General features: G+C 65.1%; 33 protein-coding genes and 2 pseudogenes. 10 read left to right on the top strand and 25 right to left on the bottom strand.

The genetic code is table 11. The features are described 5' to 3' along the window. The 3 genes from BVH06_RS01620 to prfB all read right to left on the bottom strand — a co-directional run. A partial coding sequence (locus BVH06_RS01620) for a transposase family protein (protein WP_256575105.1) occupies positions 1-238 on the bottom strand: 238 nt, incomplete at its 3' end. Between the two features lie 208 nt (positions 239-446). After that, on the bottom strand, positions 447-1,949 hold the full coding sequence (lysS, locus tag BVH06_RS01625) for a lysine--tRNA ligase (protein WP_075932960.1): 1,503 nt from the start codon (positions 1,947-1,949) through the stop codon (positions 447-449). 95 nt (positions 1,950-2,044) lie between these two features. Beyond that, a protein-coding gene (prfB, locus tag BVH06_RS01630; protein WP_139315535.1) for a peptide chain release factor 2 occupies positions 2,045-3,140 on the bottom strand; the annotation gives its coding sequence in 2 pieces (ribosomal slippage) (positions 2,045-3,067 and positions 3,069-3,140; 1,095 coding nt in all). A gap of 158 nt (positions 3,141-3,298) precedes the next feature. Between prfB and BVH06_RS01635 the strand changes: the two genes are divergently transcribed. Further along, positions 3,299-4,954 (top strand): GGDEF domain-containing protein, encoded by a 1,656-nt coding sequence (locus tag BVH06_RS01635; protein WP_075932961.1) that lies wholly within the window; start codon positions 3,299-3,301, stop codon positions 4,952-4,954. A 1-nt stretch (position 4,955) separates the two neighbouring features. Here the strand turns inward: BVH06_RS01635 and BVH06_RS01640 are convergent, their stop codons facing one another. The 13 genes from BVH06_RS01640 to BVH06_RS01700 all read right to left on the bottom strand — a co-directional run bounded on the left by BVH06_RS01640 (position 4,956) and on the right by BVH06_RS01700 (position 22,573). Continuing rightward, on the bottom strand, positions 4,956-5,987 hold the full coding sequence (locus BVH06_RS01640; protein WP_075929590.1) for a diguanylate cyclase: 1,032 nt from the start codon (positions 5,985-5,987) through the stop codon (positions 4,956-4,958). A 52-nt stretch (positions 5,988-6,039) separates the two neighbouring features. Beyond that, positions 6,040-7,041, bottom strand: coding sequence for a chemotaxis response regulator protein-glutamate methylesterase (locus BVH06_RS01645; protein ID WP_075929591.1), 1,002 nt, complete (start codon positions 7,039-7,041; stop codon positions 6,040-6,042). Next, complete coding sequence (locus BVH06_RS01650; protein WP_075932962.1) at positions 7,038-9,335, bottom strand: hybrid sensor histidine kinase/response regulator; 2,298 nt, start codon at positions 9,333-9,335, stop codon at positions 7,038-7,040. The genes BVH06_RS01645 and BVH06_RS01650 overlap by 4 nt, the downstream gene beginning before the upstream one ends. Beyond that, positions 9,332-10,012: a chemotaxis protein CheW gene (locus BVH06_RS01655; RefSeq protein WP_075929593.1), complete on the bottom strand. Its 681-nt coding sequence runs from the start codon at positions 10,010-10,012 to the stop codon at positions 9,332-9,334. Before BVH06_RS01655 ends, BVH06_RS01650 begins: the two co-directional genes overlap by 4 nt. After that, on the bottom strand, positions 10,002-11,252 hold the full coding sequence (locus tag BVH06_RS01660; RefSeq protein ID WP_075932963.1) for a protein-glutamate O-methyltransferase CheR: 1,251 nt from the start codon (positions 11,250-11,252) through the stop codon (positions 10,002-10,004). The genes BVH06_RS01655 and BVH06_RS01660 overlap by 11 nt, the downstream gene beginning before the upstream one ends. Continuing rightward, a complete protein-coding gene (locus tag BVH06_RS01665) occupies positions 11,249-11,764 on the bottom strand; it encodes a chemotaxis protein CheW (RefSeq protein ID WP_075932964.1) in 516 nt (171 codons plus the stop codon). Before BVH06_RS01665 ends, BVH06_RS01660 begins: the two co-directional genes overlap by 4 nt. 4 nt (positions 11,765-11,768) lie before the next feature. Next, a complete protein-coding gene (locus tag BVH06_RS01670) occupies positions 11,769-13,391 on the bottom strand; it encodes a methyl-accepting chemotaxis protein (protein WP_075929637.1) in 1,623 nt (540 codons plus the stop codon). 199 nt (positions 13,392-13,590) lie between these two features. Continuing rightward, a complete protein-coding gene (locus BVH06_RS01675) occupies positions 13,591-14,319 on the bottom strand; it encodes a tellurite resistance TerB family protein (protein WP_075929596.1) in 729 nt (242 codons plus the stop codon). Positions 14,320-14,484: 165 nt separating this feature from the next. Next, positions 14,485-16,197 (bottom strand): single-stranded-DNA-specific exonuclease RecJ, encoded by a 1,713-nt coding sequence (recJ, locus tag BVH06_RS01680; protein WP_075932965.1) that lies wholly within the window; start codon positions 16,195-16,197, stop codon positions 14,485-14,487. 67 nt (positions 16,198-16,264) lie between these two features. Then, entirely contained in the window at positions 16,265-16,816 is a 552-nt protein-coding gene (locus BVH06_RS01685) for a YaeQ family protein (protein ID WP_075929598.1), read from the bottom strand. A gap of 102 nt (positions 16,817-16,918) precedes the next feature. Next, positions 16,919-18,562, bottom strand: a complete 1,644-nt coding sequence (locus BVH06_RS01690) for a glucan biosynthesis protein D (protein ID WP_075932977.1) — start codon at positions 18,560-18,562, stop codon at positions 16,919-16,921. Positions 18,563-18,705: 143 nt separating this feature from the next. After that, a complete protein-coding gene (locus BVH06_RS01695; protein WP_139315536.1) occupies positions 18,706-19,140 on the bottom strand; it encodes a hypothetical protein in 435 nt (144 codons plus the stop codon). 19 nt (positions 19,141-19,159) lie between these two features. Beyond that, positions 19,160-22,573 carry an AAA family ATPase gene (locus BVH06_RS01700; RefSeq protein WP_075932967.1) on the bottom strand — a complete coding sequence of 1,138 codons (3,414 nt, stop codon included), beginning with the start codon at positions 22,571-22,573 and terminating at the stop codon, positions 19,160-19,162. 170 nt (positions 22,574-22,743) lie between these two features. Between BVH06_RS01700 and BVH06_RS01705 the strand changes: the two genes are divergently transcribed. The 4 genes from BVH06_RS01705 to antC all read left to right on the top strand — a co-directional run bounded on the left by BVH06_RS01705 (position 22,744) and on the right by antC (position 27,107). Continuing rightward, a complete protein-coding gene (locus BVH06_RS01705; RefSeq protein ID WP_075932968.1) occupies positions 22,744-23,871 on the top strand; it encodes a PQQ-dependent sugar dehydrogenase in 1,128 nt (375 codons plus the stop codon). Between the two features lie 308 nt (positions 23,872-24,179). After that, positions 24,180-25,571, top strand: coding sequence for an anthranilate 1,2-dioxygenase large subunit (antA, locus tag BVH06_RS01710; RefSeq protein WP_075932969.1), 1,392 nt, complete (start codon positions 24,180-24,182; stop codon positions 25,569-25,571). Continuing rightward, the gene (gene antB / locus BVH06_RS01715) at positions 25,568-26,062 is read left to right on the top strand and encodes an anthranilate 1,2-dioxygenase small subunit (protein WP_075929603.1); all 495 of its coding nucleotides are present in this window, start codon (positions 25,568-25,570) and stop codon (positions 26,060-26,062) included. The genes antA and antB overlap by 4 nt, the downstream gene beginning before the upstream one ends. Before the next feature lie 10 nt (positions 26,063-26,072). Continuing rightward, positions 26,073-27,107: an anthranilate 1,2-dioxygenase electron transfer component AntC gene (antC, locus tag BVH06_RS01720; RefSeq protein ID WP_075932970.1), complete on the top strand. Its 1,035-nt coding sequence runs from the start codon at positions 26,073-26,075 to the stop codon at positions 27,105-27,107. A gap of 36 nt (positions 27,108-27,143) precedes the next feature. Here the strand turns inward: antC and BVH06_RS25960 are convergent, their stop codons facing one another. From BVH06_RS25960 to BVH06_RS01750, 7 genes and pseudogenes are all read right to left on the bottom strand, one after another. Beyond that, on the bottom strand, positions 27,144-27,506 hold the full coding sequence (locus BVH06_RS25960) for a hypothetical protein (RefSeq protein ID WP_256575106.1): 363 nt from the start codon (positions 27,504-27,506) through the stop codon (positions 27,144-27,146). Between the two features lie 18 nt (positions 27,507-27,524). Then, positions 27,525-28,658: pseudogene (locus tag BVH06_RS01725) on the bottom strand (methyl-accepting chemotaxis protein); the annotation flags it as partial. Between the two features lie 131 nt (positions 28,659-28,789). Further along, a complete protein-coding gene (locus BVH06_RS01730) occupies positions 28,790-29,722 on the bottom strand; it encodes a transporter (RefSeq protein WP_075932971.1) in 933 nt (310 codons plus the stop codon). Between the two features lie 35 nt (positions 29,723-29,757). Further along, the gene (locus BVH06_RS01735) at positions 29,758-30,279 is read right to left on the bottom strand and encodes a flavin reductase family protein (RefSeq protein ID WP_075929607.1); all 522 of its coding nucleotides are present in this window, start codon (positions 30,277-30,279) and stop codon (positions 29,758-29,760) included. 13 nt (positions 30,280-30,292) lie between these two features. Next, positions 30,293-31,531, bottom strand: coding sequence for a styrene monooxygenase/indole monooxygenase family protein (locus BVH06_RS01740; protein WP_075929608.1), 1,239 nt, complete (start codon positions 31,529-31,531; stop codon positions 30,293-30,295). Positions 31,532-31,608: 77 nt separating this feature from the next. Then, entirely contained in the window at positions 31,609-32,403 is a 795-nt protein-coding gene (locus BVH06_RS01745) for an SDR family oxidoreductase (RefSeq protein WP_075929609.1), read from the bottom strand. A 3-nt stretch (positions 32,404-32,406) separates the two neighbouring features. Then, complete coding sequence (locus BVH06_RS01750) at positions 32,407-33,657, bottom strand: dienelactone hydrolase family protein (protein ID WP_075929610.1); 1,251 nt, start codon at positions 33,655-33,657, stop codon at positions 32,407-32,409. Between the two features lie 317 nt (positions 33,658-33,974). Here BVH06_RS01750 and BVH06_RS01755 point away from each other — a divergent pair, with 317 nt between their 5' ends. Beyond that, a complete protein-coding gene (locus BVH06_RS01755; RefSeq protein WP_371915259.1) occupies positions 33,975-34,991 on the top strand; it encodes a helix-turn-helix domain-containing protein in 1,017 nt (338 codons plus the stop codon). A 46-nt stretch (positions 34,992-35,037) separates the two neighbouring features. Here BVH06_RS01755 and BVH06_RS01760 read toward each other — a convergent pair whose 3' ends face one another. Both BVH06_RS01760 and BVH06_RS01765 read right to left on the bottom strand, forming a co-directional pair. Further along, complete coding sequence (locus tag BVH06_RS01760; protein WP_075932972.1) at positions 35,038-36,339, bottom strand: SLC13 family permease; 1,302 nt, start codon at positions 36,337-36,339, stop codon at positions 35,038-35,040. Positions 36,340-36,367: 28 nt separating this feature from the next. After that, a complete protein-coding gene (locus BVH06_RS01765; protein ID WP_075932973.1) occupies positions 36,368-37,189 on the bottom strand; it encodes an amidohydrolase in 822 nt (273 codons plus the stop codon). Positions 37,190-37,362: 173 nt separating this feature from the next. Between BVH06_RS01765 and BVH06_RS01770 the strand changes: the two genes are divergently transcribed. The 4 genes and pseudogenes from BVH06_RS01770 to BVH06_RS26170 all read left to right on the top strand — a co-directional run bounded on the left by BVH06_RS01770 (position 37,363) and on the right by BVH06_RS26170 (position 41,886). After that, complete coding sequence (locus BVH06_RS01770) at positions 37,363-38,091, top strand: GntR family transcriptional regulator (protein WP_075932974.1); 729 nt, start codon at positions 37,363-37,365, stop codon at positions 38,089-38,091. Positions 38,092-38,374: 283 nt separating this feature from the next. Next, on the top strand, positions 38,375-40,009 hold the full coding sequence (locus tag BVH06_RS01775; RefSeq protein WP_075932975.1) for a methyl-accepting chemotaxis protein: 1,635 nt from the start codon (positions 38,375-38,377) through the stop codon (positions 40,007-40,009). A gap of 239 nt (positions 40,010-40,248) precedes the next feature. Next, positions 40,249-40,761 (top strand): annotated as a pseudogene (locus tag BVH06_RS26165) (MCP four helix bundle domain-containing protein); the annotation flags it as partial. A gap of 420 nt (positions 40,762-41,181) precedes the next feature. After that, entirely contained in the window at positions 41,182-41,886 is a 705-nt protein-coding gene (locus tag BVH06_RS26170; RefSeq protein WP_371915260.1) for a methyl-accepting chemotaxis protein, read from the top strand. The last annotated feature ends 629 nt before the right edge of the window (positions 41,887-42,515 follow it).

Raw genomic sequence — 42,515 nt, forward strand, 5'->3', positions numbered from 1 at the left:
CGGCTTCGGCCAGCCGTCTGGTCATCCGCGAATAGCGGTCAAGCCAGCTGACTGACTCCATTCGCTTGCCGCATGCGGCACATCCGACGCGCCGCAGCTCCACATTCAATCGCACCGAGCGGCCAAGAATGGGCAAGTCACGGATCGAACGCTGACAGTATTCATGGATGGTGGTGCTGGGCCGATGGCAGCCGCTGCAGGTGGGGAATCTGGTGGGCTGTGGGATCAGGTCGATCAACAGTGCTTCGCCGTCAGGTCTGATGCCAATGACAGAAAAGCCCTCCCAAAAGGGCAGGAACGTATTAACATCGTGCACAAGAACGCCGGTTTGTAGATGTGTTTGCTCGCACGAACATCATCCATCAAACCGGCGTTCTTGTTTCTGTCTTTCCCGGGATTCCGTGAAGAACCAATAAAAAGCCGCCCGAAGGCGGCTCGTTCGACCCTTAGAGTTCCGGGCGCATATGCGGGAATAGAATCACGTCGCGAATCGACGGCGAATTGGTCAGCAGCATCACCAGACGGTCGATGCCGATGCCCTCGCCCGCGGTCGGCGGCATGCCGTATTCGAGGGCGCGTACGAAGTCGGCGTCGAAATGCATGGCTTCGTCGTCACCGGCGTCCTTGTCGGCCACCTGCTGCAGGAAGCGCGCGGCCTGGTCTTCGGCGTCATTGAGCTCGGAGTAGGCGTTGGCGATCTCGCGGCCACCGATGAACAGCTCGAAGCGGTCGGTGACGCTCGGGTCGTCGTCGCTGCGACGGGCCAGCGGCGAGACTTCGAACGGGTAACGGGTGATGAAGTGCGGCTGCTCCAGCTTGTGCTCGACCAGCTCCTCGAAAATCATCACCTGCAGCTTGCCGAGGCCTTCGAAGCCGAGCACCTTGGCGCCAGCTTTCTTGGCGATGGCGCGGGCCTTGTCCAGATCCTGCAGATCGGCGGCAGTGATTTCCGGGTTGTACTTGAGGATCGAGTCGAACACCGACAGGCGCACGAATGGCTCGCCAAAGTGGAAAACCTTGTCGCCGTAAGGCACGTCGGTGCTGCCGAGAACGGTCTGGGCCAGCTCGCGGAACAGCTCCTCGGTCAGGTCCATGTTGTCTTCGTAGTCGGCGTAGGCCTGGTAGAACTCGAGCATGGTGAACTCGGGGTTGTGCCGGGTCGAAACCCCTTCGTTACGGAAGTTACGGTTGATCTCGAAGACTTTTTCGAAGCCGCCAACCACCAGGCGCTTGAGGTACAGCTCCGGCGCGATGCGCAGGAACATGGCCATGTCCAGGGCATTGTGGTGGGTTTCGAACGGTTTGGCCGCGGCACCACCGGGAATGGTCTGCAGCATCGGCGTTTCCACTTCCAGGAAGTCGCGCTCGGCGAGGAAACGGCGGATGTGGGCGATGACCTGGGAACGCACGCGGAAGGTGTCGCGCACCTCTTCATTAACGATCAGGTCGACGTAGCGCTGACGGTAGCGCTGCTCGGTGTCGGTCAGGCCGTGGTGCTTGTCCGGCAGCGGGCGCAGCGACTTGGTCAGCAGGCGCACATGGGTCATCTCGACGTACAGGTCGCCCTTGCCGCTGCGCGCCAGGGTGCCTTCGGCGGCGATGATGTCGCCCATGTCCCAGGTCTTGATCTGAGCCAGGGTTTCTTCGGGCAGGGTCTTGCGGTTGACGTAGACCTGAATGCGCCCGGTCATGTCCTGGATGACCATGAACGCGCCACGGTTGAGCATGATGCGCCCGGCGACCTTGACCGCAATGGCAGCCGCTTCCAGCTCTTCCTTGGTTTTGTCCACGTACTGTTTCTGCAGGTCGGCGCAGAGGTTCTCGCGGCGGAAGTCGTTCGGGAAGGCACTGCCCTGCTCACGGATGGCAGCAAGCTTTTCCTTGCGCTGGGCAATCAGCTTGTTTTCTTCCTGTTGCAGTTCGTGCTGGTCGGGCTGTTGGTCGCTCATGGTCGTCTATCTGCCTGGCGTCTAATCACTAATCGATGGGGAATCCGCAGGGCGCCGCCGCTCACCGGCAGCGGCGCCCCACATGGGGTGCGGGATCAAAGGCCCTGTTTGAGGCTGGCTTCGAGGTAACCGTCGAGGTCGCCGTCGAGCACTTTCTGACAATCGCTACGCTCGACGCCGGTACGCAGATCCTTGATGCGCGAGTCGTCGAGCACATAGGAGCGGATCTGGTGACCCCAGCCGATATCCGACTTGCTGTCTTCCAGCGCCTGGGAAGCGGCGTTGCGTTTCTGCATTTCCAGCTCGTACAACTTGGCCCGCAGCATCTTCATGGCGGTGTCCTTGTTGGCGTGCTGGGAGCGTTCGTTCTGGCAGGCCACCACGGTGTTGGTCGGCACGTGGGTGATACGCACCGCCGAGTCGGTGGTGTTGACGTGCTGACCACCGGCGCCGGAGGAGCGGTAGGTGTCGACGCGCAGATCGGCCGGGTTGATTTCGATCTCCACCTTGTCGTCGATCTCGGGCGATACGAAAACCGCCGAGAACGAGGTGTGGCGACGGGCGCCGGAGTCGAACGGGCTCTTGCGGACCAGGCGGTGCACGCCGATCTCGGTACGCAACCAGCCGAAGGCGTACTCGCCCTTGATGTGCACGGTGGCGCCCTTGATGCCGGCGACCTCACCTTCGGACAGCTCGACGATCTCGGCATTGAAGCCACGCTTGTCGGCCCAGCGCAGGTACATGCGCAGCAGGATGTTGGCCCAGTCCTGGGCCTCGGTACCGCCGGAGCCGGCCTGGATATCCAGGTAGCAGTTGTTGGGGTCCATCTCGTGGCTGAACATACGGCGGAACTCGAGCTTCTCGAGGATTTCGCGCAGGCGCTCGATTTCAGCGGCCACGTCGTCGACGGCACCCTGGTCGTCTTCTTCGACGGCCATGTCCAGCAGGTCGCGCGAGTCGGCCAGGCTACCGGTCAGATCGTCGATGGTTTCGACGATCTGCGCCAGGGTGGCACGTTCACGGCCCAGGCTCTGGGCATATTCGGGCTTGTTCCAGACGTTCGGGTCTTCGAGTTCGCGGTTTACTTCGACGAGACGATCATGCTTGTGATCGTAGTCAAAGATACCCCCGAATAGTCTGGGTGCGCTCGGACAGGTCCTTGATGCTGTTCAGGATCGGGTTGATTTCCATGGCTGGCGGCACTCGCAGGTAAAACTTCGGAAAAGCCGCGGAGTATACCCGACTCGGGCTACTCTGGCAGCATGTTAGGCGATCGGCCATCCGTGGACCAATGCCCCTTCTATACTCGAACGAGCCGTCCGCCATCGCGCCAAGGATCCCCAACCACCATGCTCCGCATCCAAAGCCTGCGTAGCCACTATGCCCTGCTCACCGTGGCACTGGTCTGCCTGCTCAGCCTGCTGCTCGGCAGCCTGATCAGCCGCGATTCGAGCCAGCGCATCCGCGAGGAAATCGGCCGGGACCTGGCCGAATCGTCCTACACCATGGTCGATCGCCTTGATCGCGACATGCAGAGCCGCGCCAGCATGCTGCAGGTGATCGGCAGCCTCGACGCCCTGCGCCAACCGGCTGACAGCCGAGAAGTGCGCCGGCTGCTCGACGAGCTGCAGGGCAAGTTCCCGACCATCGCCTGGATCGGCTTCACCGATGCCCAGGGCCAGGTACTGGCTTCCAGCAACGGCATTCTCGAAGGCGCCAGCATCGCCCAGCGCCCGGTGTTTCTGGAGGGCAGCAAGGGTTTGTTCATCGGTGACGTGCACGAGGCGGTGCTGCTGGCCAAGCTGCTGCCCAATCCCACCGGCGAGGCGATGAAGTTCGTCGACATCAGCCTGCCGGTGCGCGACGACGCAGGCCGCCTGATCGGCGTGCTCGCTTCGCACCTGTCGTGGTCATGGGCCGACGAGGTGCGAGAGGCGATCCTCAAGCCCATCGAGGAGAACCGCCAGATCGAGTTCTTCGTGGTTGGCCGCGATCGCACCATCCTGCTCGGCCCGCGCGAGATGGTCGGCCAGCGCCTGCACCTGCCGATGATGAACGAGCTGGCCGACCAACAGAGCGAATGGGCCGTGCAGCAATGGCCCGATGGCCAGGAGTACCTCACCGGCCTGACGGCGAGCCAGGGCTACCTCGACTACCCGGGCCTGGGCTGGATGGTGGTGGCCCGTCAGGATCTGCAACTGGCCGATGCGCCGGTGCGGGCCATGCACCTCACCATTCTTGGCTGGGGCGTGGTGCTGGCCGTGCTGTTCGCCGCCTGCGGCTGGCTGCTGGCCAGCTACGTGACCCGCCCGCTGCGCACCATCGCCCGTGCGGCGGATCGCCTGGCCAATGGCGAAATCACCGTTATCCCGGAAATCGGCAGCCTCCGGGAGATTGCCCGCCTCAGCCATTCGATCCGCCATTTGGTGGAAAGCCTCACCCACCAGCACGCCGAACTCGACGCTCTGGAAAACCGCGCCCACCACGACCCGCTGACCGGCCTGCCGAACCGGGCTGCACTGGCCAGGTTTCTGCCCCGGGCACAACAGCGTAATCAGGGCTCGCAAGACGGCCTGGCAGTGCTCTATCTGGACCTCGATGGCTTCAAACCGGTCAACGACCGCTATGGCCACGCCGCGGGTGACCAGGTGCTGCGCGAGGCCGCATCACGCATGCGCGCCTGCCTGCGCGGCGGCGATCTGGTGGTGCGTCTGGGCGGTGACGAATTTCTGATGATCCTGCAAGTCGCCGCCGATGATGCCGCCAACCAGGCCCGGCAAGTCGCCGAGCGGACGATCCAGGCACTGGCAGGGCCGATTCACTGGGAAAACCAGCAGCTGCTGATTGGCTGCAGCATCGGTGGCGCGCTATGGCCGCAGGACGCCAGCAGCCTCGAGCAGGTGGTGGAGTTGGCCGACCAGGCCCTCTATCGCGCCAAGCAGACCGGTCGCAGCCGGGTCACGCTGCACGGCGAGGCCCCGGCGGCCGATGGCGACCCGCAATGATTCAGGACAGCGCGCTGGTGTCGTTGACCAGGCCGACCTGATCGCGGCCGGCCTGCTTGGCCATGTACAGGCCCTGGTCAGCGATGTTGACCAGTTGCAGAGAGGTCTGGCCGACCCGCGGCACCAGCGTGGCGACGCCGATGCTGGCGGTCAGCACCGAGCCCGGCTCGGGTTTGTCATGGGGAATACCGAGGTCGGTCACCGCGCGGCGTACCTTTTCCGCCAGCAGCCGTGCGCCACCGGCCGAGGTGCCGGGCAGCACCATGGCGAACTCTTCGCCGCCATAGCGCGCCGCCAGGTCGGTGGAACGGCTGCAGCTGCTACGCAGTGCGGCCGCTACGCGACGCAATGCATCGTCGCCGGCGACGTGACCGAAGCGGTCGTTGAAGCTCTTGAAGAAGTCGACATCGATCATCAGCAACGACAACGCGGTCTGCTCGCGGGTCGCCCGGCGCCATTCCATTTCCAGGTACTCGTCGAAGTGGCGACGATTGGACAGCCCGGTAAGACCGTCGGAGTTCATCAGCCGCTGCAGCACCAGATTGGTTTCCAGCAACTGCTGTTGACTCTCACGCAGAGCGCGATAGGCCTCGTCACGCTGCTGCAGGGCCATGTAAGAGCGCGAGTGGTAGCGAATGCGCGCCACGAGCTCGATGGTATCGGGCAGCTTGACCAGGTAATCGTTGGCACCGGCGGCGAACGCCGAGCTCTTCACCGTGGCATCGTCCTTGGTCGACAGCACGATGATTGGCACATCGCGCAACGCTGGCCGCGCCCGGTACTCGCCGAGCAGGGTAATGCCGTCGACACCGGGCATCACCAGATCCTGCAGAATCACCGTTGGCCGCAACTGCTCGGCCACCGCGATGGCCTGGGTCGGGTCGGAGCAATAATGAAAGTCGATACCCTCTTCGCCCAGCAGTTCGCGCCGCACCGCTTCGCCGATCATCGCCTGGTCGTCGACCAGCAACACCATGACCGCGCCATCCTTGCGTGAGCCGAATTCTTCCATGGAATGGGGTGGGGCTTGCATGTGGGTCTCCGGACCAATTGAAGGCGGGTCTGCGTGGGTGCCAGTTAGTCTATCAGCCAAACAGCTCGACGATACGTGGTGCGATGCGCTCCAACGCAAGTATCTCCCCGGCCGCCTGCAGTTCTGCGGCGGCCTTGGGCATGCCATACACGGCGCAGCTGGCCTGGTTCTGAGCGATGGTGGTGTAGCCGCGGCTGCGCATGTTCTTCAGCCCCTGGGCGCCATCGCGGCCCATGCCGGTGAGCAGAACGCCGATGGCCTCTCCGGTCCAGTGCTCGACGACACTGTCGAAGAACACATCGATGGAGGGCCGGTAGGCGTAGCTGCGCGGTTCCTCGGTATAGGTCAGCGTGCCGTTGCGCAGCAGGCGCATGTGGTTGTTGGTACCGGCCAGCAGCACCAGGCCCGGCTGCGGCTGTTCGCCATCGCGGGCCAGGCGCACCGGCAGGGCCGACTCGCCGGCCAGCCAGTCGGCCATACCGGCGGCGAACACCTCGTCGACGTGCTGCACCAGCATCACAGCGGCGTTGAAATCCCGGGGCAGCTGCTTGAGCAGCGAAGCGAGCGCGGCCGGGCCGCCCGCCGAGGCGCCAATCGCCACCAGCCGGCGCGCGGCAGAGGCCGTGGGCGCCGCAGCCGACACGCTGGCCTTGCGGGCACTGCTTTGGCCGATCAACCAGCCGATATTGTGGATCTTGCGCAGCAGCGCCGTGGCATCGCTGCCCTGCCCGGTCAATGACGGCGTGTTGACTGCATCCAGAGCACCATGGCCCATGGCCTCGAACACGCGATTGACGTACTGCTCGATGTCCACCGAAACGATCAGCACCGCACAGGGGGTCTGCGCCATGATCCGCCGCGTCGCCTCGACGCCGTCCATGACCGGCATCAGCAGGTCCATCAGCACCAGGTCGGGCAGATCGGCCTGGCAGCACGCCACCCCTTCGGCACCATCGCCCGCCACCCAGACGATACGATGGGCCGGCTCCTGGGCGAGCGCACGGCGCATGGCCTCGACGGCCAGCGGCATGTCATTGACGATTCCGATCCTCATTCGTGCGGTTCCCCTACCAGGTCAACCACGGCGTCAAGCAACGCCTCGTCATGGAAACTGGCCTTGGCAAGATAATAGTCGGCCCCGGCATCCAGGCCACGCCGGCGGTCTTCTTCTCGATCCTTGTAGGACACCACCATCACCGGCAGCGATTGCAGGCGGCTGTCTCGGCGTACCAGGGTGACCAGCTCGATGCCGTCCATGCGCGGCATGTCGATGTCGGTGATCAGCAGGTCGAAGTGCTCGGCGCGTAGCGCGTTCCAGCCATCCATGCCGTCCACCGCCACGGCGACGTCGTAGCCGCGCGACAGCAGCAGCTTGCGTTCCAGCTCACGCACGGTCAGCGAATCGTCGACCACCAGCACACGCTTGCGTTTGCTGCCGGCCAGTTGCCGGGCATTGCGGTCGACCCGCTCCAGGCGACCGCTGCCCAGCAGCTTGGCCACCGAGTGCAGCATGTCCTCGACATCGAGGATCAGCACCGGCGTGCCGTCGTCCAGCAAGGCGCCGGCGGAGACGTCCTGCACCTTGCCCAGGCGCGCATCGAGCGGCATCACCACCAGGGTGCGCTCACCGAGGAACCGCTCGACCACCAGGCCGAACAGGCTGTCGCGGTCGCGGATCAGCACTACCGGAATGCCGTTGTCGCTGGGCTTGCCTTCAGGGCGCTGGAGAATCTGGCTGGCCGCGATCAGGCCGACGTGCTGCCCTTCGCTCCAGAAATGCTGGCGGCCTTCGAGCTGCACGATGTCCTCGGCCTGCAGGCGGGTCATCCGCTCGATATGCGCCAGCGGCAGCGCGTAGGCCTCACCGCCCACCTCGACCACCAGGCTGCGCACCACCGACAGGGTCAGCGGCACTTCGAGGTGGAAAGTCGAGCCCTCGCCCTGGCGCTGCTGCATGCGCACGCCGCCACGCAGCTGACGCACCATGTGCTGCACGGCGTCCAGGCCGACGCCGCGGCCGGATACCTCGGTAACCTGGTCGCGCATGCTGAAGCCAGGCAGGAACAGGAAGGCCAGCAGCTCCTCCTCGGTCAGTTGCTCGCCGGTCTGCTCGGTGGCGAAGCCACGCTCGATCACCGCCCGGCGCAGCTTCTCGAGATCGACACCGCCGCCGTCATCGCGCAGCTCCAGCAGGAGCATGCCAGCATGGTGTCGGGCGCGGATCAGGATCTGCCCTTCGGCAGGCTTGCCCTGTGCCATACGCCGCTCCGACGTTTCGATGCCATGGTCTAGGGCGTTGCGCAGCAGATGCGTGAGCGGTGCCTCCAGGCGTTCCAGCACATCGCGGTCGACCTGGGTGCCCTCGCCCTCGACTACAAAACGCACCTGCTTGCCCAGGGATCGGGACAGATCACGCAACATGCGTTCCTGACCGGCCAGCACATCGGCGAATGGCCGCATGCGCGAGGCTAGTGCGGCGTCATAGAGGGACTGGGCGCGCTGCCCGCCCTGCCAGCCGAAGTCGTCCAGATCGGTCATGTGTTGGGCCAGCAATTGCTGGCACTCGCCGAGGGCCTCGCGGGTTTCCAGCAGCATGGCCTCGGCCTGGGCATCCACCGCGCCCTTGGGCAATGCCTCGCGGGCGACATCCAGAGCGCGGCGAGCGGTGGCCTGCAGGCGTTTCAGGCGCTGCAGGCTGTCGCCCAGGGGCTTGATGCGCTGGAATTCCACCAGGGATTTGCTGGAAATATCCAGGAGGTGATCGAGCCGCTCGGCGCTGACCCTGAGAATACGCGCCCGCCCCTCGCTGGCCGGCTCGCTGGCCTCCACCCGGACTGCCGGCGGTACGACCGGCGGCTCGACGGCAGGCGGGATCACAGACTGCTCGGGTGGCGCGACGGCTTGCGTGACGGTGACGGCCGGCTGAGCCGGTGCCGATGCCGAGGGCGGCACAGGGAGCCCACGCGCCAGCGCGCCCAGGCGCGCCACCAGCGCATCTATGCCAGGGTCGGCCGCTCCGGGCTGCGCCGGCGTTCCGAGGCCGAGCAGAATATCGGCGCCCTGCAGCAAGGCATCGATATGCTCGGGGCTAAGCAGCAGGCGCCCCTCCTGGGCTTCGACCAGGCAATCCTCCATGACGTGGGCGACCTTGACCCCGGCATCGAGGCCGACGATACGTGCCGCGCCCTTGAGCGAGTGGGCGGCGCGCATGCAGGCTTCCAGGCTGCCGGCATGCCGCGGGTCGCGTTCGAGCACCAGCAGGCCGCTATTGAGCACCTGGGTCTGGGCTTCGGCCTCGAGCTTGAACAGCTCCAGCAGCGATGCGTCGCGCATCTGATCGGGCGTCATCCGAGACTCCTGGCGATGGTCTGCTGCACGATCTGCTCGTCGAGTAGGGTCACGCTACGCCCCTTCCATTGCAACACGCCAGCCGCGAACCGGCGGCCCACCGGCACGCTGCCGGCGCCGGACTCGACGATCTGGCCAACAGCGATGGCTTCGATGCCCTCGACCTCGTCGACTGGAATCACCACCGGCCCGTCCGCCAGGTTGAAGATCAGCATGCGCGGTACCACTCGGCGCTCGCTGACCGCCTCGCCGGGATCGAGCCCGAGCATCTCGCCAAGGGAAAAGCACGCCACCAGGGCGCCGCGCACGTTGGTCACGCCGATCAGCCCCAGCGAGCGCTGGTGTGGCAGGGAATGAATCGGCGTACTGGCGGCCACCTCGCTGAGCGCCCGGGTCGGTAACGCCAGCCAGGCATCGCCGAGACGAAACAGCAGCAGCGAGCGGCGCTCGCCGCTGTCCTGCTCGCCCCACTCTTCCTCCAGCTGGCTGTCGTCGCGCTGCAGCGCAAAACGGTCGAGCAGCCGGGTGGCCAGCTCGGCATGCACTTCACAGTTGCGGCAGTGAATGTGTTTGACCAGCCGCTCGCAGGACTTGTCGCCCTGCACGCCGATACGGTTCCAGCAGTCGTCGACGGCGTCGCGCTCGGCATCGCTCAGCGGCAACAGACTATCGCTCATCACGGCTCACTCCACGGCCTGCCCGTTGTTGCAGGCGCCTGGCGCCAGCCATGTCGCCACGGGCGGCGAGCAGCGCCGACAGGTGCGCCAGGGCCTCGGCGTGGGTCGGCTCCAGGTACAGGGTCTTGCGGTAATAATCCTGGGCCTCGCTGCTGCGCCCGGCCACATCGCTGAGCAGCCCCAGCCAGTAGAACGCCTGGGCGGTCGGCCCATGGGCGGCGAGGTGACGTTCGCAGGCGGCGCGCGCTTCATCGCTGCGCCCGGCATTGGCGAGCGCGGCAATCTCACCCAGCGCGGTATCGGCGGCGGCTACCGTGGCGGGCGCAGGCACCGCGGCCGGCGTACGTCGCACCGGTGCCGGCGCCCTGGCGACGGGCATCGCCACGGGCGCAGGTCGCGTCCGCGCCGTAACGCTCGGTACGGCCTGAGCCGGTGCGCTGGGCGGCCGCGGTGTCTGGCGGCGAAACACGAAAGCCAGCGGAATATTGAGCGCCTGCATGCCGACTTGGCTGAACAAGCTGGCTTCGGCCGGACCGATGAACAGTGCGCCGTCGTCACGCATCAGGCGCTGCAGCACGCCGGCCACCGTGTGTTGCGTGGGCCGGTCGAAGTAGATCAGCAGGTTGCGGCAGAACACGAAATCATAGGGCGCTTCACCTGCCAGAAGGCCGGGTGCCAGGAGGTTGCCGGCCAGCAGGCGCACCTTGCGCCGCACCTGGCTGCGCAGCTCGAAACCTTCAGGAGTCTCGGCGAAATGACGGTCGCGAAAGCTCAGGTCATCACCGCGGAAGGAATTGCGACCATACAGGGCCCGTTCGGCGCGCTGCAGGTTAACCTCGCTGATGTCCATGGCGTCGATACGAAACCCGTCGCCGGGCAAACCGGCATCGAGCAGCGACATGGCGATCGAATAAGGCTCCTCGCCAGTCGAGCACGGCAGGCTGAGGATGCGCAGCGGCCGGGCGCCGGCCAATTGTGTGCTGCGCTCGCGGGCCAGGTTGACCAGTGCGACGAAAGATTCCGGATAGCGGAAGAACCAGGTTTCCGGCACCACCACCGCTTCGACCAGCGCCTGTTGCTCGCTGGCGGAGTTATGCACTTTGAGCCAGTAGGCATCCTCGTTGGCGCAGCCAAGGGCCGCGACCCGCTGGCGAACCGCCCGCTCGATCACCACCTGGCCGACGGATTCGGCATCCAACCCTATCAAGCCGTGCAGCAACTGCTCGAAGCGCGCGCTCATCGACCATCCTCCGCCACTGCCGCGTAAAGCAGGTCGCGAATCGGTTCGTCGAGCAGGTCAGCGACCCGCACCCACTGCACCAGGCCCTGCTCGGACTTGAGCACCGGACCCAGATAGCGGGCATCCGGCAGGCTGACGCCGCTGTCCACGAAGGCCTCGGCGGAGCTGCGCAGCGTGTCGCTGGCCTGTTCGAGAATAAGGCCCAACCAGCGCGCCGGCTGATCGCCCTGCGGCTGGTAATGCACCACCACCAGCCGGGTGCTGGTACGCACCACCGCGGGCTGGCCGAGCGCCTGAGCGGTCAGATCGATCACCGGTACCGGCGTGCCGCGAAACACGACCAGCCCGGCAACCCAGGCGGGGGCAGCGGGAATCTGCTTGAAGCGACGCAACGGCTGCACTTCGACCACTTCGTGGACGTCCAGCGCATAGCGGTCGCTGCCCATGCTGAACAGCAGGAACAGCTGTCCCGGGCTACGTCGCCCCGGCGAAGGCCTGCCTACCTCGGCCATCGGCTCAGACCTTGAAGCGGCTGACGCCGGTGCGCAGACCGTTCGCCACGAGGTTGAGGTCGTCGATGGAAGCGCTGGCCTGGCGCAGCGACTCGACGGTCTGCGACGACGCCTCGCTGAGCTGCACCAGGGCCTGGTTGATCTGTTCGGCACCGGTGGACTGCGCCTGCATGCCTTCATTGACCATCAGCACGCGCGGCGCGAGGGCCTGAACCTGATGAATGATCTGCGCCAACTGCTCGCCGACCTGACCGACCTCGGCGATGCCGCGGCGCACCTCTTCGGAAAAACGGTCCATACCCATCACGCCAGCGGATACCGCCGACTGGATCTCGCGCACCATCTGTTCGATGTCGTACGTAGCGACGGCGGTCTGATCGGCCAGACGGCGCACCTCGGTGGCCACCACCGCGAAGCCGCGACCGTATTCACCGGCCTTCTCGGCCTCGATGGCGGCATTGAGCGACAGCAGGTTGGTCTGGTCGGCGACTTTGACGATGGTGGTGACCACGTGATTGATGTTGCCGGCTTTCTCGTTGAGGATCGCCAGCTTGGCGTTGACCAGCTCGGCGGCGCTCATCACCTGGTGCATGGTGTCTTCCATGCGCGCCAGGCCAAGTTGCCCGGCACCGGCCAGGGTGGAAGTCTGCTCGGCGGCGCCGGACACTTCGGTCATGGTGCGCACCAGATCGCGGGAGGTGGCGGCGATTTCTCGCGACGTGGCGCCGATTTCCGTGGTGGTGGCCGCGGTTTCGGTAGCGGTGGCCTGCTGCTGCTTGGAGGTGGCGGCGATCTCGGTGACCGAGGTGGTGACCTGCACGGCCGAGCGCTGCGCCTGGGCGACCAGGGTCTTGATCTCCTCGGCCATGCCGTTGAAGCCGGTTTCGATGGCGCCGAACTCGTCGCGCCGACCGAGATTAAGGCGTGCGGTCAGATCGCCACTGGCCAACGTCTGCAGGGTGTCGACCACCTGCTGCACCGGGCGGGTGATCGCCTGCATCAGGAAATAACCACAGACGAACGCCGCGACGATTGCCAGCAGCACGGAGATTGCCATGCTCAATTCGGCGCGGTTGACCGCCGAAACGATATCCCCGGCCGAGCTATAGGCCATGTCGCGGTTGAGTTCGATCATCGCGGTGAGCTGGGTGCGGCCCTCGTTCCAGGTGTCGGTAAGTTCACCGTTGAGGCGCGCCTCGGCCTCGGCCTGGCGCCCCTGATCGTAGAGATTCAGGACATCGGTCTGCTGCTGGACGAACAGGTCGCGGGTGCGCTCGAAAGCCTCCAGGGCGTTGCGATCGCTGTCATCACGGATGGTGGCGCGGTAATCGGCGAGCGAGTTGACCAGCTTGTCGCTGGCGCCCTTGATCTGTTGCCTGTCAGCATCGTTGAGCGTGTGCGTCTCGCGCAGACTGACCTGGACGATGGTCTGGTGGAACATGTCCGTCCAGGCGCTGCGCACCTGGGTGATATGGAACATGCCGGGCATGGCGTCGTCCAGCAGACGAGTAGCGCCGCCTTCGACCTTGAGCAAGCGCTCGAAGGACGCAGCAGCCATCAGCAACATGATGGCGATGATGACCGCAAAACTTGCCTGGATACGCTGGCGAACTGTCCAGTTCTTCACATTCAACCCCATCTGCCGATATTCCTGTCCAGCCGCAGGGCAGCGCCCGCAGTTCATGCTGCCGGACTCTAGGGGCGTTGCGAGTGCAGCGCAAGCGAGACCGAGCCTATTTACTGTAGAACAGGCGCCCGGACATGAAGGGGGAGAATGGGGACAGCTGCCGGACGGCCAGAGGCCGCCGACAGCCAGGTCGAAGGGGTTACTGAAGGTCCTGGCGGACCTGGGCTTCGAGCTCGGCCTTGAGGGCGGGGTCGAGCTTCAGGTGGCGGGCCAGTTCGTCCAGGTAGGCGCGTTCCATGAAGTGTTCCTCGTCGACCATCAGCACGCTGGCCACGTACATTTCCGCCGCCATCTCCGGCGTGCTGGCGGCGCGCGCCACGTCAGCCGGATCCAGTGGTTTGTTCAGCTCGGCGTGCAGCCAGCGCTGAGTTTCACTGTCGCTGGCCAGCTTGCTGAACTCGCCTTCGATCAGCTCGCGCTCGCGCTCGTCGACATGCCCATCGGCCTTGGCCGCCGCCACCAGCGCCTTGAGGATGCTCTGGCTGTGCAGTTCCGCTTCGGGCGCCGGTAGACGATCGATCGTCTGTGGCTCGCCCTTGGGCGCGCCCGCCTGCTTGGCCTGCCAGTTGCCGTAAGCCTTGTAGGCGATCACGCCGAGCGCGGCCAGGCCGCCATAGATCGCCACCTTGCCACCGACCTTGCGTACTCGTTTGTTGCCCAGCAGCATGGCCAGGGCCGCGCCGCCGCCAGCGCCCTTGAGCATCGAGCCGATGCCGCCGTTATCGCTCTTGCCGGCACCAGCGGCGTTGCCGCCGAGCAGGCCGCCCAGCGCACCGCCAAGCCCGGACGAGGATTTGCCAGCGGTTTTCTGTTGCAGCAATTCCTGCCCGGACTTCAGCAGTTGGTCGAGCAAGCCGCGCGTATTCATGGAGATCTCCAATAATTCGGGAACAGAAGAATCTACTGCGATGCCTGGCCGTCGTCGGTTACAGATTGCTTCAGAATATTGCGCGAACGACCGTGCCACACCGCTCGATAGACCATCGTGCGGTGAGCAACGTTCAGCAGAGCGGTTGAGGGCGTGACGCAGCGATCAGCGTGGCGCCAAATGAGAAATCAGCAACTGCACCGATTCCTGGCCACGAAACTCGTTGACGTCAAGTTTGTAGGCCAGTTCGACCCAGCGCACGGTGGGGTTGGGCCACACCTCACGGTCGACGCCGAAGGCGATGCCATCGAGTTGCAGGCTGCCGCATTCGCTCTTGAGCACCACCTTCAGGTGACGCTCACCGACGATGCGCTGCTGCACCAGCTGAAACGCACCGTGGAACAGCGGCTCAGGGAAGTGCTGGCCCCAGGGGCCGGCATTGCGCAGCTCGCGGGCCAGCGGCAGGTTGAATTCGTCGATGCTCAGCACGCCATCGGACAATAGCCGACCGGTCAGGTCGTCCTCGCAGAGCTGGCGGCGAACTTCATCGTCGAAAGCCTTGGCGAACGTCTCGAAATGCTCGGCAGGCAGCGACAAGCCGGCGGCCATGGCGTGGCCGCCGAACTTGCTGATCAGCCCCGGATGGCGCGAGGCCACGGCGTCCAGCGCATCGCGGACATGAAAGCCTGGCACCGAGCGGGCCGAGCCCTTGAGCATGCCCTCCCCGGCATCGGCGAAGGCGATGGTCGGGCGGTGGTAGCGCTCCTTCAGGCGCGAGGCGAGGATGCCGATCACGCCCTGGTGCCAGTCCGCTTCGAACAGGCACAGGCCGAACGGCAGGTTTTCCAGCGGCAGGTCCTTGAGCTGGGCCAGGGCCTCACGCTGCATGCCCTGCTCGATGGCCTTGCGGTCCTGGTTGAGCTGGTCGAGCTGCACGGCCATGTCGCGGGCCAGGGCTTCGTCTTCGCAGAGCAGGCATTCGATGCCCAGGCTCATGTCGTCGAGGCGCCCCGCCGCATTCAGGCGCGGCCCAAGGATGAAGCCCAGGTCGGTCGAAGTGATCCGCCCGTGCTGCTTGCCAGCCACTTCCAGCAGCGCACGTAACCCAGGGCGCGCGCGGCCGGCGCGAATGCGTGCCAGGCCCTGATGCACCAGGATGCGGTTGTTGGCGTCCAGCGGCACCACGTCGGCGACGCTGCCCAGGGCCACCAAGTCGAGCAGCTCGCCGAGGTTCGGCTCGGGGCGCTCGGCGGTGAACCAGTTCAGTTCGCGCAGCCGCGCGCGCAGCGCCAACAGCACGTAGAAGATCACCCCGACGCCGGCCAGTGATTTGCTGGGGAACCTGCAGCCCGGCTGGTTGGGATTGACGACGGCATCGGCCGCCGGCAACTCGTGGCCCGGCAGGTGATGGTCTGTGACCAACACCTTGAGGCCGGCGGCCTTGGCCGCGGCCACGCCCTCGATACTGGAGATGCCGTTGTCGACGGTGATCAGCAATTCAGGCTCGCGGCTCAGCGCCACGGCGACGATCTCGGGGGTCAGGCCGTAGCCGTACTCGAAGCGATTGGGCACCAGGTAATCGACGTGGGCGGCGCCCAGCATGCGCAGGCCGAGCAGGCCGACGGTGCTCGCCGTGGCGCCGTCGGCGTCGAAATCACCGACGATGAGCATGCGCTGGCGTTGCCGCAAACCTTCGACCAACAGCTCGACGGCAGCATCGATGCCCTTGAGCTGGCTGAACGGAATCAGCCGCGCCAGGCCCTTTTCCAGTTCCACTGCCGACAGCACCCCGCGTGCGGCATACAGGCGGGTCAACAACGGCGGCAGGTTGCCCAGGTCGGGCAGTGAGGCGGGAAGCGGGCGGGACTCGATACGCATGGACGGGTTTTCTACTCTTGCGGTTTTTCACGGGGCCGAAGCCCGGCGTTGCCGGGCCCGGTTTGCATCAGTTGCTCAGGTCACGCTCGCCGGCCAGCCACTCCACGGGAATCTCGTGCTGGCCGCGCTCGTCGGTGACGAAAAGCTCGCCGTCGCTGATCATCACGCTCCAGCTCAGCGAACGGGGCAGATCCTGGGACAGCTCGGCCAGGGCTTCCTGACCAAGGGCGACGACGTTGATGTTCTTCAGGCTGCGCACCGGGTCCAGGCACTTGGTCTGCCACACGCGCAGGTTGCCGTAGGCCACCAGACTGAATTTCTCGGTACGCCGCGAGCACCAGGTGATGCGCTCGCTGTCCGGCTGGCCGACTTCGATCCAGTGCAGCACGCGACCATCCAGGCTCTTTTCCCACAACGCCGGCTCGTCGACATCCGACAGGCCGCGACCGAAGGCCAGGTTCTTCTGGTAGAACAGCGCATAGGCGATCAGCCGTGCCGCCAGACGTTCCTCGGTTTCCGAAGGATGACGGGCCACGGTGAAACGCAGGCTTTCGTAGATGTTGCGATCGATATCGGTGAGGTTGAGATCGATCTTGTAGGTCGTGGACGGCAGGGCCATGGCGCACTTCTTGGAATTCGGAAAAGTGCGCCAGTCTATCAGCCCGGCCAGGAACGTGGGCAGAGCGCCGCCCAAAGGAGGCGCTTGTCACGTGTCAGGCCATCAGGAATCGCTCTTCCAGTCCGGATAGCGGCGTTCTGCCGGCGCCGGCGGGAAATACTGGTAAAGCCAGGTTTCGCTGAGCACTTCCTTGTTGTCGACGCGGCGCAGGTAAGCACGCATGTTCACCGGCTCGACGCTGTCGCTGGTGGGGAACCAGTCGAACTGCGCACGGAAACCTTCCACCTCCGGATACAGCGCCAGGATGCTGAATTCCTTGGCCTCGCCGTGGGAAGCCTCGACCACTACCTCGACCTGGGCCTTGGCATCCATTTTGGCCAGCGGGCCGCCCGCGAAATCGATGGCGAAGCGCCGCGCCCACACTTTCGGCCAGTGTTCGCCCGGCGCCCAGCCGAGGGTGAAGCCGCCCATGCCGGAACGGGTGGCGTGAACCTGCGCCAGGGTCGGTTTGACCGGCGGCAGCGCGGCCCAGTAGAGCTTGTAGCCGAAGTTCAGCGAGGTGCCGGGCTCGATCGGCTGCTTGGGATTCCAGAAGCAGACGATGTTGTCCATGGTTTCGCCGGTGGTGGGAATCTCCAGCAGGTCGATGCTGCCCTCGCCCCACTGGGTGGTCGGCTCGACCCACAGGCTCGGGCGACGGCTGTACCAGACCACGGTGTCCTGGTAGGACTTGAAGTCATGGTCGTACTGCACCAGGCCAAAGCCCTTCGGGTTGGTGTCGGCGAAGGCGTTGAACTGCAGTTTTTCCGGGTTGTTCAGCGGCCGGCAGACCCACTCGCCGTTGCCGCGCCACATGGACAGGCGATCGCTGTCGTGGATCGCCGTGGCGATGAAGTCGCACATGCGCCGCTCATGGCCACCGCAGGAGAACATGCTGGTCATCGGCGAAATGCCGAGCTGCTTGATGGTCTTGCGGGCATTGATATGGGCGTCGATATCCATCACCACCTGCTTTTCCTGGCAGTCGATATCGAAGCGGAAGGCGCCAGTGGCGCTCGGCGAATCGAGCAGGGCGTAGAGCACGAAGCGGGTGGCGTCCTTGTCCGGAGTCTCGAACCAGAACTCGGTGAAGTCGGGGAATTCTTCCGGCGTATCGGTAAAGGTGTCGACCGCCAGGCCGCGCGCCGAAAGGCCGTACTGGCCGGTGTTGTCCACCGCGCGGAAGTAGCTAGCGCCAAGGAACGACACGATGTCGTACTTGGCGATGTTCGGCTGCTTGAACACTTTCAGGCCGGCAAAGCCCAGGTCGCCCTTGAGCTGCGCGACGTCCACGCCACTCTTGCCGTACTCGAACAGCTCGGGGCGGAAATGCACCTCGCGCGCCTGGCGGCTCTTGGGATCGACGGCGTGCATGCGCACCGGCTGGCGAAAGCCCATGCCGACGTGGAAGAACTGTACGTCCAACTGGCCGCCCAGCTCGTTCCACAGCGAGTGCGCCGGATCGTACTGGATAGCGTTGAACTGCTGGGGCGTCAGCTTGGCGAGGGTCTCTGGCAGCACTTCGGCGGTGCTCTTGTATGCCCGACCGGCCAGGCTCTTGGCGCGCGCCTGCAGTTGCTTGAAGTCGAAGGGTTCAGCCTCGCCGTCCGCCGTTTCGGCGAAGCTGTGCAGGCTGAACAGGCTGGCCGGCAGGCCACTGGCGGCGGCCAGCATCATGGAGGCTTTGAGAAGGTCACGTCTATGCATGGGCATCCCTGAATCGGTAAGGAGTCTGCACACGCCCTAGTCAGGGCAATGAAAAATCCCTACAACAGATAGCCCTACCCGCCACATGGTTCCGCGGTGAATTCGCAACCGCTGCCAATCACGCCCCGGCTACAAGCGAAACGCTAGCGGTGAGCCGCCAGCAGCGCGCGGATGGCCTTGCGATCGCGCTTGCCGTCACGCTTGTCGAGCAGATCGAGAAACGCGAAGGAGTCGAGGCCGTTGATGGTGGTCTTCGGGCTGACGATCTTGCGCTTGGGATCGGCGCCGTGGGCGAGCAACAGCTCCACCAATTCCGGCTCGTCATAGAGGATGGCGCCATTGAGCGCCGAGAGCCCCATCTGGTCCGGCTCGTCGACCGGACAGCCGGCCTCCAGCGCCTGTTTCATCTGCGCCAGCGCCATGTCCTTGCGCGCCTCGGACTCGCCATAGGCAGCGGCCATCAGCGTCAGCGTCGGCGCCTGCATGCCGGCATTGCCGAGTACGCAACCGCGCTCGTCCATCGGCTGCAGGCCGTGGTCTTTCTGTACGTCTTCGGCATGCACGAGGCTGGTTGCCAAGAGGCACGCTGCCAGAAATTCAAATCGCATAGCGTTTCTCCAGGGTGCTGTAGCCCATGCCTACACCTTTGTTGACCTTGAGCTGCACGGCAACCCGCTCCTTGAGCGCCTCGACGTGGCTGATCACACCGATCATCTTGCCGCTGGCGTTGAGATTGTCCAGTGCATCGAGGGCCACCTCCAGGGTTTCGCCGTCCAGGGTGCCGAAGCCTTCGTCGAGAAACAGCGAGTCGATGCGCGTCTTGTGGCTGACCAGATCGGACAGCGCCAGGGCCAGCGCCAAACTGACCAGAAAGCTCTCGCCGCCGGACAGGGTGCGTGTGTCACGCGCCACATCGCCCTGCCAGGTGTCGACGACCTCCAGCTCCAGTTCGCCCAGGGATTTACGCGCCAGTTGATAGCGGCCATGCAGGCGCTGCAGTTGCCCGTTGGCCAGGTGCACCAGATGGCCGAGGGTCAGGCCCTGGGCGAAACGTCGGTACTTGGCGCCGTCTGCCGAGCCGATCAGGCTATTGAGCTGCTGCCAACCGTCGTATTCGCCCTGCTGCCGGGCGATGGTCTCGAACAGCGCCTGTTGGTTGAGCCGCCGTTGCTCGTCGCCCTGCAATTGCCCGCGGATTTCGCCTTGGCGCTGGCCGAGCTGCCTCAGGGTCGCCTGCAAGGCCTGCAGCCGCTCATCCAGGTAAACGGCGTCGTATTCGGTTTGTGGCTCGGCTTGCAGCGCGGCCAGTTGCGCCTGCGCCGAGGCCTGCAGGGCACGGGCTTCGGTCTGGGCCTTCTCCAGGCGCTGTTTGAGCGCCTGCAACTGTTCGCGCTGCCCATCATCGAGAGAAGCAGCGAGAAACGCCGTCTCGTCCGCGAACGGGCTGCCAGCCAGGGCCGCCTGCCACTGCTGCGCTGCCGTCTGTTCGGCCTCACGCAACGCCAGCTGCTGTTGGGCGATACCGTCCAGGGTGATGCGCAGCTCCAGGCAGCGCCGTTCGGCGCTTTCCCAGCTAGTCTGGGCCGTTTCGAGGCGTGTTGCGGCCTGTTCCATCAAGTCGGTTGCAACCGGCTCGCCACCTGCCTCCTGCCAGCGCGCCTGCCATAGCTGCGCCTGCTTGTCGGCCTCACTGGCCTGGTGCTGCAGCGCCGGCAGTTGCTGGGCCAGCGCCTGGCGTCGCTGTTGCGTCTCCTGCCAACGAGTGGCTTCGGCCTGGCGGGCGGCCAGCCAGGCAGCATCATCATCCGGCACCTCATGGCCGAAGCCTGCCAGCTGCGCGGCCAGTTCGGCCTGCGATGCATTCAAACGTTCCTTCTGCGCCCCCATCTGCTCGTCCAGCGCCTGCTGAGCAGCCGCCACGAGATCACGTTCATGCTCGATGGCGGCCTGCTGATGCTGCGCCGCGGTGTATTTCTGGCCGGCGATGTTGGCGCTCTGCCGAGCGCGCTCGAGCTCACCCTTGAGGCCATCGAGGGTTTTGAGGGTGGCGTTGATCTCGACGTGCTCGGCAAGCTGGCGGGTTTGCGCGGCGGCCAGGGCCTGATCGTCTTCAGGCAGGGGGTCGAGTGCCTCCCCCAGGCGCTGCCAGGTCGCCGCCAGGGCATCGAGCTGGCGCTGCAGTTCCTGATCCTGCTCCTGGCTCTGCACCACTTGGGCCTGCAGGGTGGCGACCTTATTGCTGAGGTTCTGCCCCTGTTCGGTCAGCGCCTCGAGCGCCTGCCGCGCCTCGTCGCGCCCTTGCTGGGTAGCCGAGACGTCCAGCGCCTGATAGGCGGCGATGGCCGGGTGTTCGAGGGCGCCGCACAACGGACAGGGCTCGTCGGCCTGCAACTGCGCGCGATAGGTTTCCAGCGCGCGGATGCGCTGCTCCTGTTCGAGCAGCTTTTCCTGGTCGGCCAAGCGCTGCTTCACCTCGCGATAGCGCTCGCGTAGCGTCGAGCGCGCGGCCTCCTGCTCGACCAGGCTTTGTTGCTGGCGGGCCAGGCTGGCCGCCGTGCGCTCACGCTGCTGAAGCAATTGCCTGCGCCGCTCGGCCAGTTGCGCCAGTTGCTCCAGGGCGCTGCCGCGAGCGTGCACCTGCTGCCAACGCTCACGCCACTGCGCCTCGCTGTAACCGGCCAGGGCGGCTTGCCAGCGCCCTTGCACCTCGCTGGCCTCTCGCTCCGCTTCGGTTCTGGCCTGGGTGGCGGCCTGCAGCGATTGGGCGAGGCCACTCAGTTGTGCGGTGAATTGCTGCAACTGGTCTGTTCCCGCCTGTTGGCGCGCCTGCAAAGCAGTGAGGGTCTGACGCAGCTGATCGCGAGCCTGGAAGGCTTGCTGCCAACCGCTGAGCTGCGCGGCCAATCGCTGGTGATCGGCGGTGGCCTGCAACTGGGCGTCCAGGGCTTGGCATTCATCATCGAGCCGTTGCACTGCCTGTCGTTTTTCCAGGGCCAGCGCCGCGCTGGCCCGTGCGGCCTGCTCCAGGCTGCCGTGCGACTGCTCACCGGCTTGGCTGAATGCCTGCTGGAGGCTACGTTGCTGCTCTTGATTGGCGGCCAGGGCTCGGCCAGCCTCGCGCCGCGCCTGGTAAAGCGGCTGCAGACGCTGGGCGGGCTCACTCAGTTGCAGACGCGCCAGGTCGCTGACCGCATCGCGCTCGGCCTGGCTGGCAACCTCCACCTGGCTGGCGGCAGCGGCCACCTGGCCTTCGGCACGCGCCAGGTCGGTCAGCCATTGGCGCTGGCGGCCAGCCTCGGCGAACGCGCCCTGCGCCTCGCCCTCCTCGACCGCCAACTGCGTCGCCTCGTCGGCCAGCGCCTGGCGTTGTTCGTCACCCAGCAGCTCGACACCCTCGGCACGGGCGCGGAGTTGGTCGAGGGCGGTTTTCACCTCACGGGTCTGCTCGAACACCCGCTGGGAAATCTGCCCGTAGATGTCGGTGCCTGTCAGCTCTTCGAGCAACTCGGCGCGCTGGTTGGCAGAGGCTTCGAGAAAAGCCGCGAAACCGCCCTGGGCCAGTAGCATGGACTTGGTGAAACGACCGAAATCCAGGCCGGTGAGACGCTCCACCTCTTTGGGTTTCTCGCTGAGCTTGTCGGTGATGATCTGCCCGTCCAGCCGCGCCAGCTCGGCCTTGGCGCCCTGCAGGGCGCCGTCGGCCTTGTCGCGGGCACGGCGCTGGCTCCAGAACGCCCGATAGCCCTGGCCCTTCACTGCAAACTCGACCTCGGCCAGGCATTCGGCAGTGTGCCGGGTCATCAGCTCGTTCTCGCCGCCGACCTTGTCCATGCGCGGGGTGCGGTGATACAGCGCCAGGCAGATGGCATCGAGCAGCGTGGTCTTGCCCGCGCCGGTCGGCCCGGTGATGGCGAACAGGCCATTGCTGGCGAAGGGCTCGGCAGTGAAATCGATCTTCCACTCGCCCTTGAGCGAGTTGAGGTTCTTCAGGCGCAGGCTGAGGATTTTCATGGAGGCAGGGCTGGGCTCGAAACGGTAGCAGGCCGCTATTGTGGCATTGTTGCCGGCTGGCGGGGCCTTGCAGCGACGCAGATCGTTTGACGTGCGTGGTAACAAAAACGTCCTGTTACATCCTTGGCGGGCGGGTAACGTGTAAGGCCCGCTATCAGGAGAGATTCGCCATGACCCGTCCCGTTCATCTTTTGCTCGGAGGTATCGCACTCGGTCTCGCCAGCCTCGGCGCACAAGCGGCTGACGCCCTGCCCCAGGAGCAATGGCCGTTCACCGCCGAGCCGCGCGCCACGCTGGATGAGCCATGGGCCATGACCTTTCTGCCCGACGGCACGCTGCTGGTGACCGAGAAGCGCGGCGTGCTCAAACATGTTGATCCCAAGACCGGCAAGAGCCACGACATCGCCGGTGTTCCGGAAGTCGCCTACGGCGGCCAGGGCGGTTTTGGCGACGTGATCCTGCACCCCGACTTCGCCAACAACCAGTACGTCTATATCAGCTACGCCGAAGCGGGTGACGGCGACACCCGCGGCGCGGCGGTGGCCCGCGCCAAGCTGCAGCTCAACGATGACGGCAGCGGCGCACTGACCGAGCTGAGCGTGATCTGGCAGCAAACGCCCAAGGTCAGCGGTGCCGGGCACTACGGCCATCGCCTGGCATTCGGCCCGGATGGCAAGCTGTGGATCACCTCCAGCGAGCGGCAGAAATTCACTCCGGCCCAGGACATGAAGGCCAACCTCGGCAAGCTGGTGCGCCTCAACGATGACGGCAGCCTGCCGGCCGACAATCCCTTCGCCGATCAGGGTGGCGTGGCCGCCCAAGTGTGGTCGCTGGGCCACCGCAACATGCTCGGCCTCGCCTTCGACGCCAACGACAAGCTGTGGGTGCACGAAATGGGCCCGGCCGGTGGCGACGAGCTGAACCTGATCGTACGCGGCGAAAACTATGGTTACCCGGAGGTTTCCAACGGCGATCACTACGGCGGCAAACCGATTCCCGATCACGACACCCGCCCCGAATTCGAGGCCCCGAAGATCACCTGGAACCCGGTCATTTCACCGGCAGGCTTCGTGATCTACCAGGGCGAGCGCTTTCCCGACTGGAACGGCGCCGGGCTGATCGGCGGCCTGTCGTCCCAGGCGCTGGTGCGCGTCGCTTTCGACGGCGACGACGCCCGCGAGGCCGAGCGTTACGACATGGGCGCGCGCATCCGCGAAGTGGAGCAAGGCCCGGATGGCAGCATCTGGCTGCTGGAGGATGGCAGCGGTGGCCGGCTGCTGGAATTGCAGCCCAAGTGACACGCCGCTGAACACTAATGCGGGCGGCCTCCACCCAAGAGTGTGAGGCCAGACCCTGAACCGCGGCCTGGTTACTTTCGAGATCGGCCTGAAATCGCTCCGGCTTTCCCTCTTGCCCCCTTCCACCAGGGCTCGCTCCTGCCGCAGAACCTGGCACCTGCCATCCCCGATGGACATCCGGTGCAACCTCTATCCAATTAGTGCAGGTAATCGCAAGAGCGGATAGTCGCCTCGCAGTAAATGGATAGATAGCTGGTCGCACTGGCGCTTCAATCGAGTCGATCCGGACCACTCGAAAGGAGCCCTAGATGAATAACATAAGAACCGTGACCCAATGGCAGGACTACATTCGTGGCTGCCTCGACTTTCGCCCAGCCGAGGGCGTCTACCGGGTCGCCCGCGACCTGTTCACCGAACCCGGGCTGTTCGAGCTGGAGATGGAGCTGATCTTCGAGAAGGTCTGGATCTATGCCTGCCACGAGAGCGAGATCGCCCAGCCGAACGACTTCATCACCATGCGCGCCGGGCGCCAGCCACTGATCATCACCCGTGACGGTAACGGCGAACTCCACGCGCTGATCAACGCCTGCCAGCACCGCGGCGCCACCCTCACCCGCGTCGGCAAGGGCAACCAGTCCACCTTCACCTGCCCGTTCCATGCCTGGTGCTACAAGAGCGACGGCCGCCTGGTGAAGGTCAAGGCGCCGGGTGAGTACCCGGAAGGCTTCGACAAGGCCACCCGCGGCCTGAAGAAAGCACGCATCCAGAGTTACAAGGGTTTCGTCTTCGTCAGCCTGGACACCCAGGGTAGCGATTCGCTGGAAGACTACCTTGGCGATGCCAAGGTGTTCTTCGACATGATGGTGGCACAGTCGCCCACCGGCGAACTGGAAGTACTGCCGGGCAAGTCGACCTACACCTACGAGGGCAACTGGAAGCTGCAGAACGAGAACGGCCTGGACGGTTATCACGTCAGCACCGTGCACTACAACTATGTATCCACCGTGCAGCACCGCCAACAAGTCAACGCCGAGAAAGGCGGCGCCAGCAGCACCCTGGACTACAGCAAGCTCGGCGCCGGCGATGCCGAGACCGATGACGGCTGGTTCTCCTTCAACAACGGCCACAGCCTGCTGTTCAGCGACATGCCCAACCCCACGGTGCGCCCCGGCTACGCCAGCGTGATGCCGCGCCTCGTGGAGGAATACGGCCAGGCCCGCGCCGAGTGGATGATGCACCGCCTGCGCAACCTGAACATCTACCCAAGCCTGTTCTTCATGGATCAGATCAGCTCGCAGCTACGCATCGTGCGCCCTGTGGCCTGGAACAAGACCGAGATCATCAGCCAGTGCATCGGCGTGAAAGGCGAGTCCGCCGCCGACCGTACCAGCCGCATCCGCCAGTTCGAGGATTTCTTCAACGTCTCGGGCATGGGGACGCCGGACGATCTGGTGGAATTCCGCGAGGCCCAGCGCGGTTTCCAGGCACGCCTGGAGCGCTGGAGCGACATATCCCGTGGCCACCACCTGTGGGCCGAAGGGCCGACGCCAAACAGCGAGGCCCTGGGCATCGAGCCGGTGCTCACCGGCACCGAATTCACCCACGAAGGCCTCTACGTCAACCAGCACCGCGCCTGGCAGCTGCGCCTGCTCGATGGCCTGGCGCAGAAAGCCCTGCAACCTGCCGAGGTGTCCGCATGAACCCGAACCTGCATTACGCGGTGGAGCAGTTCCTCTACCGCAAAGCCGCGCTCTGCGATGCCCAGGACTGGGACGCCTACATCGCCCTGTTCGACGAGGACAGCCTGTTCCACCTGCCGCAGTGGATCAGCGAGCACGAGTACGTGCAGGACCCGCAGCAAGGCCTGTCGTACATCTACTACGCCGACCGCTCGGGTCTGGAGGACCGCGTGTTCCGCCTGCGCACCGGCAAGTCGGCGGCCTCTACGCCGCTGCCACGCACCCTGCATCAGATCAGCAACCTGCGTCTTCAGCGGCTCGACGACGGCCAGCTCGAAGCGAAGGTTGGCTGGAACACCTTGTACACCCGCCACGGCATTTCCGAGCAATTCTACGGCCAGGCCATCTACCACCTGCGTGAGCTGGGCGGAGACGACTTCCGCATCAGCCGCAAGCACGTCCTGCTGCTCAACGACACCATCAACTCCGTGCTCGACTTCTACCACCTCTAGGAGGCACGCCATGAGCCATAACGTCGCGCTTAGTTTCGCCGACGGCAAGACACTGTTCATCGGGGTCAAACCCGGTGAGCTGCTGCTCGACGCCGCGTTGCGCCAGGGCATCAGCCTACCGCTGGACTGCCGCGAAGGGGTTTGCGGTACCTGCCAGGGCCGCTGCGAAGCGGGCCGCTACCAGCAGGATTACGTCGACGAGGAAGCCCTCAGTGAACGTGATCTGGCGCAGCGCAAGATGCTCGCCTGCCAGACCCGCGTGCAGTCGGATGCCACCTTCTACTTCGACCTCGATTCCAGCCTGTGCCACGCCAACTCGCTGGAGCGCGTCGAGGCCGTGGTCACGGCGCTCGAACAGGTGTCGCCGAGTACCGCCATCCTCCACCTCGACGCCATCACCCAGGGCAGCACCCTGCGCTTTCTGCCCGGCCAGTACGCGCGCCTGAAAGTGCCGGGCACCGAGCAATGGCGCGCCTACTCTTTCGCCAACCGGCCCAACGAACAGAACCACCTGCAGTTCCTCATTCGTCTGCTGCCCGACGGGGTGATGAGCAACTTCCTGCGCGAGCGCTGCCAGGTCGGCCAGCACCTGGAGCTGGAATTGCCGATGGGCAGTTTCTACCTGCGCCAGATCGAGCGGCCACTGCTGCTGGTGGCAGGCGGCACGGGGCTGTCGGCGTTCCTCGGTATGCTCGACGAGATGGCCGAGCGCGGCGGCTGCGGCCAACCCGTGCGGCTGTTCTACGGGGTGAATCAGGACGCCGATCTGTGCGAGCGCGAGCGTCTGGAGAACTACCGCGGGCGCATCGCCGACTTCGACTACCTGCCCGTGGTCAGCCAGCCCACGCCGGCCTGGACCGGCCTGCGCGGCTATATTCCCGAGCATTTCGACCGCAGCACGCTGGCGGCGCAGCCCTTCGACATGTACCTGTGCGGCCCGCCACCGATGGTCGATGCGGTGCGTAGCTGGCTCGACGAGGCGGGGCTGGGCGACGCCCGCCTGTATAGCGAGAAGTTCCTGCAAAGCGCCGCAGCCCGGCGCTGATCGCTCCGGCGCCGTCCCTGGCCGGCGCCACCGCTCTCAACGATCGAAATACCGCGCCAACTGGATCAGCGCCGCCGCCTGTTCGTGCAGGCTGGTGCCCAGGCGCTCGACCTCACGGGTTCTTTGCGCACTTTGCGCGACATCGGCGACAGCGCCCTGCACCTGCTCGTCGAGCAGGCCGATGACCTGCTCCTGCTCCTGCATGGCCACGGCGATCTGCTGGCCGAGGGCATTGACGTCCTGCAGCCGGTCGTCCACATCCGCCAGCCCACGGATCATCTCGCGCAATTGACCGTCGGCGTCCTGGGCCAGCACCTGGCAGCGCCCGGCCTGCTCGCCATTGTGCTCGGCCGTCTGTTGCAACCGTTCCAGCAATGGGCGGATCTGCCCCGTCGCCATCTGCGTGCGTGAAGCCTACTGGCGCACCTCGTCGGCGACCACACCGAAACCACGCCCGGCTTCGCCAGCCCGGGCCGCCTCGATGGCAGCATTGAGCGCAAGCAGATTGGTCTGTTCGGCTATCTCGCCGATCAGCCGGGTGAAGTCGGTGATGTCCGTGACCGCCGCCCCCACGTGCTGCGCGGCCGTCGCAGCGCCCGCCACCGCCGCGTCGAGCTGCCCCAACGCGGCCTGTGCACGGGCGGCGAGGTGCCGGCTGTGTGTCGTCTGCATACTGGCATCCGCGGTGCCCTGGCTGGCGCCCTGCACATTGCTGGTGACCTCCTGGATGGTCGCCGCCAGCTCATGCAGGGCCGTGGCCGCTTGATGATTGCTGTCGCGTTGCAAATCGAGGCGCGCCGCTTCGTGGCGGATCAGGTGAGCGACCTCTGCGGCACGCTGTTCGAGCTGGCCGCCCGCGGCGCCGATACGCATAAGCGCCGTCTGCAGGCGTCGTGCCTCACTGCGCAGGGCCAATGCCACACGCCCGGCCACCGGCTCATCATCGAGAAAACCGGCCAGCCAGGGGTCGTTGCACAGCGCTCGCCCACCTTCCAGCAGGCTCTGCATGCACCGCGCCTGGCGCCGCTGCGAGACCAGCCCCGCACCCAGCACACAGCCCAGGGCCAGGCCCTGTTCGGCCCAGCCCATGGGCAGTAGCGGCGCGCCGGCCAATAGTGCCGCACTGGCTGCCAGCCAGGGCCATGCGCCCCGCAACCAACCATGCAGGGCGCGCCCCGGTGCCTGCCCGCGGCGCACTCGCGCCAGAGCCCGTTCGGTACGCTGCCGCGCCGCTTCGTCCAGTGGTTGGTAGAGCGCGCCATAACCGCTGATGCCCTGCGCGCCATGCACCGGTTTGATGTACAGCTCGAGCCACAGCGCTTGCCCGTCACGGTGGCGGTTGCACAGCGGGCCGAGCCAGATGCGCTGTTGACCAAGGGTGCGCCAGAGGTGGGCGAACAGCGCCGGCGGCATGTCCGCGTGGCGCAGCAGGGCGAAGGGTCGTTGCAACAGTTCGCCGGCCTGGTAACCGTGGTACTCGGCGAAAGCCTGGGTGCAGAAGGTGATCCGCCCCTGGAGGTCGGTGCGGCAAATCAGTGGATGGTCGTCCATCGAGGCTCTCCGGCTCGGGCCACCGGCCAGCCTCGGCACGTCCGAGTCGCGGCCGGTAGCGGGAAATCACAGGCGCCAGCACGGCGCAGCAGAAAAAGACCTGCCGGAGGGGCACCGGCAGGTGGCCAGGGTCAGAAGTGATGGATGTAGCGCACCTGCAGGCGGCTGCCGTCCGGGCGGTTTTCCACGTCCTGCTCGAAGTAGGCGTTGACCACCAGGTGGTCTTCCCTGGAGAAGCTGTACATCGCCCCCGGGCCGATGGCCCAGACCTTCTCACGGCGCCCGGATACCTCGTGGCCGTCGATCTTGGTGTCGCTGATCTGCTTGAGCCAGTAGCCATTTAGGCCCAGACGCAGTTGCGGGGTGACCGCGTACTCGGTGGCGACGTTGGCGTGCAGCGCCTGCCCGGCCTGAATATCGGAGACGTCACCGAAGGCGTAGCTGGGGTCGTCGTTGCGCAAGTTGTACAGGTAGTGCGCGCGCACCGAGGCCGACCACTTGGGGCTGAACCAGTAGGTCGCCGCCCAGTAGGGGTTGAACGATACGGCGTTATTGCCCGGGTTGATGTCGCGCTTGTCGCTGTACTCGCCGGTCGGCAGGTTCACCTGCAGTTCGATGCGGTGCACGAAGCGCGGGCCGTCCGGGCCCATGATCGGGTCGAACTGGATGAACGGTCCGACCAGCAGATCGCCCATGCCGCTTTGCGCCTTGAGGGCCGCGTTGTTCAGGCCGTCGTCGACATCCATCTTGGTGACGATCGGCAGCACCGCGTTGAGGCCCAGGCTGGCGTTGCCCACGCGCAGATCGGACAGGTAACTCAGCTGCGTCACCGCCACCTGATACTCGAGATCGGTCTTCGGCAGTCCGATGCGATCACCGTTGCGATCACGCAGGCGATCGGCACTGTAGTGCTGGAAATACTGCTGCAGGTACCAACCGGACCCGGCCGGCAAGCCACCGTCGAGAAAGCTGGTCAGCCCCAGGTTGACCACGGGAAGGTCATAGGCGTGAGCGCCGCTGGTGGCAATTGCCAAGGCCAGCGGAAGATAGCGGATCTGAGACATGCAAGGCTCCTGTCATTGTCGTATTGGCGGCAGACTCAGAGGGCGATGGCCGGGTGCGCGACGGCGACCCGATACTGCCCGGCATGGAAGACCAGCGGTTCTCCGCCGCTGTGTCGGTAATGCTCGATCTCGCCAAGGAAGATCAGGTGATCGCCGCCCTCGTACTGCGTGCCGTTACGGCACACCAGGGTTGCGATGGCGCCATTCAGCAGCGGCACGCCGGCTGGCCCGTCTTCGCAGTCGATGCCGGCGAACTTGTCCGTCGCCGGGCGGGCGAAATGCCCGGACAGGCCATGCTGGTCACTGCCCAGCACGTTGATGGCGAAGTGGCTGGCGGCAAGGAAGTCCGTCAGGCTCGGCGCGCTACGCGCCAAACTCCAGAGCACCAGGGGCGGCTCGAGCGACACCGAGGAGAAGGAGTTGGCGGTCATACCTACCCGGCGTCCGTCGGCGGTGCGGGTGGTGATCACCGTCACCCCGGTGGCGAACTGGCCGAGCAGATTGCGCAGGCTGCGCGGCTCGACGCCGTCGACTGCGATAAGCGTGGAATCGTTCATGGCGGTCTCCCGATCAGGCGGCACGGTTGATATGGCTTTGGATGAAGTCCTGGCACTGCGCGGCGTCGAACCACCAGGGCGCGAAGCGGCGCGGGTCGTCGAAGGCGTTGGCGATCTGCGCGGCGATGGCCTGCGACTGGCCGGCGGCGCCGAGCAGTTCGAGGATGTGCGGGGGCGGTGGGGTGAGCAGGCTATTGGTCCACTTGACCACCTGGCCGGCGTAGTCCCAGTAGCGCTCGAAGGTTTGCTGCATCCACTCCGGGGTGAAAGCGGCGCTGCCCTGGGCGAGAATGGCGTCGAGGTAGACCTTGCTGCACTTGGCGGCGTTGTTGGAGCCCTGCCCGGTGATCGGGTCGTTGACTACCAGAGCATCGGCCATACCGAACACGGTGCGCCCGGACGGCAGGCGCAGCAGCGGTTTGCGCACCATTGGGGTGAAGCGCCCGGCGAGCACGCCGCCTGCGTCGGTCAGTTCCAGGTTGCGACAGCGCTCGGCTTCCCAGGGGGCGTAGCGCTGGACGATCTCCAGGCTGCGCTCAAGATGCTGCTCAGGCGAGGTGACGTCCTGCCAGCAGTCCATCGGGCCACCGGGTACACCCTCGAAGACCATGATCTCGCACGGCCCATTGAGGGTCAGGGCGGGGAACACGAAGTACTCGCCGATGCCGGGAATGAGGTTGAAGGCCACCCGCGAATAAGGCGACTTGGGCATCATGCCCTTGACGTAGGTCAGTGCCAGGGCGCGTTGCGGTTGCTGGAACACGGTGCGCTCGGTGTCGCGGGCGAACAGGTTGACCACCTCGCCCTTGCCGGCGGCCAGCAGGGTCAGGTCATGACTCTGGGTCAGTTGCTCCAGCTCGGGCAGGCCGACGTCCTGGATGATCAGCTCGCCGCCACGGCGCTCGAACTCGTCCATCCAGGCCGGCATCTTCAGGCGCTGGTCGACGGCCTGGGCATAACGATCCAGGCGCGCGCTCCAGTCGATCAGCTTCTCGCCCGGGCGCTCCGGGTTGGGCACGCACAGGCCGATGCCCTCTACCGCCGGGCATTGCTCCTCCCAGAAATTCAGGCCGAGATCGCGCTCGGTCTGCAGGGCGTTGTTGAACATGCATTGGCTGGACATCACCTTGCCGCCGCGCACCTGTTCGCCGCTGCGGTTGGTGGTGAGGGTAACGTGGTAGCCCTGGGCGAGCAGGCCGATGCCCAGTTGCAGGCCGGCCTGGCCGGCCCCGACGATGGCGATTCTACGCATGGGAGTCCTCCGGGGAGTCGAGTGGCGGGTTGGGGTGAAACCGTTGAAAAGGCGCCAGAAGGGATTGCTCATGAGGCTCACTCCCGTTCGGCGAGACGTGGGATGGCCGGCTGGTTGCGCTCCGGCCCCATCACCGAGTAACCACCGTCCACCGCATAATCGGCACCGGTGACGAAGCTGGCCGCTGGCGAGCAGAGAAAGGCGACCACCTGGGCCACCTCCGCCGGCTCGCCCAGGCGCCCGAGCAGGTGGAAGTCGGCGGCCACGCGGTCGGCATGGGCGCGATCGCCGCCACTGACCTCGGCGATCACCCGCGACCAGGTCCAGCCTGGCGACACCGAATTGACGCGAATGCCCAGCGGCGCCAGATCCATCGCCATGCTGCGCGTCAGTTGCAGCATGGCGGCCTTGGATACCGGGTAGATCCAGCGCCCGGTCTGCGCGCACTGCGCGGAAATCGAGGTGAAATTGACCACTGCGCCACGGCTCGCCTGCAAGTCGGCGCACAGCGCCTGGGTGAGCATCACCGCCGACACCAGGTTGATGTCCAGGGCACGCAGCCAGTCAGCGCGGGTCGAGGCCAGGCCGTCGTCGAGGTAGGTACAGGCCAGGTTGACCAGCAGATCGACCTTGCCGAACTGCCCATGGATGCTGTCGAGGGCCGCCGCCGAGGCAGCATCGTCGGTCAGATCCAGAGCGATGAACAACGCATCGCTGCCCAACTCATCCGCGACGGCGGCGCCCTGCGGGTCGATGTCGAGAATGGCCACGCGGGCACCGGCGGCAAGCAGCGCCTCGGCCACCGCGCGGCCGATCAGGGTGGCGCCGCCGCTGATCACGGCGACCTTGCCGTCGAGACTGTGCAGGTTCATGGCTCAGCCCTCGATCGGCTTGCCGGCGCTGGTCGGCCAGCTCGGCATCAAGGTGTTGGAGGGCAGGCTCTCGTCGAGCAGCTTGTGCGCGGTTTCGGCACCGGCCACCGGCAGGCCCGCGGGATCGAGCAGGCCGATCTGCACCAGCACGCTGGCCTGATCCCAGTAGATGTGCTCGTGGTACAGCTTCGGCCCACGGAACTTGACCACACCGAGCATGGGAATCTCGACGAAGCGGCCGGTAGGCGCGACGCCGGGCAGCAGCCAGTCGATCGCCTGGTCATGGGTGAAGCTCATGACGAATTCGTCGACGATCTGCGAGGCGCCGACAGTGCGCGAAATCGGCGTCAGCACCATGTCCCTGGGGTTGCCGTGAACGAAGTGGTAGCGATAGAAGCGCGCCAGCTCGCGGTAACCCACGCCACCGGTCATGGTGGGAATGTGGTTGACGTAGGGCTCGGGCACCATGGTGGCCATGGTCGCCGGCACGTCGCGGGTGTCGAACTCGTGGCGGATGTGCTCCTCCCACAGGTCCGAGAGGTTGTAGTCCGGGCCGATGGTGCGGCGCAGAGCGGCGATGCTGCGCTCATGGGCGAGTAGCGCGGAAGGCTTGTGGTAATGATGCCCGGCCGGGCGGGCGAAGGCGTGGTCGACACCTGGGTAGACGTAGGCCTCGGTGCCTGGGCGTTGCGCCAGCGCCGCGACGATCGCCTTGCGGGCCGGCTCCGGGCAGAAACCATCCTGCTCGGCGAGGTGCAGCACCAAGCGCCCCTGCAACCCCTCCAACTCATCCAGGGCATTCTCGATGCCGACCCCGTAGTAGCCCACGGCGCAGGCTACCTGCGGCAGGCGACAGCCGGCCAGGTAGGCGAGCTTGCCGCCCAGGCAGTAACCGACCACGCCGAGCCCGGCATCGCTGCACTCGGGGAGGGCTTTGAGCAAGGCCAGGCTGGCGTCGATATCGGCCACACCGTGGTTCTCGTCGTAAGCCTGGTACAGCGCCAGGGCCTTCTCGAAGTCATCAGGGGTGTAGCCCAGCTCGACGCCCGCCTGCTGGCGCCAGTACAGGTCCGGCACCAGCACGGTGTAGCCCTCTTCGGCCAGGTGATCGGCCACGAGGCGCATGGCCTCGTTGACCCCGAAGATCTCCTGGCAGAGCACGACGCCCGGGCCGCGACCGCCAATGGCGGTGGCCATATAAGCCTGGAACACTCCGCCGCCATTGCTGGCAACGCTGACATAGCGACCTTTCATGTGTGTCTCCAACGTCCGGTGATGTTGGAAACGATGGTGAAGCTGCTTGGCGTCGGCGCACTATCCGCCTAGCGCACCGACTGTCCTTGATCCGCGGAAAATTTGCGGCCCTTTCACCAAGCTGTCACAGAGGCCTCTCGTAGCTGGCGCAGGTATTGCTTCGACAGCGGTAGGCACGGCCAAGCGTGCCAATAAGAAACAGCAGAGGTGCCGCAGTATCCGCTCACTGCAGCGACTATCCGGATCGTGCAATGACCCGGTAACGCAATGGCACACACTGCCTTGAAATCGTGCATGCGGGTGAGGTGTTCATGAATATGGAGTTCAATGCGAACGGAGGTACGCGTTTTTTGCGCACCCCTTTGTTCTCGGTACACAACCGACTGTTCCTGCTCAACGACCGCGACAGCATTTGCGAAAAGGTCAGCGGCGTATTCAAGCCCCACGATCTGAGCCTGGTCGGGTCGACACGTGGCATCAGCGCGTCAATGCATCACGTCAGTCTTGGGCGCCTGTCACTGAGTCGCCTGGAGTACGGTTCTGCAGTGCGCATCGACCCCGGCAGCCTGGAAAACTTCTTCCTGATCCAGATCCCGCTCAAGGGCAGCGCCGAAATAAGCTGCGATGGTCACAGCTTTACCTCGTCGCCAGACTGCGCCTCGCTGATTTCCCCGGACACGCCGGTGTCGATGCACTGGGCCGCCGACGCACCGCAGCTAGCGTTACGCTTCGAACGCGAATACGTGGAAAGCCACTGCGCGCAGCATCTTGGCCGGCGCCTGGAAACGCCGCTGCGCTTCATGCCAGCTTTCGATCTGGATAAACCGGGTGCCCGCTATTTCCTGCAATTGCTGTCGACCCTGACCGATGCACTGACCTGTGCCGATCATCCCATCCATCAGCCGATGGTGCTCAAGCAGTTCGAGGCGACCCTGATCAACGCCCTGCTCTACGGGCAGCCGAATACCATGCAACGCATGGTCGATGCGCTCTCCAACGAGCGCCAGGTTTCGCCCTACTTCGTCAAACGCAGCGAGGAGTACATTCTCGATCACGCCCACGAGCCGCTGACCGTCGAGCAACTGGCGGCCCATGTGGGGGTCAGCGTGCGTACGCTGTTTTCCGGTTTTCGCGAGTTCCGCGGTACCAGTCCCATGACGTTCCTGCGCGAAGTACGCATGCAGCGCGTACATGAAGCGCTGCGCCACGAAAAAGGAGAGTCGGTCACTGATATCGCCCTGAAATGGGGCTTCACCCACCTAGGACGGTTTTCGCAGGAGTACCGCAAACGCTACGGCGAGCTGCCATCGGCGACCTTGCGCTATCGGCGCTGATCCTGCGCTGCCCGAGTAGCACCCGGGCAGCGGACCCTCGGATCGGTCAGTAAACGAACGTGAGCAGCACGTTGAACACCAGCGCCGCCACGAAACCGATGGGCGCGGCCTTGAACAGCAACTGTGGGAACAGCGCGGTGCGGCTCTGCTCCGAGGTGCAGGAGCCGAGGATCAGGCTGCCGCCGGAGGCGAACGGCGAGATCGAAGTGGCTTGGGCACCGACCACGATGGCGATGAAGATCACCATCGGCTCGATACCCATGGTCGCGGCGATCGGCGGCACGATGGGGAAAAGCGCCGGCGTCACCACGCCCAGGGTACTCGCGAAAATCGACATGATCGCGGCAATGATGCCGAACACCACCGGCACCAGAACCGGCGGGATGGTGCTGCCGATCCACGAGGCGAGGATGTCGATGGTGCCGGCCTTGATCGCCACCGAGATCAACATGCCCACGCCGCAGATCATGATAAGCGTGCTCCACGGCACCGAGGCCATGGCCTTGCGCTCGTCACCGAGCTTGAGCAGCAGGGCGATCACCGAGAACAGGCTGGCGATCAGGCCGATATCCATCTTCGAATTGACGAAGGTGACGGTAGCGTTGTCCGGCAGGACGATATGAGCGATGGGCGCGGCGAGCACGATGACCATCATCGCCAGGGTCAGCCACAGGGTGATGCGCTGCTCGCGGTTCAGAGGCGCCGGTGGCGTGGCCACAAAGGACGAGTTCTTCATCGACTTGCCGTGCCCGGTGAGGAACACGAAGGCACTGATCACTACCAGCGGAATCACCAGGGTGCTGAGGAAGATGCCGAAGGCATTGATGAAGGCATCGTTCTCGGAGATGCCGGCGCCGGTCATCAGGCCGCGAAAGATGATGCCGCTCTGGCTGGACACGAAGTTGGCACCGGTCAACGCTCCGTAGTTCACCGCCATGCCGCCGAGGATCAGGCTCATGCCGGTACGCTCGCAGAGCAGCAGGGTGATTGGCGCCATGAATGCCAGCACCGTGTAGTAGCCCGCCCCCATGGCGGCGATCATCCCGGCGGTGGCGAACACCGCGAAAGGCAGCAACTGTGGGAAGGCGCGGCAGGTGTAGATCAGGTGTTCGGCGAGTTTCTCCAGGGTGCCGTTGACCGTGGCGAAGCTGTAGAACAGGCATACCGAGAAGATGATGAAGAAGATCTTCAGCGGCCACATGTTGATGACGTCGGACGGGCTCAGGCCCATGCCGAAGCAGCCGATCAGGTAAGCGAAGGCAATGGCGAACAGGCCGATGTTGATCTTGGTCTTGTAACCGAGGGCCACGGAGATAACGATCGCCGCGACGACGAGCAGGCTCATCATGATGAAGGCTTCCTGTGTATGCGGGCGATCAGCGGGTGAAGCCGAACAGACGGGCGGGGTTGGCTACCAGCACCTGGGCGCGCTCGGCCGGCTCCAACAGCGCCTCGATCAGCGCCAATTGCTCGGCATAGTGTGTCCGATCTTCGAACTGGGTGTTGGGCCAATCGCTGCCCCACAGGAAGCGCTCGAGGCCGCCTGCCGCCTCACGTACCTGCGCCAGCACCCGAGTCGCCTGGGGCAGGTCGGACTGGCTGCGGTAGGCCGCCGACAGCTTCAGCCACACCCTTGAATCGCCGAGCAGCTGCAGAAATGCCCGGTGATTGGGGTTCTGCTCATCGATGCCGTGGTTCGGCAGACCGAAATGATCGATCACTACTTCCACGCCGGTGGCGACGATGGCCGGCACGATCTGCGCCAGGTCATCGATACCACGCTGGATTTCCACCTGCCAGCCACGACGCGCCAGGCGCTCGAACAAGGCGTTCCACGCCGGGCCGGTGTAATCCTGCAGCGCCTTGCCGATCAGGTTCAGGCGAATGCCTACCACGCCGGCTGCCGCGAGCGCGTCCAGCTGCGCGTCGTCGATGTCGGCATCGACCACTGCCACGCCGCGCAGGCGCTCGGGGAAACGGCGCAGCGCCTCGACCATGAAGCTGTTGTCGGTGCCCAGAAAGCTCGGCTGGATCAGCACGCCATGGGACAAACCATGGTGGTCCAAGTGGCCGAGGTACTGCTCCACCAGCGCATCGTAAGCGGGGCTGTAGCGACGGTTGGCAACCATCGGCAGATCCTGGCGAAAGATATGCGCGTGGGTGTCGATGCCGGTGATGGCAGGGCGAGAGGTGCTCATTGAGGCGTTACCTGATCGATTGTTATGGAGACCGGCACTGGTGCCAGCCACTGTTATCACGACATGCAGTCATATATATGAATGGTTGACCATATATTCGCTTCAGCCATTCTGTCAATCGATCAGGCGGTGGTAGAGTGGCGCCTGCCTGTTGCAACGGACACAAAGACGCGATGACTCTCGGATACGACGAACGCCTGCCGCTGTACCAACGGCTGCGCGAAGAGATGCTGGCCAAGATCGCCGCTGGCGAGTGGTCACCCGGCGCACCGATTCCCACCGAAGCGGAGCTGACCAAGCTCTACGGCGTGGCCATAGGCACGGTGCGCAAGGCGGTGGACACCCTGGTCAACGAGGGGCTGCTGCTGCGCAGTCAAGGCCGCGGCACCTTCGTGCGCCGACCGAACTTCGATGCATCGCTGGCGCGCTTCTTTCGCCAGGTGAACGCCAGCGGTGGCCGGGAAATCCCTTCCAGCCGGATTCTTTCCAAGGCCCTGCAAAAGCCGTCCAGGGAAATCGCCAAGGCACTCGCCCTGAAAAGCAGTGAGCAGGTGCTGCGTATGGAACGCCTGCGGGTGATCGAAGAGCGCACGCTGTTCCACGAGGAGATCTGGCTGCCCGCGTCGCGCTTCATCGTGCTGCTGGATATCGACTCGGCCACCTTCGGTGACCTGCTCTACCCCTTCTACGAGAAGCAGTGCGGCCAGTGCATCGCCTCGGCCCGCGAGACCCTGACCGTTGGCAGCGCCGATGCCGAGATGGCCGGCACCCTGGCCATCGGCGAGGGTGACCCCATCGTGGTGATCGAACGTACGGCCCTGGGCTACGACCGCAGCCCGCTGGAATACCGTCTGTCGCGCGCTGCGGCGGCCAACTTCCGCTACCAGATCGATATCTGCTGACGTGGGCGCCACGCTCCACCGCGTGGCCAAATCTGCCCTGTCCCCTCAATTCGTTGCGTGCTTCACGGCGCGCGGCCGGGTTGCTTTCGAACGCCCTCTCAACGGACGTCCGATGACCTGAGGGCCCCGTTGCAGGCGCGTTTGACTATTCCGATGTTAAAAAACATCAAGCCTGCATTTTTTCGATTTACGCCGCACTATCGAAGTGCTATCAGGTGCGTAAAGATTGCTGCTGTTTTGCATCGGCAGCCATAACAAGAACAACACTGTCAGGAATGCCCCCATGAACAGCTTGCGTCGCTTGCCGATCAATCGTCGTCTCTGGCTCATCATCGCGATGCCGGTGCTGATGCTGGTGCTGCTCGGCGCCTACATGCTCAACCAGATCAGCGTTGGCCTCTACGCCGGCAAGGCCGAGAAGACTCAGCACGTGGTGCAGACGGCCGTGGGCCTGCTCAAGTATTACCAGGGCCTGGAGGCCAACGGCACGCTGAGCCGCGAGCAGGCGCAGAAGCAGGCGATCGAGGTGATCCGCGGCCTGCGCTACGGCGGCCAGGAGTACTTCTGGATCAACGATCAGACGCCGACCATGATCATGCATCCGACCAACGCCAAACTCGAGGGACAGAACCTGTCCGCCCTCAAGGATCCGGACGGCAAGGCGCTGTTCAACGAGATGGTCGCCATCGCCAAGCGCCAGGGCGCCGGCCCGGTCGATTATCGCTGGCCCAAACCAGGCGCCAGCGAGCCGGTACCGAAGATTTCCTACGTCGAGCTGTTCCAGCCCTGGGGCTGGATCATCGGCTCGGGCGTTTACGTCGACGACGTGCAGGCCGAGTTCAAATCCCAGGCAATGAAGGCCCTGGCCATCGGCGTGCCGGCCACCCTGCTGCTGATCGTTCTGGTGGTGATGATTTCGCGCAGCATCGCCACGCCGCTGCAGCAGGCCGTCGCGGCCATGGCCGACATCGCCAGCGGCCAGGGTGATCTGACCCACAAACTCGATGACCAGGGTCGTGATGAGCTCGCTGCTCTGGCCGGACACTTCAATGCCTTCACCGGCAAGATGCGCCAGGTGATTCGCCAGTTGCTCGATTCCGCCTCCTCGCTCGACCAGGCCGCGCATTCGCTCGGCGACATTTCCAGCGCCGCTCAGCAGCACAGTCAACAGCAGGCCCAGCAAATGGAGCTGGTCGCCACCGCGGTCAACGAAGTCACCTACGGCGTGCAGGACGTGGCCAAGAACGCCGAGCACGCCTCCAGCGAAGTGCGCACCGCCGAAGAGCAGGCGCGCCAGGGCCAGCACAATATCGACGCCAGCCTCAAGCAGATCGACCAGCTGTCCGGCACCATCGACAAGGCCGTGGCGGTGATCGAGTCGCTGGCCAGCGAAAGCACGCAGATCGGCGGGGTGCTGGAAGTGATTCGCTCGATTGCCGAGCAGACCAACCTGCTGGCGCTCAACGCCGCCATCGAGGCCGCCCGGGCCGGTGAACAGGGCCGCGGCTTCGCCGTGGTCGCCGACGAGGTGCGCCTGCTGGCCCAGCGCACGCAGAAATCCACGGCCGAGATCCAGGGCATGATCGAGCGCCTGCAGACCAACTCGCAGGCGGCGGTGAAAGCCATCGGCGACAGCAGCCACGCTTCGCGCCTGACCGTCGAACAAGCCAGCCAGGCCGGCGAAAGCCTGGCGCAGATCGCCCAGTCGCTGCGCAACCTGACCGGCCTCAACGCCTCGATCGCCAGCGCCACGCTGCAGCAATCCCACGTGGTCGACGACATCAACCAGAACGTCACCGAGACCGCCGCTCTGGCCCACAGCACCGCCGAGTCGGCCGATCAATCGAGCGCTGCCAGCCAGCACCTCAAGCAACTGGCCGAGCAACTCGGTCGCCTGCTGGGGCAGTTCCGCGTCTGAGCCCTGCCCTGCTGCGAACGCACTTCGCATGCGTTCGCAGCGGAATCGGCACCCGTTACATGGGCGTACGCAAAACGCCAAACGGCGGGCCATAGCGGCAAGCTATAGCATCAATTAGCCATCACAAAACGCTTGCTTTCCTCTGTGCAAACATTAGCCTCAGCGTTCCCTGGCCATCCCCTCCTGCGAGCCCAACGAGCGCTGGAGCAAACCGGCCCTTCTGCCCATAGGTACCCAAGATGTCGCAACCGCTAACGATCGCCCAGCGTCTGGCCATGGGTTTCGGGTTGGTGTTGTCGCTGATGATTCTGGTCGCCCTGGTCGGCATCCAGCGCGTGCAGGTGATCGATAGCAGCCTCAGTGAAGTCAACGACGGCGCCAGCCTCAAACAGCGCTATGCGATCAACTTCCGCGGCAGCGTGCACGACCGTGCCATCGCCATCCGAGACCTGGTCCTGGTCCGCGAGCCCGCCGCGCTGAACGAGCAACTGCAGAACATCGAGCGCCTCGACGCCTTCTACCAGCAATCGGCTGCGCCGCTGGACAAGTTGCTCACTGCCAGCACCGCGAGCGCCGAGGAACAACGCCAGCTCAGCCAGATCAAGGCCATCGAAAACACCGCCCGCCAACTGACCCGGCAACTGATCAGCCAGCGCCAGGGTGGCAATATCGAGGGCGCGCAGACGCTGCTGTCACGGGACGTGGCGGGCGCCTATACCGAATGGCTCAAGCGCATCAACGCCTTCATCGACCTGCAGGAAAAGGACATCACCACCAGCCTGGATGGCGTGCGTGAAACCGCGGGCAGCTTCGGCCTGCTGATCGTGACCGTCACCAGCGTGGCGATCCTGCTCAGCGTGGTCGTCTCCCTGCTGATCATCCGCCGCCTGCGCTCGACGCTGGGCGCCGAGCCTCACCAGGTGGCCGAGGTCATCCAGCGCCTGGCCGGCGGCGCCCTCGATCAGCGCATCGAGACGCGTTACCCGAACAGCGTGATGGGCGCCGTCAAGGACATGAGCGCGCGCCTCGGCGATACCATCGCCCAGGTGCGCAGCGCCGCCGACGAGCTGAACCTGGCGTCCGATCAGTTGCGCGCCACATCGGCCAGCAACAACCGCCAGTTGCAGGCGCAGTCCGAAGAGGCCGAGCAGATGGCCGCGGCCATCAACCAGATGGCCGCGACAGTCAACGAAGTGGCCGGTTATGCCGGCACCGCTGCCTCGGCCACCCGCAACGCCGATGGCGAAGTGGAAACCGGCAGCCAGTTGGTGACTCAGGGCGGCCAGGCGATTCAGGAGCTGGCCAAGGTGCTCGACGCGGCTGCCGAGCAGGTCGAGCAACTGGCCCGCGACAGCAGCAACATCGAGACCATCATCGCGGTGATCACCGCGATCGCCGACCAGACCAACCTGCTGGCGCTCAATGCCGCCATCGAAGCGGCGCGGGCGGGCGAGCATGGCCGCGGCTTTGCCGTGGTGGCCGATGAAGTACGTTCGCTGGCCAGCCGCACGCAGACCTCGACCCGGGAAATCAGCGGCATGATCGAACAGCTGCAGGCCGGTGCCAGCGGTGCCGCACAGATCATGCAGACGAGTAGCCAGATGGCCCGCAAGACGGTCGAGCAGACCGCCGAGACCGAACAGGCCCTAGGCCGCATTCGCCAGGAAGTCGGGGCGATCAAGGACATGAACGCGCAGATCGCCAGCGCCGCTCAGCAGCAGAGCCTGGTGGCAGAAGACGTCAACCAGAACATTAGCCGCATTCACGCCAGCACGGTAGAAACCACCGCCGGCTCCACCCAGGTTTCCGCGGCCAGCGAGGAATTGTCGTCCCTGGCCCGCCGGCTTATCGAGCGGGTGAGTTTCTTCAAGGCCTGAAAGCCTGCTCATGACCTCTATGAGCATGAGGCGGCAGCTACAAGGAAGAAGCGGCCACTAAAACCAACCTGTGGGAGCCCCGACCTCGGGGCCAAACGATTGCAGCCTGACTGCCTATTTCGGCAGTGCCTGAGCGAATCGCCGCGAGGTCGCGGCTCCCACAAAAACGGACCAAGTTCTCAGAGCCTGTTCAAAGTCTTATCTACGCATGAAGCGGCAACTACAAGGCAGAAGCGGCCACTCAAACCAACTTGTGGGAGCCCCGACCTCGGGGCGAAACGATTGCAGCCTGACTGCCTATCGGCGGTGCCTGACTAATTCGCCGCGAGGTCGCGGCTCCCACAAAAACGAGCCAAGTTCTTAGAACCTGTTCAACGTCTTGTATGCGCATGAAGTGGCACCTACAAGGCAGAAGCAGACACTCAAACCAACCTGTGGGAGCCCCGACCTCGGGGCGAAACGATTGCAGCCTGACTGCCTGTTTCGGCGGTGCCTGAGCGATTCGCCGCGAGGTCGCGGCTTGTATGTTCTAGGCTAGGAACCTGTCGGGGGTGGAGGGACATGCGCGGCTTCTGCAAGCGACAAGCCAGACAGTGGGAGAATTCCCCCACCCCATACTCACCGCAAAC

Origin of the sequence: Pseudomonas sp. PA27(2017) (genome assembly GCF_001945445.1) — a bacterium.
GTDB lineage: Bacteria > Pseudomonadota > Gammaproteobacteria > Pseudomonadales > Pseudomonadaceae > Aquipseudomonas.

Bases quoted from the DNA above. Each gene is read 5' to 3' on its own strand.
- lysS (WP_075932960.1), bottom strand. From the start codon at position 1,949: ATGAGCGACCAACAGCCCGACCAGCACGAACTGCAACAGGAAGAAAAC.
- BVH06_RS01635 (WP_075932961.1), top strand. From the start codon at position 3,299: ATGCTCCGCATCCAAAGCCTGCGTAGCCACTATGCCCTGCTCACCGTG.
- BVH06_RS01640 (WP_075929590.1), bottom strand. From the start codon at position 5,987: ATGCAAGCCCCACCCCATTCCATGGAAGAATTCGGCTCACGCAAGGAT.
- BVH06_RS01645 (WP_075929591.1), bottom strand. From the start codon at position 7,041: ATGAGGATCGGAATCGTCAATGACATGCCGCTGGCCGTCGAGGCCATG.
- BVH06_RS01650 (WP_075932962.1), bottom strand. From the start codon at position 9,335: ATGACGCCCGATCAGATGCGCGACGCATCGCTGCTGGAGCTGTTCAAG.
- BVH06_RS01655 (WP_075929593.1), bottom strand. From the start codon at position 10,012: ATGAGCGATAGTCTGTTGCCGCTGAGCGATGCCGAGCGCGACGCCGTC.
- BVH06_RS01660 (WP_075932963.1), bottom strand. From the start codon at position 11,252: ATGAGCGCGCGCTTCGAGCAGTTGCTGCACGGCTTGATAGGGTTGGAT.
- BVH06_RS01665 (WP_075932964.1), bottom strand. From the start codon at position 11,764: ATGGCCGAGGTAGGCAGGCCTTCGCCGGGGCGACGTAGCCCGGGACAG.
- BVH06_RS01675 (WP_075929596.1), bottom strand. From the start codon at position 14,319: ATGAATACGCGCGGCTTGCTCGACCAACTGCTGAAGTCCGGGCAGGAA.
- recJ (WP_075932965.1), bottom strand. From the start codon at position 16,197: ATGCGTATCGAGTCCCGCCCGCTTCCCGCCTCACTGCCCGACCTGGGC.
- BVH06_RS01685 (WP_075929598.1), bottom strand. From the start codon at position 16,816: ATGGCCCTGCCGTCCACGACCTACAAGATCGATCTCAACCTCACCGAT.
- BVH06_RS01690 (WP_075932977.1), bottom strand. From the start codon at position 18,562: ATGCATAGACGTGACCTTCTCAAAGCCTCCATGATGCTGGCCGCCGCC.
- BVH06_RS01700 (WP_075932967.1), bottom strand. From the start codon at position 22,573: ATGAAAATCCTCAGCCTGCGCCTGAAGAACCTCAACTCGCTCAAGGGC.
- BVH06_RS01705 (WP_075932968.1), top strand. From the start codon at position 22,744: ATGACCCGTCCCGTTCATCTTTTGCTCGGAGGTATCGCACTCGGTCTC.
- antA (WP_075932969.1), top strand. From the start codon at position 24,180: ATGAATAACATAAGAACCGTGACCCAATGGCAGGACTACATTCGTGGC.
- antB (WP_075929603.1), top strand. From the start codon at position 25,568: ATGAACCCGAACCTGCATTACGCGGTGGAGCAGTTCCTCTACCGCAAA.
- antC (WP_075932970.1), top strand. From the start codon at position 26,073: ATGAGCCATAACGTCGCGCTTAGTTTCGCCGACGGCAAGACACTGTTC.
- BVH06_RS25960 (WP_256575106.1), bottom strand. From the start codon at position 27,506: ATGGCGACGGGGCAGATCCGCCCATTGCTGGAACGGTTGCAACAGACG.
- BVH06_RS01730 (WP_075932971.1), bottom strand. From the start codon at position 29,722: ATGTCTCAGATCCGCTATCTTCCGCTGGCCTTGGCAATTGCCACCAGC.
- BVH06_RS01735 (WP_075929607.1), bottom strand. From the start codon at position 30,279: ATGAACGATTCCACGCTTATCGCAGTCGACGGCGTCGAGCCGCGCAGC.
- BVH06_RS01740 (WP_075929608.1), bottom strand. From the start codon at position 31,531: ATGCGTAGAATCGCCATCGTCGGGGCCGGCCAGGCCGGCCTGCAACTG.
- BVH06_RS01745 (WP_075929609.1), bottom strand. From the start codon at position 32,403: ATGAACCTGCACAGTCTCGACGGCAAGGTCGCCGTGATCAGCGGCGGC.
- BVH06_RS01750 (WP_075929610.1), bottom strand. From the start codon at position 33,657: ATGAAAGGTCGCTATGTCAGCGTTGCCAGCAATGGCGGCGGAGTGTTC.
- BVH06_RS01755 (WP_371915259.1), top strand. From the start codon at position 33,975: ATGGAGTTCAATGCGAACGGAGGTACGCGTTTTTTGCGCACCCCTTTG.
- BVH06_RS01760 (WP_075932972.1), bottom strand. From the start codon at position 36,339: ATGATGAGCCTGCTCGTCGTCGCGGCGATCGTTATCTCCGTGGCCCTC.
- BVH06_RS01765 (WP_075932973.1), bottom strand. From the start codon at position 37,189: ATGAGCACCTCTCGCCCTGCCATCACCGGCATCGACACCCACGCGCAT.
- BVH06_RS01770 (WP_075932974.1), top strand. From the start codon at position 37,363: ATGACTCTCGGATACGACGAACGCCTGCCGCTGTACCAACGGCTGCGC.
- BVH06_RS01775 (WP_075932975.1), top strand. From the start codon at position 38,375: ATGAACAGCTTGCGTCGCTTGCCGATCAATCGTCGTCTCTGGCTCATC.
- BVH06_RS26170 (WP_371915260.1), top strand. From the start codon at position 41,182: ATGGCCGCGACAGTCAACGAAGTGGCCGGTTATGCCGGCACCGCTGCC.